The 56,658-nt window shown below is 73.0% G+C and carries 51 protein-coding genes and 1 pseudogene (2 of these 52 cut by a window edge); 33 read left to right on the top strand and 19 right to left on the bottom strand.

Annotated elements, in window-relative coordinates; genetic code table 11:
* The 6 genes from ACFWWU_RS06605 to ACFWWU_RS06580 all read left to right on the top strand — a co-directional run.
* Positions 1–953, top strand: the 3' portion of a protein-coding gene (locus ACFWWU_RS06605; protein WP_384139868.1) for a flotillin family protein. Its footprint begins 487 nt before the window's first position; the window shows 953 of its 1,440 coding nt (coding positions 488–1,440); its start codon lies off the left edge, out of view; its stop codon occupies positions 951–953.
* A gap of 53 nt (positions 954–1,006) precedes the next feature.
* Entirely contained in the window at positions 1,007–1,300 is a 294-nt protein-coding gene (locus tag ACFWWU_RS06600; protein WP_384139865.1) for a hypothetical protein, read from the top strand.
* Between the two features lie 176 nt (positions 1,301–1,476).
* Positions 1,477–2,892: a PLP-dependent aminotransferase family protein gene (locus ACFWWU_RS06595; protein WP_384140631.1), complete on the top strand. Its 1,416-nt coding sequence runs from the start codon at positions 1,477–1,479 to the stop codon at positions 2,890–2,892.
* Between the two features lie 97 nt (positions 2,893–2,989).
* Positions 2,990–4,564 (top strand): alkaline phosphatase D family protein, encoded by a 1,575-nt coding sequence (locus ACFWWU_RS06590; RefSeq protein ID WP_384139862.1) that lies wholly within the window; start codon positions 2,990–2,992, stop codon positions 4,562–4,564.
* A 9-nt stretch (positions 4,565–4,573) separates the two neighbouring features.
* Positions 4,574–6,091: a recombinase family protein gene (locus tag ACFWWU_RS06585; RefSeq protein ID WP_384139859.1), complete on the top strand. Its 1,518-nt coding sequence runs from the start codon at positions 4,574–4,576 to the stop codon at positions 6,089–6,091.
* Between the two features lie 751 nt (positions 6,092–6,842).
* Positions 6,843–7,727: a hypothetical protein gene (locus tag ACFWWU_RS06580; RefSeq protein ID WP_384139856.1), complete on the top strand. Its 885-nt coding sequence runs from the start codon at positions 6,843–6,845 to the stop codon at positions 7,725–7,727.
* Positions 7,728–9,070: 1,343 nt separating this feature from the next.
* Here ACFWWU_RS06580 and ACFWWU_RS06575 read toward each other — a convergent pair.
* Entirely contained in the window at positions 9,071–10,177 is a 1,107-nt protein-coding gene (locus ACFWWU_RS06575) for a helix-turn-helix domain-containing protein (protein WP_384139854.1), read from the bottom strand.
* 150 nt (positions 10,178–10,327) lie between these two features.
* On the opposite strand from ACFWWU_RS06575, the gene ACFWWU_RS06570 reads away from it, so the two are divergent.
* The 3 genes from ACFWWU_RS06570 (at position 10,328) to ACFWWU_RS06560 (ending at position 12,267) form a co-directional block, all read left to right on the top strand.
* Entirely contained in the window at positions 10,328–10,711 is a 384-nt protein-coding gene (locus tag ACFWWU_RS06570) for a hypothetical protein (RefSeq protein ID WP_384139851.1), read from the top strand.
* Between the two features lie 213 nt (positions 10,712–10,924).
* Positions 10,925–11,089: a hypothetical protein gene (locus tag ACFWWU_RS06565; RefSeq protein ID WP_384139848.1), complete on the top strand. Its 165-nt coding sequence runs from the start codon at positions 10,925–10,927 to the stop codon at positions 11,087–11,089.
* Positions 11,086–12,267, top strand: coding sequence for a methyltransferase domain-containing protein (locus tag ACFWWU_RS06560; protein WP_384139845.1), 1,182 nt, complete (start codon positions 11,086–11,088; stop codon positions 12,265–12,267). Before ACFWWU_RS06565 ends, ACFWWU_RS06560 begins: the two co-directional genes overlap by 4 nt.
* 60 nt (positions 12,268–12,327) lie before the next feature.
* Here ACFWWU_RS06560 and ACFWWU_RS06555 read toward each other — a convergent pair whose 3' ends face one another.
* The 4 genes and pseudogenes from ACFWWU_RS06555 to ACFWWU_RS06540 form a co-directional block, all read right to left on the bottom strand.
* Positions 12,328–12,777, bottom strand: coding sequence for a sigma-70 family RNA polymerase sigma factor (locus ACFWWU_RS06555; RefSeq protein WP_384139842.1), 450 nt, complete (start codon positions 12,775–12,777; stop codon positions 12,328–12,330).
* Complete coding sequence (locus ACFWWU_RS06550) at positions 12,774–13,568, bottom strand: hypothetical protein (RefSeq protein WP_384139839.1); 795 nt, start codon at positions 13,566–13,568, stop codon at positions 12,774–12,776. The genes ACFWWU_RS06555 and ACFWWU_RS06550 overlap by 4 nt, the downstream gene beginning before the upstream one ends.
* Positions 13,569–13,614: 46 nt before the next feature.
* Complete coding sequence (locus ACFWWU_RS06545; RefSeq protein ID WP_384140687.1) at positions 13,615–14,109, bottom strand: hypothetical protein; 495 nt, start codon at positions 14,107–14,109, stop codon at positions 13,615–13,617.
* 225 nt (positions 14,110–14,334) lie between these two features.
* A pseudogene (locus ACFWWU_RS06540) lies at positions 14,335–14,544 on the bottom strand (hypothetical protein); the annotation flags it as partial.
* A gap of 219 nt (positions 14,545–14,763) precedes the next feature.
* Here ACFWWU_RS06540 and ACFWWU_RS06535 point away from each other — a divergent pair.
* The 3 genes from ACFWWU_RS06535 (at position 14,764) to ACFWWU_RS06525 (ending at position 20,664) form a co-directional block, all read left to right on the top strand.
* Positions 14,764–16,260, top strand: coding sequence for an SWIM zinc finger family protein (locus ACFWWU_RS06535; protein WP_384139836.1), 1,497 nt, complete (start codon positions 14,764–14,766; stop codon positions 16,258–16,260).
* 65 nt (positions 16,261–16,325) lie between these two features.
* Positions 16,326–18,989, top strand: coding sequence for a DUF6493 family protein (locus ACFWWU_RS06530; protein ID WP_384139833.1), 2,664 nt, complete (start codon positions 16,326–16,328; stop codon positions 18,987–18,989).
* A 193-nt stretch (positions 18,990–19,182) separates the two neighbouring features.
* Entirely contained in the window at positions 19,183–20,664 is a 1,482-nt protein-coding gene (locus tag ACFWWU_RS06525) for a GNAT family N-acetyltransferase (protein ID WP_384139830.1), read from the top strand.
* Here the strand turns inward: ACFWWU_RS06525 and ACFWWU_RS06520 are convergent.
* Positions 20,573–21,802: a trans-sulfuration enzyme family protein gene (locus tag ACFWWU_RS06520; RefSeq protein WP_384139827.1), complete on the bottom strand. Its 1,230-nt coding sequence runs from the start codon at positions 21,800–21,802 to the stop codon at positions 20,573–20,575. The genes ACFWWU_RS06525 and ACFWWU_RS06520 overlap by 92 nt on opposite strands.
* Before the next feature lie 59 nt (positions 21,803–21,861).
* Between ACFWWU_RS06520 and ACFWWU_RS06515 the strand changes: the two genes are divergently transcribed.
* From ACFWWU_RS06515 to ACFWWU_RS06505, 3 genes are all read left to right on the top strand, one after another.
* Complete coding sequence (locus tag ACFWWU_RS06515; protein WP_189513211.1) at positions 21,862–22,359, top strand: Lrp/AsnC family transcriptional regulator; 498 nt, start codon at positions 21,862–21,864, stop codon at positions 22,357–22,359.
* 49 nt (positions 22,360–22,408) lie between these two features.
* A complete protein-coding gene (locus tag ACFWWU_RS06510) occupies positions 22,409–24,112 on the top strand; it encodes a DUF885 domain-containing protein (RefSeq protein WP_384139824.1) in 1,704 nt (567 codons plus the stop codon).
* Between the two features lie 92 nt (positions 24,113–24,204).
* Positions 24,205–24,654: an Lrp/AsnC family transcriptional regulator gene (locus ACFWWU_RS06505; protein ID WP_384139820.1), complete on the top strand. Its 450-nt coding sequence runs from the start codon at positions 24,205–24,207 to the stop codon at positions 24,652–24,654.
* On the opposite strand, the gene ACFWWU_RS06500 is transcribed toward ACFWWU_RS06505, so the two are convergent.
* The 4 genes from ACFWWU_RS06500 to ACFWWU_RS06485 form a co-directional block, all read right to left on the bottom strand.
* Positions 24,644–27,727, bottom strand: coding sequence for an AAA family ATPase (locus tag ACFWWU_RS06500; protein ID WP_384139818.1), 3,084 nt, complete (start codon positions 27,725–27,727; stop codon positions 24,644–24,646). The two genes, ACFWWU_RS06505 and ACFWWU_RS06500, sit on opposite strands and share 11 nt — an antisense overlap.
* Positions 27,724–28,893 carry an exonuclease SbcCD subunit D gene (locus ACFWWU_RS06495; protein ID WP_384139815.1) on the bottom strand — a complete coding sequence of 390 codons (1,170 nt, stop codon included), beginning with the start codon at positions 28,891–28,893 and terminating at the stop codon, positions 27,724–27,726. The genes ACFWWU_RS06500 and ACFWWU_RS06495 overlap by 4 nt, the downstream gene beginning before the upstream one ends.
* A gap of 137 nt (positions 28,894–29,030) precedes the next feature.
* Positions 29,031–29,657 (bottom strand): YigZ family protein, encoded by a 627-nt coding sequence (locus ACFWWU_RS06490; RefSeq protein WP_384139812.1) that lies wholly within the window; start codon positions 29,655–29,657, stop codon positions 29,031–29,033.
* Positions 29,658–29,666: 9 nt separating this feature from the next.
* Positions 29,667–31,265 carry a PucR family transcriptional regulator gene (locus ACFWWU_RS06485; RefSeq protein WP_384139809.1) on the bottom strand — a complete coding sequence of 533 codons (1,599 nt, stop codon included), beginning with the start codon at positions 31,263–31,265 and terminating at the stop codon, positions 29,667–29,669.
* A gap of 187 nt (positions 31,266–31,452) precedes the next feature.
* Between ACFWWU_RS06485 and ACFWWU_RS06480 the strand changes: the two genes are divergently transcribed.
* From ACFWWU_RS06480 to ACFWWU_RS06470, 3 genes are all read left to right on the top strand, one after another.
* Positions 31,453–33,036 (top strand): long-chain fatty acid--CoA ligase, encoded by a 1,584-nt coding sequence (locus ACFWWU_RS06480; protein WP_384139806.1) that lies wholly within the window; start codon positions 31,453–31,455, stop codon positions 33,034–33,036.
* A 4-nt stretch (positions 33,037–33,040) separates the two neighbouring features.
* Positions 33,041–34,606, top strand: coding sequence for a carboxylesterase/lipase family protein (locus ACFWWU_RS06475; RefSeq protein WP_384139803.1), 1,566 nt, complete (start codon positions 33,041–33,043; stop codon positions 34,604–34,606).
* Positions 34,607–34,685: 79 nt separating this feature from the next.
* Positions 34,686–35,150 carry a CoA-binding protein gene (locus tag ACFWWU_RS06470; RefSeq protein WP_384139800.1) on the top strand — a complete coding sequence of 155 codons (465 nt, stop codon included), beginning with the start codon at positions 34,686–34,688 and terminating at the stop codon, positions 35,148–35,150.
* A gap of 25 nt (positions 35,151–35,175) precedes the next feature.
* On the opposite strand, the gene ACFWWU_RS06465 is transcribed toward ACFWWU_RS06470, so the two are convergent.
* Together ACFWWU_RS06465 and ACFWWU_RS06460 are read right to left on the bottom strand one after the other, a co-directional pair.
* The gene (locus ACFWWU_RS06465) at positions 35,176–35,742 is read right to left on the bottom strand and encodes a YbaK/EbsC family protein (protein WP_384139797.1); all 567 of its coding nucleotides are present in this window, start codon (positions 35,740–35,742) and stop codon (positions 35,176–35,178) included.
* Between the two features lie 43 nt (positions 35,743–35,785).
* The gene (locus ACFWWU_RS06460) at positions 35,786–36,358 is read right to left on the bottom strand and encodes a helix-turn-helix domain-containing protein (RefSeq protein ID WP_384139794.1); all 573 of its coding nucleotides are present in this window, start codon (positions 36,356–36,358) and stop codon (positions 35,786–35,788) included.
* A 111-nt stretch (positions 36,359–36,469) separates the two neighbouring features.
* On the opposite strand from ACFWWU_RS06460, the gene ACFWWU_RS06455 reads away from it, so the two are divergent.
* Positions 36,470–37,333 carry an EamA family transporter gene (locus ACFWWU_RS06455; RefSeq protein ID WP_384139791.1) on the top strand — a complete coding sequence of 288 codons (864 nt, stop codon included), beginning with the start codon at positions 36,470–36,472 and terminating at the stop codon, positions 37,331–37,333.
* Between the two features lie 17 nt (positions 37,334–37,350).
* On the opposite strand, the gene ACFWWU_RS06450 is transcribed toward ACFWWU_RS06455, so the two are convergent.
* Positions 37,351–38,151: an acyltransferase gene (locus ACFWWU_RS06450; protein ID WP_384139788.1), complete on the bottom strand. Its 801-nt coding sequence runs from the start codon at positions 38,149–38,151 to the stop codon at positions 37,351–37,353.
* Between the two features lie 133 nt (positions 38,152–38,284).
* On the opposite strand from ACFWWU_RS06450, the gene ACFWWU_RS06445 reads away from it, so the two are divergent.
* Positions 38,285–38,812, top strand: coding sequence for a gamma carbonic anhydrase family protein (locus tag ACFWWU_RS06445; protein WP_384139785.1), 528 nt, complete (start codon positions 38,285–38,287; stop codon positions 38,810–38,812).
* Positions 38,813–38,908: 96 nt separating this feature from the next.
* On the opposite strand, the gene ACFWWU_RS06440 is transcribed toward ACFWWU_RS06445, so the two are convergent.
* Positions 38,909–39,562, bottom strand: coding sequence for a DedA family protein (locus ACFWWU_RS06440; protein ID WP_384139783.1), 654 nt, complete (start codon positions 39,560–39,562; stop codon positions 38,909–38,911).
* Positions 39,563–39,627: 65 nt separating this feature from the next.
* Positions 39,628–42,189 (bottom strand): beta-glucosidase, encoded by a 2,562-nt coding sequence (locus tag ACFWWU_RS06435; protein WP_384139780.1) that lies wholly within the window; start codon positions 42,187–42,189, stop codon positions 39,628–39,630.
* Between the two features lie 242 nt (positions 42,190–42,431).
* Between ACFWWU_RS06435 and ACFWWU_RS06430 the strand changes: the two genes are divergently transcribed.
* Positions 42,432–43,496 (top strand): restriction endonuclease, encoded by a 1,065-nt coding sequence (locus ACFWWU_RS06430; protein ID WP_384139777.1) that lies wholly within the window; start codon positions 42,432–42,434, stop codon positions 43,494–43,496.
* Between the two features lie 72 nt (positions 43,497–43,568).
* Here ACFWWU_RS06430 and ACFWWU_RS06425 read toward each other — a convergent pair whose 3' ends face one another.
* Positions 43,569–44,015 (bottom strand): DUF4442 domain-containing protein, encoded by a 447-nt coding sequence (locus ACFWWU_RS06425; protein ID WP_384140628.1) that lies wholly within the window; start codon positions 44,013–44,015, stop codon positions 43,569–43,571.
* Positions 44,016–44,112: 97 nt separating this feature from the next.
* Here ACFWWU_RS06425 and ACFWWU_RS06420 point away from each other — a divergent pair, with 97 nt between their 5' ends.
* Positions 44,113–45,267: a hypothetical protein gene (locus ACFWWU_RS06420; protein ID WP_384139774.1), complete on the top strand. Its 1,155-nt coding sequence runs from the start codon at positions 44,113–44,115 to the stop codon at positions 45,265–45,267.
* Positions 45,268–45,331: 64 nt separating this feature from the next.
* A complete protein-coding gene (locus ACFWWU_RS06415; RefSeq protein ID WP_384139771.1) occupies positions 45,332–46,735 on the top strand; it encodes an MFS transporter in 1,404 nt (467 codons plus the stop codon).
* Here ACFWWU_RS06415 and ACFWWU_RS06410 read toward each other — a convergent pair.
* Together ACFWWU_RS06410 and ACFWWU_RS06405 are read right to left on the bottom strand one after the other, a co-directional pair.
* A complete protein-coding gene (locus ACFWWU_RS06410; protein WP_384139768.1) occupies positions 46,697–47,542 on the bottom strand; it encodes a spermidine synthase in 846 nt (281 codons plus the stop codon). The two genes, ACFWWU_RS06415 and ACFWWU_RS06410, sit on opposite strands and share 39 nt — an antisense overlap.
* 64 nt (positions 47,543–47,606) lie before the next feature.
* Positions 47,607–48,305 carry a DNA alkylation repair protein gene (locus ACFWWU_RS06405; protein ID WP_384139766.1) on the bottom strand — a complete coding sequence of 233 codons (699 nt, stop codon included), beginning with the start codon at positions 48,303–48,305 and terminating at the stop codon, positions 47,607–47,609.
* Positions 48,306–48,422: 117 nt separating this feature from the next.
* Between ACFWWU_RS06405 and ACFWWU_RS06400 the strand changes: the two genes are divergently transcribed.
* From ACFWWU_RS06400 to ACFWWU_RS06365, 8 genes are all read left to right on the top strand, one after another.
* Positions 48,423–49,193: a TVP38/TMEM64 family protein gene (locus tag ACFWWU_RS06400; RefSeq protein WP_384139763.1), complete on the top strand. Its 771-nt coding sequence runs from the start codon at positions 48,423–48,425 to the stop codon at positions 49,191–49,193.
* A 334-nt stretch (positions 49,194–49,527) separates the two neighbouring features.
* On the top strand, positions 49,528–50,400 hold the full coding sequence (locus ACFWWU_RS06395) for an undecaprenyl-diphosphate phosphatase (protein WP_384139761.1): 873 nt from the start codon (positions 49,528–49,530) through the stop codon (positions 50,398–50,400).
* Between the two features lie 323 nt (positions 50,401–50,723).
* Positions 50,724–51,134, top strand: coding sequence for a VOC family protein (locus tag ACFWWU_RS06390; RefSeq protein ID WP_384139758.1), 411 nt, complete (start codon positions 50,724–50,726; stop codon positions 51,132–51,134).
* A 296-nt stretch (positions 51,135–51,430) separates the two neighbouring features.
* Positions 51,431–51,952, top strand: a complete 522-nt coding sequence (locus ACFWWU_RS06385) for a helix-turn-helix transcriptional regulator (protein ID WP_384139755.1) — start codon at positions 51,431–51,433, stop codon at positions 51,950–51,952.
* Between the two features lie 5 nt (positions 51,953–51,957).
* A complete protein-coding gene (locus tag ACFWWU_RS06380; RefSeq protein ID WP_384139752.1) occupies positions 51,958–52,617 on the top strand; it encodes a glyoxalase in 660 nt (219 codons plus the stop codon).
* 139 nt (positions 52,618–52,756) lie between these two features.
* Positions 52,757–53,089: a DUF1905 domain-containing protein gene (locus ACFWWU_RS06375; protein WP_384139749.1), complete on the top strand. Its 333-nt coding sequence runs from the start codon at positions 52,757–52,759 to the stop codon at positions 53,087–53,089.
* A 16-nt stretch (positions 53,090–53,105) separates the two neighbouring features.
* A complete protein-coding gene (locus ACFWWU_RS06370; RefSeq protein WP_384140625.1) occupies positions 53,106–53,186 on the top strand; it encodes a YdeI/OmpD-associated family protein in 81 nt (26 codons plus the stop codon).
* 82 nt (positions 53,187–53,268) lie between these two features.
* On the top strand, positions 53,269–53,697 hold the full coding sequence (locus ACFWWU_RS06365) for a DoxX family protein (RefSeq protein WP_384139746.1): 429 nt from the start codon (positions 53,269–53,271) through the stop codon (positions 53,695–53,697).
* Positions 53,698–53,898: 201 nt separating this feature from the next.
* Here the strand turns inward: ACFWWU_RS06365 and ACFWWU_RS06360 are convergent, their stop codons facing one another.
* Positions 53,899–54,492 carry a flavin reductase family protein gene (locus tag ACFWWU_RS06360; protein WP_384139743.1) on the bottom strand — a complete coding sequence of 198 codons (594 nt, stop codon included), beginning with the start codon at positions 54,490–54,492 and terminating at the stop codon, positions 53,899–53,901.
* Between the two features lie 81 nt (positions 54,493–54,573).
* Between ACFWWU_RS06360 and ACFWWU_RS06355 the strand changes: the two genes are divergently transcribed.
* Together ACFWWU_RS06355 and lnt are read left to right on the top strand one after the other, a co-directional pair.
* Positions 54,574–55,017: a nuclear transport factor 2 family protein gene (locus tag ACFWWU_RS06355; protein ID WP_384139740.1), complete on the top strand. Its 444-nt coding sequence runs from the start codon at positions 54,574–54,576 to the stop codon at positions 55,015–55,017.
* 51 nt (positions 55,018–55,068) lie between these two features.
* On the top strand, positions 55,069–56,658 hold the 5' portion of the coding sequence (gene lnt, locus ACFWWU_RS06350) for an apolipoprotein N-acyltransferase (RefSeq protein WP_384139738.1). The gene runs 144 nt beyond the window's last position; the window shows 1,590 of its 1,734 coding nt (coding positions 1–1,590); its start codon is at positions 55,069–55,071; the stop codon falls past the right edge of the window.

The raw sequence follows: 56,658 nt of genomic DNA, 5'->3' as shown, positions 1-56,658 counted from the left end.
CCTTCGCCGGGCAGGTCGCCGAGGAGGCGGAGGCCAGCCTGTCCGGGCAGGGCCTGGTCCTCGACGCCTTCCAGATCCAGGACATCACCACCGAGGGCTCGTACCTCGAAGACCTCGGCCGCCCCGAGGCCGCCCGTGCCAAGCAGGAGGCGGACATCGCCGAGGCCGTCGCCCGCCGCGCCGCCGAACAGGCCCGGCTCAAGGCGGAGGAGGAGATCGCGATCGCGCAGCGGACCCTCTACCTGAAGCAGGCCGAGATCAAGGCCCAGACCGACGAGGCCGCGGCCCAGGCCAACGCGGCCGGCCCGCTCGCCGACGCCGCCCGCCAGCAGGACATCCTGGCCGAGCAGGAGAAGGTCGCCGCACGCCAGGCCGCGCTCACCGACCGCCAACTCGACACCCAGGTCCGCAAGCCCGCCGACGCCGCCCGCTACCAGGCCGAGCAGGAGGCCGAGGCGCGCCGTATCGCCCTGGTCAAGCAGGCCGAGGCCGACGCGCAGCGCTCCCGCCTCACCGGTGAGGGCGAGAAGGCCCACCGCGCGGCCCTCGCCGACGCCGTACGCATCGAGGGCGAGGCGGAGGCCGCGGCCATCGCCGCCAAGGGCGCCGCCGAGGCCGAGGCGATGGAGAAGAAGGCCGACGCCTTCGCCCGGTACGGAGACGCCGCCGTCCTCCAGATGTTCGTCGAGGCCCTGCCGCAGGTCGTCGCCAAGGCGTCCGAGCCGCTCTCGGCCGTCGACAAGCTGACCGTCATCTCCACTGACGGGGCGAGCCAGTTGACCCGTACGGTCACCGACAACGTGGCCCAGGGCATGGAGCTCCTCTCCTCCACCACGGGAGTCGACCTCGCCCAGCTCCTCCAGGGCCTCACCCAGCGGAAGCCCGTACCGACGCAGACCGTACCGGTGCCGGCCGTGCCGTCCGACGACGGATCGATCGAGATCACCGGCTAGGGCCTGTCCGCCGGACAGGCCCTAGGGGGCGTCTTGTCCGCGGCCCTCGGCAGGTGGCGGAGGGAGAGGACGCCGAGTGCGGCATGGAGGACGGCCGCGACGAGAGCGGCGGTGTGCAGGCCGGTGACGAAGGCCGACTTCGCGTCCTCGGTCACGGCGGGTACGAGGCCGGGGATCCGGAGTGTCTCGTCGAGGGTGCCGGCGACATCGGGTCCCTGGAGCCGGAAGACGAGGGCGGCCAGCGAGCCGAGCAGCGCGATGCCGAGGGCGTTGCCGAGCTCGTTGCCGGCGACACCAACTCGGCCGACGCACTGCGACTGTTGGCCGGACAGGTCGACGGCCGGTAGGCGCCTGGCCCCTCGGCGGGGCGCCGCGTCCCGGGCACGGCATACTCGTCGGGAACGGACCCCAGGGACAGGATCGTGAGGCGGACGTGTCATCGCCCCGGACGAGTCGAACGCGTGGCGATCACGGCATCGCGACGGACGGGAGTCCATCGCATGTACGTCCGCCCGGGCGTCCCATCGAGGCGGGCCCGGCCGCGCAGCCGGCCTGGGAGTTGCTCCTCCCCGCGGCCGGCGCCCCGGCCCGGCGGCGGGGGCGGTCCTTGCAGGAGGCGCTGCGGGCCGCGGTGCGTTCGGGGCGGCTGACGCCGGGGACCCGGCTGCCGTCGAGCCGGGAGCTCGCGGCCGACCTCGGCGTCTCGCGGGGCCTGGTCACCGAGGCGTACGAACAGCTCACCGCCGAGGGGTATCTGCGCAGCGACCGGGGCGCGGGGACCTGGGTGGGCGGTGCGGCGCGCTCGGCGGTGCGCGGGGCCCTCGATCCGGCGCCCGGGGCGTCGGGGATCCAGGTGGACTTCCATCCCGGCACCCCTGACCTGTCGCTGTTCCCGAGGGCCGCGTGGGCGGCGGCCCAGCGGTCCGTCATGGCGCGGCTGCCGCACCCGGCGCTCGGCTACCCGGATCCGCGCGGACTGCCCGAGCTGCGCGAGGCGCTGGCGGGGATGCTGGCGCGGCGGCGGGGGGTGGTGGCCGATCCGGAGCGCCTCGTGGTCTGTTCGGGCGTGGCGCAGGCGTCGACGCTGATGGGCTTCGTGCTGCGGGCGCGGGGGCTGGACACGGTCGGCATCGAGGATCCGGGCAGTCCGGAGCACGGGCGACTGTTCGCCTCGACCGGGATGGACACGGTGTGGCTGCCGCTGGACGAGGAGGGGCTGCGGCCCGGGCCGCTGGCCGATTCCGGGGTGCGCGCGGTGGTCGTGACGCCCTCGCACCAGTTCCCGTCCGGGATCAGCTGGTCGGCGGAGCGGCGCGCCGCCCTCCTCGACTGGGCGCGGGCGGTGGACGGGTACGTCCTGGAGGACGACTACGACGGCGACTTCCGGTACGACCGGGCGCCGGTCGGCGCGCTCCAGGGACTCGACCCGGAGCGCGTCGCCTACGCGGGCACGGTCAGCAAGTCGCTGGCGCCCGGGCTGCGGCTGGGCTGGATGCTCGTCCCGGGGGCGCTGCTCGGCGAGGTCGTCGAGCGCAAGCGGACGATGGACCTCGGCAATCCCGTACTCGATCAGGCGGTGCTCGCGGAGTTCGTGACGCGCGGCGGGTACGACCGGCAGCTGCGGCGGTGTCAGCGCGCCTACCGGGAGCGGCGGGACGCCCTGCTCGCCGCGCTCGACGAGCATCTGCCCGGCACCCGGGTGAGCGGGATCGCGGCCGGTCTGCACGTCATCGCGCGCGTGCCGGGGCGCTTCGGGCCTCCTGCGCGGTTCCTGGCGCGGGCGGCGGAGGCGGGGGTGGCCCTGCGGCCACTGGAGGAGTACGGCACGGCGCGGCCCGCCGACGGGGACGTACGGCTGGTGATCGGGTACGCGCATCTGTCGCCGTCCGTCATCGCAAGGGGCGTCCGGCTGGTGGCCGAGGCCGTGGGCCGGAAGTGATCTGTTCACGCGGGGTTGGTGTGGGCGCCGCTCCCGGCCGTTAGGCAGGGGGCGGCGGCGCGACTCCCGTGCCCGGACACGCCTCTGGAGGTCTTCGATGTCCCACTCCGTGCCCGATTCCCCTCTCTCCCCCGCGCGGCGCGGTCTGCTGCGCGGGTCGCTGGCCGCCTCGGCGGCGCTCGCGCTCGGCGGCACCGGACTCGCGGCCCCGGCGTTCGCGCTCTCGGGGCGGCCGCGGGCCGCGTGGGGTGTGCAGACGGGCGACGTCACGGCTTCCTCCGGCCTGGTGTGGGTGCGGTCGGACCGGCCCGCGCGCATGCTCGTCGAGACCTCGGCGAGCGAGTCGTTCCGGCGGGTGCGCCGGCACCGCGGGCCGCTGGTCGGCGCGGGCACGGACTTCACCGGCACGACCGCGCTGCGCGGGCTGCCGGCCGGTGAGCAGATCCACTACCGGGTGACGCTGGCGGACCCGGACGATCCGCGCCGGACGGGCGAGCCGGTCGTCGGCACCTTCCGCACCGCCCCGGAGCGGCGCCGTGACGGCGTCCGCTTCCTGTGGTCGGGGGACATCGCGGGCCAGGGCTGGGGCATCAATCCGGACATCGGGGGCTTCCGCGCCTATGAGGAGATGCGCCGCCTCGACCCGGACTTCTTCCTGTGCAGCGGCGACTCGATCTACGCCGACGGGGTCGTCCAGCCGAGCGTGACGCTGCCGGACGGGCGGATCTGGCGGAACGTCACGACGCCGGAGAAGTCGAAGGTCGCGGAGACGCTCGACGAGTACCGGGGCAACTTCCGCTACAACCTGCTCGACCACAACGTCCGGGCGTTCAACGCGCAGGTGCCGTCGGTGGTGCAGTGGGACGACCACGAGGTGCGCAACAACTGGTACCCGGGGCAGATCCTGGACGACGCGCGCTACACGGAGAAGGACGTCGACGTCCTCGCCGCCCGTGCCCTGCGCGCCTTCGGCGAGTACACGCCGGTGTCCACCCTCCACGGGCGCGGGAGTGAGGGTCGGATGCACCGCGTGGTGCGGTACGGGCCGCTGCTCGACGTGTTCGTGCTCGACATGCGGTCGTACCGGAACGCCAACTCCCCCGGCCGGCAGGCCGACGACACGACCGGCATCCTGGGCGCGGAGCAGCTGGCCTGGCTGAAGCGGGAGCTGGCGGCGTCCACGGCGGTGTGGAAGGTGCTCGCCGCGGACATGCCGCTGGGTCTGGTCGTGCCGGACGGGTCCGCGAACTTCGAGGCGATCGCGCAGGGCGACCCGGGCGCGCCGCTGGGCCGCGAGCTCCAGATCGCGGAGCTGCTGCGGTTCGTGAAGCACCGCCGGATCACCGGCACGGTGTGGCTGACGGCGGACGTGCACTACACGTCGGCGCAGCACTACGCGCCGGAGCGGGCGGCCTTCCAGGACTTCGCGCCCTTCTGGGAGTTCGTGTCCGGTCCGCTGGCGGCGGGCGGCTTCCCGGCGAACGCGCTGGACGCGACCTTCGGTCCCGAGCGCGTGTTCGTCCGGGCGCCGGAGCGGGCGAACCTGTCGCCGATGGAGAGCCCGCAGTACTTCGGCGAGGTCGACATCGACGGCCACAGCGGCGAGCTGACGGTACGGCTCCGGGCCGAGGGCGGCTCGGTGCTGTTCAGCAAGACACTCGAAGCACAGTAGCATGGCGAGATGATCGAGCGACCCTATGACGGGTGTGGACGTTGTCTAGTCGGCGTGCGACGCCTGAGCCGGAAGAGTGACGCCAGCTCATCTCCGGAGCGCCAGCGCGCCAACATCCTGACGGCCACCGAAGCCGTTGGCGGCCACATCATCGACTGGGCAGACGACTGGGAAATATCAGGAGCAACCGACCCGCTCACCCGCCCCGCATTCGGCCCATGGCTGCGCAATGAGCGGGGCCCCTATGACGGGATCGTGGGGGCCGCCGTAGACCGGATCGGCCGCAACGTCCGGGACGTCCTGAACACGGCTTACGCCATCCATGAGCGGGGCCAGTTGCTGGTCACGTACGGGCACGACGGCCCGTGGGACCTGGACGACCCCGTAGACGAGTCTCGCCTCACCATGGAGGCGTTCGGCTCGCAGATGGAACTCCGGGCAATCCAGCGTCGGAACCGGGACGCCACGGTCAAGATGCGGGCCGCCGGGCGACCGAAGGGCAAGCCGGCGTATGGGTTCCAGTTCGTACGGGATATACCGACGGGCCCCGTGTCCCATGTCGTACAGCATGAACACGCCGCCGGCATTCTCCGCACTGTCGCGGAACGCATCCTGGCGGACCAGACCGGGGAGGTCACCCCACATACGGAGGCAACCCGGTTGACCCGGCTAGGAGAGCTGTCACCGAGTGACCACCTCCGGGCCCTCTACGGCAAGCCGTCACAGGGCACGGCATGGAACGGCCCCGCCCTCCGCCGGATGCTGCTCTCAGAGGCGGCCATGGGCTACCTCATGCATGGTGGGCGCCCAGTTGTCGGCGCGGACGGAAAGCCGGTACGGCTTGCTCCTGGTCTCTGGGATCACGCCACACACGACGCATTGAAGACCAAGCTGGCGCGGGGGCCACGTAAGACGGAGCCAGCACCGTCGGGGGAACATCTGCTCTCCGGCCGGGCGGTCTGCGGAGTCTGTGGGCACCGCCTATATGCCACCTGGCCCAGCAAGGGACAGGGTGCGTCCTGGACATGCACGTCCCGGCGGCGGGGTCTGACCGAGTGCAAACCCTCCCCCACTGTCCGCATGGAGGTCCTGGACGCTGAAGTGGAGACGTGGTTCCTGAGTGAGGTCGGACCCCTCCAGATCATGCACAAGATCTATGACCCCGGCTCCGGCCAGCCTGCCCGCATCCAGGAGCTGGAGGCGGCCCGGGAACGGCTCCGCCAGGACCGCCAGGCGGGCCTCTATGACGCCCCCGATGATGCGGATTGGTTCCGGGCACAGTACGCCGCTATGGGCCGGGAAATCGCCGCCCTGTCGGCCGAAAAAGTCCGGGAGCCGGGGATGCGGTCAGTGCCGACGGGACGGACCGTGTGGGACGACTGGCACGCCGCGAAGGACGACCCGGCCGCACGGCGGGAACTGCTGGCCTCCTTCGGCGTCACCGTGCGGGTGAGGCTGGCGTCGGCGGCACAGAGATTCGTCATCGACGCCGAGTTCGACGGGGCACCGGTGGACGACTGGGACTGACCGTTTTTCGCCACCGTGTGGCGGACGCCACACAGGAGAGGGTCGGCCCCGCCAAGGGTCCGGCCCTCTTTTCGCGTTCTGTGACTGTCACGGGACCCGCGAGTGACGGACCCAGGTGTCAGGGGGCAAGAAAAGTGCCCTACGCCTGTTCTTCTCTATAAGCGTTCATAGAAAAGAAGGGTCCCAGGGCACTTTTCTTGCCCCCTGCCTGGGAGAGCCCAACCCCTGGTGGAGGACAGCCCCGACAAGGTGTCACGGTCACCAGTGAATGCAATAGACGGACCACAGTCCGTCCCACGCGTTTGACCTTCGTTCGCGGGTGACGCCTCCCTGACTCTGCGGTCCGGGTGAGTGCGCCCCACCACGGGGCCTTTTGCTTGGTGCACCGCGCTCCGGTCGGCCTCTCCCCGTCCCGGCGTCCAAGCCACGGCGGTGCATCAATACACGCGGACGGCCGTGGTGCCGCCCGTACTCCCAACGGGTCGCCAGCTCCACGGGAGGGTCCCGGCCGGGCGCTTTTTGGCGTTCGGCCGGGCCTACTGGCGATCGCATGTGCACCCGGCACGGTGCTTTTCAAAGGACGACAGACTTCCGGCGGTGGTCCGGGTGCCATTGGCGAACCAACCACCAAGACAGGGCCCGTCCGGCCCGTTGCTCCCAGGGGTGCCGCCCTGGTTGAGCGACGGAGCCGGGCGGGCCTTTTGGCGTTTTCGGCGGCCCGGCCGGCGGACTTGAATCGGGAGTAAGAGACATGAACACCACCCCATGGCATGACGGCCGGGACGAACTGGACGCCCAGGCGTCCAGGCTGCGCGACCGGCTGAACGGCAACCGACGGAACGTGGGACACCTGCCAGAGCATCCGGAGCGGGTGCATGACGCGTGGGCCAAGTTCCTGGAAGCCAGCGATACGGCGACGGACTCCCTGGACGCGTGGAACCGGATCGGGGCGGAGGCCCAGCAGGCTGAGCGGAGCCGTGTGGCCGAACATCGCGCCCACCTCCGTGGCGACGGCCCCAAGCCCAAGCCGTACAAGCCGCAGGACGCGGCGGCACGACGTGCGGATGAACTCCTCCGGTGTTCAGCCCTAGTCGACTTGGCCCAAGAGGCTATGGGCACATACTCCCGGCTCCTGGAGGACCACACGGTCATGGAAGAGACGCGGGCCGCCCTTATCGCCAAGTTCGACGGTCTCCAGGCCCAAGCCCGGGACGCCGTGGCATCGGCGGAGGCCGCGTTCATGGACTGGGTGACCACCAGTGACCACCTGGGTCAGATCACTGCGGCCCTGGGGCTGGGAGGCGGACCTAAGGGTGCCGCACCCAGAATCGACAATGAGCGGTCACGCTGGTTCTCGGAGGCCCAGGACGCATGGCCGGTCTTGAACAGGCTCCTGGGAACGAACGACCCGGTGGCGTCGGGCCGGTGGGCCGCCATGGCCGTGGAGGAGCTGACGGCCAACCCGCCCGTATGGCAGCGGGAGCGCCTGGCCCGCAACCACCCGGGGAGCCAGGACCGCCAAGACCTCCGGCGCATCGAACTCAGGGAACGCGCGGCGGGCCGCCTGGTGTCCGCCCTGGAGGTCCCGGCCGACATGACGGCTGCGGAGGCCAGGGACCTCCTTCCCGGGGCCTGAGAGCCCACCTGAGGGCCTGGCGACAGTGCCGGGCCCCCTGGCCGTGACCAACCACATGGCTGAGAGGTGGCCCCCACACCGGCTCGCCGATGAGGTGGCAAGTTGACCCCGACGGTGGGCTTGAGCCTGGCCGCACGTGGACGACAGACGCGCGGTACTGGGCGGACCACTTGGAGAACCCATTCCGTGCGAAGGTCGCTTCAGACCTGGTCACCAACCACCGTTGACGAGCCGTATGAAGGCTCTACAGGCGTCAGTTCGACCTTCTCCACAGGGCTCCCTGACCGGCCCTGCCCAAGGCTGATGGGCTTTTGGGGGCCCACCCTGTGGGCACCACTACCCCCCGGTCACAACCTCATAGATCTGGTCCGCCAGGTCCACAAGGTTCTTGGCGGCCTGAGGCGCCGGCGATGGGTTCCGAAGCATTCCAGTACTGGGATCCCGGGCCGGGTAATCACTGCGGAGGCATTCCGACGCCGCATTGAGACAAGCGAAATACAGCTCCCGCAAATCGGGGGTGTCCTTCACCGATTCCCACTTCGACATGGTGACCTCCTGAATCTGCGGTACTCACAGCCAGTGTCTCCGCACCCCGCTGGGGTCGCATGTTGTCCTGTCTCCGAAGAGATGTAGCCATGGCCTGGCATAGCAGTGACCGGCGGGCCCGGCTCCCCTCGAACTGGCGGAGCCTGCGGGCCAAGGTCCTGAAGCGGGACGGCTACCTGTGTGTGGCGATCCTGCGGGACACGGGGGCCCGGTGTACGGCCTGGGCCACGGACGTGGACCACATCGTCCCGAACGACGACCACGACCTGACCAACCTTCAGTCTCTGTGCACGTGGCACCACGCACGCAAGTCCAGTGCGGAGGGGGCGGCGGCCCGGGGGCCCAGGGTCTCCAGGCGACGGCCAACGGCTCCGCATCCTGGAGAGCTGGCATAACGCTGGGTGAGCGCTCCGCGGCTGTCCTGTGCGTCCCTTGTGTCCGTTTGGGCCTGGGGTGTACCCCCTTCCGGAGCGGCTGGGACATCGAAACGTGATAGCGGCTCAGTCTCTGTACGGGTTCCAAGGTCCACCAGGCCCATGCGTGATGACTCCGCGTGTCCGGTGACCTGGTGAAACACCCTGCCGGGCCACCTGGCGGAGAGCCACCTAACGGCCCTTTGGGCCCTCCATCCATCGACACGCCCAGGGGGTGACCAGTCATGCCCGGACCCGTGCCCAAGCGGTCCGACCAGCGCCGGAGGCCACTTGGTGGGAGCCAGCCTTGGGACCGCGAGTAGCGCACAGATCAGGGCCCCGCCGGAGAGATCCAGCGGGGCCCTTTCGTGCGTCCGCAAGAGGTCAGGCGGACTCAATCTCGTTCATCAGAAGCCGGAGCGTCAGGGAGTGCTTTTCGGGGGGAAGCGCGTCCATCGCTGCGTGGGCGTAGGCCGCGCCCCCAGCCCGGTCACCGGAGCGAGCAAGCATCAGACCCCGGTGCATCTCCAGGTGCGTGGCGAACCGGGGAAGCGTATCCGGGAGTTCCCGACGGGCGGCCTCTTGGGCCTCCACGGCGGTGGTCTCGTCTCCCAGGCGGGCGGCAAGCAGAGACATGAACACGTTCATGCGCCACCACGGAACGGCATAGTCGGAGGTTTGTTCATGTGACCCGGCTGCGTCGAACACCCGCCGGCCCCGCTCCATCAGGTGGCGCGCGGTGTCATGGTCACCCCGCAGAGCTGCCGCGTGGGCCTTACCCATGACCGCGTTCAAGAGCCCCAGGGATGGCTTCTGGCTGATGGCCATGGCCTGATCAGCAAAGAGGTCAGCCACTCCCAGGGAGGCACCCTCATACCCCAGCGCGATGGCGGCCCGGCCCCGTACCCAGACCCGGGTCTGGTCGTCGCCGGACTGGTCGGCCGCCTGGGCAGCCATGCGGTACCAGTTGACCGCGCGGGTGCCGTCCGAACCGGGGAACGTCTTGGCGTACAGAGTCATAAGGCGGGCGGCGACCGACCATAGACGTGGCTCATCTAGTTGCTGCTGGACCGCGACCAGCTCCCCGGACACCCGCCGCTGGATATCGGCGGCACCCAGACTCATGTACTCCGTGCCGTAGGTCGCTAGCTTTCCCTCCCAGGCATCCGTGGTCGGACCACCCTGGAGTCTGGCGGCGAACCCGACGGTCAGTAGGTCGGAGGCCACCAGCGGCGCTATGGCCGTGGCGGCTGCATCTGACAGAAACGTACGGCGCTTCACTTCGCTCTCAAGAACCGCTAGGGGCACGTCCAGGACGGCCGACAGACACCGAAGGTAGAACTTGCCTGGCGCTACCTTGGAACGCTCCCAGCGGCTGACGTACTCCCGATTGAGGTTCGTCCCGAAGGCATCGTTGATTTCGTCCGCTAAGCGTCCCTGAGACCATCCTCGCGCTTCACGCAGGTCTCTAATCAATGCCCCGATGGTCATGAGTCCATCTTGCCCCTAGGGATGCCCCTCCGGAGGGCAAGAACGCCTGAACGAAAGTCACTTGCCCCTAGGGATGCCACTACGCAGCGCGTGACGACACCAGGACGATCGGTCACGACGGATGGCGACGGAGGGACAGGTGAAGCGGCCGTGACTAGCACTCTGACGTTCAAGGTGGGCGACATCGTTCGGGACTCGATGCGTCACCGGACGGGCAAGGTCTGGAGGGTGTCGGCCAACCTCGTGGAGCTTCAGGACCTGGCCGGTTACACCTGGCAGGCACTGGCCCACCGATGTGACTTGGTCGCGGACGCCCCGCCCCCGCAACCCCAGTTCCCGCCCAACACCATCCCCGTCCCGGCCACCCCTCTGGACGTGAAGGTGGGGGACTGGGTGCGCATGCACGACGGTCGGAACTACCAGGTTCGGGACATGCGCGCCCACGGGGCCGGCGGGCGGGTCCTGCACCTGGAGGGGTGGCCCCAGCCGTGGGTCATGCCGACCGGCTCCAGACAGGTCTACCGGCCCAGGTGACTCCCACCAAGGCCGTTACGTTCCTGATCGCCGTGGCGGTCGGGGCGATGTTCGCGGCGCTGTACTTGCGCGCCAACCCCTGATCTCCACCCCTGGACGGGCGGCAACCGCCCTACGTCACAACCCGCCCGGGGGTGGCTCCAAACCCCCGCCCGAGACCACTCCATGGGCTCCCGGGCGGGTAATGCACCGTCGACCACTGAGGAGACCGTGATGAACGCACGTACCGCACGCAAGACCCAGCCCACTCCCACGCCCATGCCGTGGGTGGTCCAAGGCGGGGAGGACGACTCCAGCTCCGGCAACAAGCACGGGGGCGGAGGGTCGGAGGGTCAGGACTCCGGCCACTCCGACACCAAGGGAAGCGGCAACAAGTGACGGAGCACGACGTGAGGGCGGCTGGTCCCGAAGGGCTGGCCGCCCGGCTCCTGGAGGACGGGAGCCTGACGTCCGACTGGCTCCCCGCCTACAAGGCGGTCCCACGGGAGCTGTTCGTCCCCGAGCTGATCTGGCCCGGCCAGGCGAAGGGGACCGGCCAGGAGGACGCCGTGGACCTCCGGACCCACCCGGTGGCATGGCGCCAGGCGGTCTACTCGGACGTGTCCCTCACGACCCAATGGGACGACGGCGAGCACACCGGCACGGGCAAGGGCGGTACGCCCACGTGCTCCAACTCCCAGCCCTCCATGGTGTTCTCCATGCTGGCAGCCCTGGACGTGGAGCCGGACTCCCGCGTCCTGGAGGTGGGCACCGGGACCGGATGGAACGCGGCCCTCCTGTCCGAACGCGTGGGACAGGACAACGTCGTCACGGTGGAGCTGGACGAACAGAACGCGGCAGAGGCCCGCACACGGCTGGGAGCGGCGGGGTACACGCCGTTGGCCGTCGTGGGCGACGGAGCCCAGGGCTGGGAGGCGTCCGCCCCGTACGACCGTGTCCTGATCACGGCGTCCGTCCGGGAGATCCCCCGCGCGATCATCCACCAGACACGGCCCGGCGGGATCATCGTTGCCCCCTACGCCACGGAGTACGGCGGGGAGGGCGTGGTCCGGCTCACAGTCCAAGAGGACGGAACGGCGTCCGGCCCGTTCGTCGGGTCCTCCGCGTTCATGCGGCTGCGCCAGCAACGGGCCAACCGGGTGCACGTGCGGGAATACCTGGGCGGAAAGCCTTGGCCGGCGGACGGGACTAAGTCGTCCACCGTCCTGTCCCCGGAGACTGTCGGGGACTGGCTCCCCATGTTCGCGATCGGCCTCCAGACCCTGGGCGTGTTCCCGTGGGCGGAGGAGTACGACGACGGGTCGTACACGCTGTGGCTCCGGGACACGGCGGTGACCTCCTGGGCCAGTGTCGACTACGTCCCGGGGGCGGACCGGTTCGAGGTGTACCAGTCCGGCCCGCGTCCACTGTGGTGGGAGGTGGAGGCCGCGTACGACTGGTGGACGCACCGCGACCGCCCCGGGTTCGAGCGGTTCGGCCTGACCGTGGATGCCCAGAACGGGGCCCACACTCCCTGGCTCGATTCGCCCGACCATCGTGTGCCCCTGGTGGGGTGACCGCCCATGACCGGCCCCGGTCGTCCGCTTCCCCCGTGGCGGATGGCCGGGGCCTCTGCCTTACGCCACGTCTCCCAGGGCCTCCGCCGGTTGCAGTGCGAGGCGGACCGCGTGGGCGGTGGCTGGGGACATGCGGTGGCCGGGGCCGGGCAGCACTGTGGCCAGGTATTCAGCGGCTTCAACGTCGCCACCCACCTTGCCCAGGCAGGCCCTGAACGTGGCGACGGCGTGGGGTGGAACGTGCACGGCCACGGGCATGGCTGCGTAGTCCGCGACGGCCCGCACAATTCGAAGATAGGCGTAGGTGGAGAACTTCGCGCCGCCCTCCGGCTTGTACCGCTTCAGGGCCTCCAGGGCGGCCACCCGGCCCTCCTGGGCCAGGTCCTCCACGTCCAAGCCGGGCCGCCACCGGCGTTGGGCCGACCGGCGGACGATGCCCTCCACAGAGTCCAGGACCGCTAGAACGGCCGTCTCGTCGCCGTTCTGTGCGGCACGTATGGCAGCACTCATGCGGCAACTGCCAGGGCGGCCAGGTCCCGGCGGGCCGTCCTGGGGGCCACGCCCACCAGGGCGGCGTACGTCGTTCCGTTGACCGGCTGGCCGTCCGCCTTCAGCTTGGCCACGGCCTCCCGGATGTCCTCCAGGGAACGGCCACCTTTGGCCGGGGCCTTGGCCGGGGCCGGGGCCTCCGGCTCCAGCTCCTCCAGGGGGAGGGTGTCCGGCTCACCGACCCCACCCGCGACCAACTCCAGCTTGGCCGGCGGACGTTCGGCGGACTCCAGCTCCTGGTCCTCCTGGCCGTCGGACATGGAATCCGTGGTGACCTCCAGCTCCTCCACGGCGCCCTCCGGGGCGGCCAGACCCACGGCCGCCTTGACCACGTCCACGGCCTGGGCCCTGGCCTCCGGAGTGGCACGGGTGACCATGTGCATCACGTGGGCCACGACGACCGGCGGAACGGCCGACACGGCCCCGACCAGCGCCATGGAGGACCCCAGGTACCCGGCCGCAATCCAGTGCGCGGTGACCTGGGCGGAGAGCGCCAGGGCCAGGGCTCCAGCGGCCCCCAGGATGGCCGTCCCGCGCCCCTTGACCCCCTTGGGCGCAGCGTCCACGAACAGGGTCGCAACGGCCGCGTAGACGGACAGACACACGGGCATAAGCCACGCCACCCACGGGGACCATCCGGCGAGGGTGGCCAGGGAGTATTCCCCGGGGGCGGACATGACCAGGGCGGCTCCCAGGACTGTGAAGGCGGCGGGGCGGGCGTACCAGGGCAGGGGCTGAGCAACGGCAGACACAGGGATCTCCTGGAGCGTCGTGCGGGAGGGGAAGCGGAGGGGGCCGTCAGGCGGCGGAGCGGCGGGCACGCAGTGCGGCGCGGATGTCATCGGCCACGCGGGTCACGGCAGGGTCCGGCGTACGGTCGGTCATCAGCTCCCGAACGGCTGGGGCGGGCACGACACCAGCGCAGACACCGCAGATGCCGGAGTCCTGACCGGCGGGGAGCACGCGACCGCATCCGTCGGAGCACTCGGCGTACTGGGCCCAGGCACGGCGTGGGGCGGGGAGCTTCCGCGTCAGGCGGTCGGCCACCAGCTTGGCGGGGGCGTAGACCTTGGCCGGGAGGCCCTGGACCACGGCGTCCGTGATCTCCGTGACGGAGGCCCCGTTCTGAAGCCACTGGGCGGCCAGGGGGACCAGGGCCTGGGCCTGGCGCTGGGAGAGCCGGAGGCGGGCGTCCACGGCCTCCAGGCGGGCCAGGATGCGAGCGGCCTCCGTGCCGTGGTTCTGGTCTGCCTTGTTGCTGCCCTCCCGCGCGGGAGCGTCCGGGATCTGCACCGGATCGACGGAGGGAAGGGAGGGATTTTTCCCAAGGTCCTTAGAGACAGAGTCCTTTACTCCCGTAGGGAGCGCTCCCGTCTCACCAGTGACCGGGGTGCCGGTTCCTGGCATGGCGGGAAGCGGGGAAACCTCAGACTGGGGCGTGTCGTACACGGCCGTCTCAGTCCAGACCCGGCCCGTCTCAGGGTCCCGGATGGTGTGGCGGACGTAGTACCCGGCATCCACCAGTTCGTCCAGGGCCTTGGCGACACCCCGGCGACCCACGCCCGGGTTTCGGTCGGCCAACGTCTTCACGTCTTCCTTGGCCCCGTCTGGGAGCGACAGGAGGTGAGCGAGGATGCCGCGCGCCGTAAAGGACAGCTTGCGATTGCGGGCGACGGAGTTGGGGATGACAGTGAAGTCCCGGGCATGCCGGGTACGATGAACGCGCACTGGGAGTGTCAGCTCCTGGTGTCGGACCCCGGGACGTTGACGCGTCGCCGGGGTCACTCATGTGGACTGTTAATCGCGTGTCTAGGTGTTCAGCAAGGTGCTGCGGCCGGGGCTCGTCGGACAGTAAGTCCTGGTCGGGGACGGTATGGAGAGCGGCGGTGGGAGCGGTTCGGAGACGGGCCCGGGTGATTGTCAGTGGGGGGCCCTACCGTTTTCTCCATGACGCGATCCGTACATGCGCTCGCCTACGCACGTCCTTCCGCGCTGGAGTCCACGGGCTCCGGCCGGCTGCTCGGCCTGGAGACGGCGGGGGGTCTCACGCCCCGGGGTGCCGAGGCCCATCCCCGTTTCTTCTCCGGCTTCCTGGCCGCTCCGCAGGTCGCCGCCCGCGGTCTGCTCGCGGTCGCCGACGTGGCGGCGGCCCGCTACCACCAGCGGATACGGCCGGGTTCGCTGGACCCGGTGGTGACGGGGAACGGGGACCGGCTGCGGTTCGAGTCCTTCTCCGGCTGCGGCGGGGTGTACGCGCGCCTGGACGTGCTCGACGAGGGGCTCGGAGGCGCGGAGACGGGCCACGGCACCACCAATGTGGACGTCAACAACCCGCTGCGCGAGGCACTGTCACGGATGACCGGGGACGATCCGCTGCATCTGCGGGTCGGCCCCGAGGAGATGGCGGTGACCACCCTCGCGGGGGCGGTCGTGGAGAAGAAGGTCCCGCTGCCGGACCGGTGGTTGCGGGGGTTCGCCGAGGCGCAGGTCGCGTCGGTCCGGTTCGACCTGCGGGCCGAGCTCTCCGGGGCGGAGGCCGTCCGGTTCCTGCGGTCCCTGCCGCGCGGGCAGGCCCGGGGGCGCGGCCCGCTGTGGGTCGTCCCGGCCGGCCGGACGCTGCGTCCCACGACACGGCCGGGTCCGGGTGCGGTGTGCCTGCCGGGCCCCGACCGGCTGGTCGCCCTGGAGCGGGTGCTGCGGCACGCGACGGGGCTGCGGGCGTACGGGCCGGTGCCGGACGGCGCGGCCACGGCGAGCGCCTGGGAGGTGACCCTGCCGGGCATGCGGCTCACGCTGACGCTGTCGCCCGACCCGGCGCGGGGCTTCTCCGGCGAGGGCGGGGTCCTGGAGGCGCTGGCGACGGAGGACGCCGCGCAGGACGCGGAGTTGGTCGCCGTGCTGCTGGCCTGGGAACCGCGGATCGACCTGGCGGACCTCGCGGCGCAGGCCGGGCTCACGGTCGACCGGGTGCGCGCGGCGCTGACCCGGCTGGGCACGGCGGGCCGGGTCGGGTACGACGTGGCGGAGGCGACCTACTTCCACCGGGAGCTGCCGTACGACGCGGACCGCGCGGAGCGGCACAATCCGCGGCTTGTGAGCGCGCGCCGGCTGGTCGCGGAGGGCGCGGTGGAGCTCGAAGGGGAACTGGCGACGGTGGCCTCGGGCGAACGGCGCTACCGGGTCCGGGAGTCGGGCGGTTCCCTGAACTGTACGTGCCGGTGGTGGGCGGACCACCAAGGGCGGCGGGGTCCGTGCAAGCACGCGCTCGCGGTGCGGATGGCCCGGCGGGGCGCGTCGGCCGCCGAGCCGGGGGCGGGGGCGGAGCCGCAGGCGGTGCCGGGGGCGGTGCCGGGGGCGGTGCCGGGGGCGGTGCCGGGGGCAGTGGCGGGGGCGGAGTCGGGTGGGGTGCCGGGGGCAGTGGCGGGGGCGGAGGTAGTGCGGTGACGGGGCGCGAGTCGGAGGAGCGGAAGATGGGGGCGGACGCGGTGACGCGAGGGACGGAGAAGGCTGTGGGGACGACGAAGGCCGAGGGGGACGGGCAGTCCGTGGGGGTCGAGAAGCTGGTCGAGGCGGTGCGCGGCGGTCGCGCCGACGAGGTGCCCTCCCTGCTGGAGGGGCTGGGGGCGGCGGACCGCGGCACGGTCCTCGCGGAGCTGAAGTCGCTGCGCACCGAGGTGCGCGGCTGGGAGGCGAAGCGCCCACGCGAGGCGGCCGACGTCCGGCGCGCGCTCTACGTCGCGGGGGCCGGCTGTCACCCGGGGGCGTCGGCGGCGGCGACCTGGCTCGGCGGCCGTGATCTGGCGCCGTGGCGCTCGGAGGGCAGTGGCCTGGTCCTCCAGGCGGTCGCCGGCCGGTCTCCGGAGTGGCTGGCCGACGTGGCGGGCCGGCTCGCCGCGCGGCCGGCCGTGGCGGAGCACAGCTACGAGCTGATCCGCGGCCTTGTGGAGCGGTCCGGCTGCGCGGTGCCGACGACCGACGGCTACGTCCTGGGCTGGGCCTGGCAGTTCCGCGCCGGCAGCCGCTGGCGGCGGTCGTTCGACGGCCCCGAGCTCCTGGAGCGGCTGCGGGCGGATGCGCAGACGCCGGTCCTGGTACTCCACGCCCTCTCGATGGCGGAGAGCCCGGACGAGTTGACCTGGACGGTCACCGAGGCTCCCCACGCGCACTGGCCCACGGCGGTCGCGGCGCTCGTCGGGGAGGGCGTGCTCGACCGGACCGAGGTCCTGGACGCCGCCCTGTCCCGGCTGTTGCGAGGCGGCCGTCCGCGCGACCTGCGGTTCCCCATGGAGGTGCTGCGGCTGGTCGGGCCGACGGCGGCTGAGTTCCGGGAGCGGGTCCCCGACCTGGTCGGGATGACGGCGGACACCCCGTCGCCGATCGCGGGGTACGCGCAGGAGGTACTGGCCGGGCTGGCGGCGGACGGGGGGCTGCCGACCGCCGCACTGGCCGAGATGACGAGTGCGGTGCTCTTCCGCACCGAGAAGAAGCTGGTGCGGGCCCAGTTGACGCTGGTCGGCAAGGTGCTGGCGCGGGAGCCCGGCGCGGCGGCCGAGCTGCTGCCCGCGGTCGCGGAGGTCTTCGGGAACGAGGACACCGACCTCCAGGGGCGCGCGCTGAAGCTGGTGGGCCGTCACCTGTCCGTCGTGGACGACTCCGTACGGCTGGAGCTGGCCGGTCAGGCCGGGCTGCTGAGCCCGGCGCACCGGCAGGCCGCCGTGGAGCTGTTCGGGGAGTCCCTGGAGGGCGAGAGCGGGGTTCCGTACGAGGAGATCCTGCCGCCCGTGCCGGAGCCCCAGCCGGTCGGGCCCCCGGCGGCGACGGTCGAGGAGCTGGTGGAGGACATGCTGACGCAGGGGGTCTCCGACGACCCGGTGCGGTTCGAGCGGGCCCTCGACGGACTGGTACGGCACGCGCACCGGGACCGGGAGGCGCTGACGCGGGCGGTGCGGGAGGCGTTCACCACCAAGAGCTGGCAGGAGCCGCACCACTTCTCGCACGACTTCCGTCCGCTCCACGCGGTGCTCGCGGGGTTGCTCGGGCTCCTTGAGCCGTCGTGGATCGAGGACCGGCGGGTGCGGGCACCCGAGACCACGGCCTGCTTCCACGAGGCTCTGACGGGGATCCGGGACGCGAGGCTGTGGGAGGCCTCCGCTCTGATCGGCACGGACGCGCTGCCCTTCCTGCTCGCCTCGCCGACCGTGAGCACCGGCGGTGTCGATCCTCTGGTGCTCGTCGAGCGACTGCGCGCCTACCGGGACGCGGGCGTCGAGCCCGCCCCCGCCGATCTGGCCCAGGCCCTGCTGCGGGTCCTGCGGACCGGCCCCGATGCCGGGAGGGCGGAGGTGGAGGCGTCGTCCCTCGGCACCGTGGCCGGGCAGCGGCTCGCCGCATGGCTGCGGGCGGACGAGCCGCTGGCGGCGACCGTACGGTTCCTCGCGCGGGAGGAGGACCGGTCCCTGGAGACGTGGTCCGTCTTCCAGCGGGTGGTGGTCGAACTCGCCGACCGGGCCGTGGTGCGGGAGGAGTTCCCGCCCGCCTTCCGGTGGTTGGGCGGCACGCTGGAGACGGCGCCCCGCCGGTGCTACCACTGGGTCTCCGGCGGGGAGCACTGGGCCCCGGTCCTGCCGGCCGACCGCGAGGTGCTCGCGGCCTGCTTCGTACCGTCGCTCGCACGCGGCAGCGCCGGCTCGCGGGAGACGACCGAACCGCTGACCGGGCTGGCCGAGGCGGAGGGCCGGGTGGGCCGGGCCGTCGCCGTCGCCCTCGCGCTCGCACTGGGCGCCGGGGACGCCGACGACCGGCTGCGGGCCGTGGACGCGCTGCTCGTGCTCGCGTCCCGGGGCGACCTGGACGGCCGGCAGGTCGGCGAGGAGCTGGCGTGGCTGGTCACCGAGGGTTCGGTCAAGCCGAACCGGCTGGCGGACGCGGCCCGGACGGCGGCGGTCACGGGGGCGTACGGGACGGTCTGGGCGGTGCTCGGGGCGGCGCTCCCGGAGCTGCTGGGCGCCGGGAAGCCGGTGCGCGGACTCGGCGAGGTGCTCGCGGTGGCGGCCGACTGCGTGGAGCGGTGCGGGGCGCGGGGTGAGCTTCCCGGGCTGGACGGCGTCGCTTCGGGCAAGGGCTCCTCGCAACTGGTCGTCCAGGCGAAGCGGCTGCGCGACGCACTCGGCTAGGAGGCCGATCAAGGCTGCGGTCAGGGGGCCGATCGAGGTGCCAGTCAAGCGACCGGTCAAGGCGCCGGTCAGGGGGCCGATCAGGCTGTGACCCAAACGGTCCGAATCGACCTCTAAGGCACCAGATCGGCGCTTAACCCGTCAGTCACAGAACGTTCGTGATCACGCAACACCGCTGGGTCACAGTGAAGCCATGACCGATGTGACGTCTTCGAAGAGCACCCGCCGCCCGCACCACTGGCGGCACGACCTGATCGAGCTCGCCGCCCTGTTCACCGCCGTGGTGGTGGCCGACACGATCGCCAAGACCATCGCCAAGGGGCCCGACGGCCACTACCTCCTGGTGTTCTCGGCGATCGCGCTGGCCGCCACCGCCGCCTTCCACACCTGGTGGGCGCGGCGGCACAGTCACAGCCATGCGCCGCCCGCCGGTGATACCGGCGGGCCGGCCGCCCGCACCGCTGCCGCCCCCCGCACCGCCGCGGCGGCGACGACGACGACCGACCAGGCCGACAACCCGAGCGGCCAGGAGGCATCCGCGTCCCGGCCGGCCGCCGAGACCGTGCTCTGGCGCATGCGGACCACCGTCGAGGACACCCCGGGCAGCCTCGCCGCCCTGTGCACGGTCCTCGCCCGGCTGGGCGTGGACATCCTCACCCTCCAGACCCACCCGCTCGCCCGGGGCACGGTCGACGAGTTCCTGCTGCGCGCCCCCGCCGACCTCTCCGCCCACGCCCTCGCCCGCGAGACCGCGGCGGCCGGCGGCCGCGACACCTGGACCGAGCGGGCCGACGCCCACGACCTGGTCGACACGCCCACACGGGTCCTCGGCCTGGCCACCCGTACGGCGCTCGACGCCGCCGAACTGCCGCTCGCGCTGCGCCAGCTCCTCGGCCGCTGCACGCTCCACTCCGTACCCGCGCGCTCCCTCACCGGCCGTCCCATCGGCGAACAGGCCCCGGTCGAAGGGGTCCTGGAGGAGACCGTGATGCGGCTGCGCGACCCGCACGGCGGCACGCTCATCGTCGAGCGGCCCTATCTGCCCTTCACCCCGACCGAGTTCGCCCGCGCCCGCGCGCTCGTCGAGCTCGACGCCCGGCTCGGCCCGCGCCTCCCGCGCAGCCAGGACGTGCTGACCCTGCCGGAGGGGAACGAGATCACCGTCCGCCGCGCGGACCAGCGCGACCTGCGCGCCGCGCGGGCGATGCACGACCGCTGCTCGGCCCGCACCCTCGGCCTGCGCTACCACGGCCCGGTCGGCGACGCCGACCGCTATCTCGACCATCTGCTCAGCCCCCGCTTCGGGCGCACGCTCGCCGTGCAGACGACCTCCGGCCGGCTCGTCGCCCTCGGCCACCTCCTGTGGGACGGCGACGAGACCGAAGTCGCCCTGATGGTCGAGGACGACTGGCAGCGGCGCGGCATCGGCTCCGAGCTCCTCGGCCGGCTGGTGGCGATGGCCGAGGAGGCCGGCTGCGAGAGCGTGTACGCCGTGACCCAGGCGTCCAACACCGGGATGGTGGCCGCCATGCGGGCGCTGCAGCTCCCCCTCGACTACCAGATCGAGGAGGGCACCCTCGTCATCACCGCCCGACTGGCCACGGCACCGCGCCGGAGCCCTCGCTCCCCGTCGCAGTCGCTGCCTCACGAGGAGGTCCGGCGGGCGGAGCGCTGAGTGCCTGCGTCAGGTCCCGCCACAGGTCCTCGACGTCCTCCAGGCCGACCGACATGCGCAGCAGCCGGTCGCTGACGCCCGCCGAGCGCCGGTCTCCCTCGGCCACGATCCGGTGGCTGATGGAGGCCGGGTGCTGGATGAGCGTGTCGACGCTGCCGAGGCTGACCGCCGGGGTGATCAGCCGGACTCCGGCGATCACGTCGTGCGGGTCCCCGTAGACCTCGAAGGCGATCATCGCGCCGCCGATCCGCGGATAGTGGACGCGGGCGATCCGGGGGTCGGTGGCCAGCCGCCGGACGAGCTCCGCCGCCGAGGAGGACGCCGCCCTCACCCGTACCGGGAGGGTGGAGAGGCCCCGCAGCAGCAGATAGCCGGCGAGCGGGTGGAGCACTCCGCCGGTGGCGAAGCGGACCTGGCGGAGGGTACGGGCGAACCCCTCGTCGCAGGCGACGATCCCGCCCATGACGTCGCCGTGCCCGCCCAGGTACTTGGTCGCGCTGTGCAGCACGATCCGCGCGCCCTGCTCGACGGGGCGCTGGAGGACCGGCGTGGCGAAGGTGTTGTCGACCAGGAGCGGCACGGAGCCGCAGGAGTGGGCGATGGCGCGGATGTCGGCCTCGGCGAGGGTCGGGTTCGCCGGGGACTCGACCATGACGAGACCCGTGTCGGGGCGGATCGCGTCGGCGATGCCCGCCGGGTCGGTCCAGGTCACCTCGGTGCCGAGGAGCCCGGCGTCCAGGAGGTGATCGCTGCATCCGTACAGCGGACGGACCGCGACGACATGACGCAGCCCCTGGCTCGCCCGGGCGAGGAGCACGGCGGTGAAGGCCGCCATGCCGCTGGCGAAGGCCACCGCGGACTCGGTGCCCTCCAGGCGGGCGAGGGCATCCTCGAAACGGGCCACGGTGGGGTTGTCGAGCCGGGCGTAGACGGGCGGACCGTCGAGCCGGGCACCCGTGGTGGCGAACTCGTCGATGCGGGCGGCCTCGGCCCGGGCGTCGTACGAGGGGTAGGTGGTCGACAGGTCGAGCGGCGGGGCGTGCACTCCGAGCGTGGCGAGGTCCTCGCGGCCGGCGTGCACGGCTTCGGTGGCGAGCGCCCTCGGGGTGGCCGAGGGGTCGCGGTCCATGGCGTCCATGGCGGCACTGTGAACGTATACCGGAAGGTAGCGGGAACGTGCCGTGCTACGTTCGACCGATGGCCGAATCTGTCGTACTGGACGCGGTCGATCTGCACATTCTTCGCCTCCTGCAGAACGACGCCCGGACCACCTATCGTGAACTCGCCGCCGAGGTCGGCGTGGCACCCTCGACCTGCCTGGACCGAGTGGCCCGCCTACGCCGCACGGGCGTGATCCTCGGTCACCAGCTACGACTGGATCCGGCCAAACTCGGCCGTGGGCTGGAAGCCCTTCTCCTCGTGCAGGTCCGGCCCCACCGGCGGGAACTGATCGGTCCGTTCGTCGACCGGATCCGGGCCCTTCCCGAGTCCCGGGCGCTCTTCCATCTGACGGGCCCCGACGACTACCTGGTCCACGTGGCCGTGGCGGACCCCGCCGACCTGCAACGACTCGTGCTCGACGAGTTCACCTCACGCCGCGAGGTGGCCCGGGTCGAGACCCGGCTGATCTTCCAGCAGTGGGAGTGCGGCCCGCTTCTGCCGCCCTCCGCGGGCCCTTCCTTGTCGGCCGACTGAGATCGAGCGAGGGTGACGAGGGCCTGCGCGAGAGGCCAGGATGGCCCCCATGCCAGAGACTTCCAGCAGCCCGCTGCCCCGCCAGGTCGCCGACGCCCACGTCGACGCACTCATCGCCCTCGACCCGATCACCGGTACGTACCTGGGAGTCAAGGAGAGCGCCGGTCGTCTGCCCGACTTCTCGCCCGCCGGGCAGAAGTCCGTGGCCGACCTCGCCCGGCGCACGCTCGCCGCCCTCGACGCGGCGGAGCGCGTCGCCGGCGCCGAGAGCGAAGCGGAGCAGCGGTGCGCCCGGCTCCTGCGGGAACGTCTCATGGCCGAACTCGCCGTGTACGAGGCCGACGAGGGCCTCTGCACGGTCAGCAACATGCGGTCGCCCGCCCACAGCGTGCGGATCGTCTTCACGATGATGCCGACGGAGACCGCGGAGGACTGGACGGCGGTCGCCACCCGGCTGCGGGCCGTCCCCGCCGCGCTGGAGGGCTACCGCTCCGCGCTCGCGCTCGGCCTGGAGCGCAAGCTCTTCGCCGGGCCGCGCCCCACGGCCACCTTCGTCGGCCAGCTCACCGAGTGGGCGGGCGGGGAGAGCGGCGGGCGGGGCTGGTTCGAGGAGTTCGCCGCGGTCCGTCCCGACGCGCTGCCCGAGGAGCTGCGGACCGAGCTCGCGGTGGCGTCCCGGGGCGCGACCGAGGCGGTGGCGGCGCTGCGGGACTGGATGCGGGACGTGTACGCCCCGACCGTCGCGGACGCGCCGAACACCGTGGGCCGTGAGCGCTACCAGCGCTGGACCCGGTACTTCAACGGCACCGATCTGGACCTCGACCAGGCGTACGCGTACGGCTGGGCCGAGTACCACCGGCTGCTCGACGAGATGCGGAGCGAGGCCGAGCGGATCCTGCCCGGCGCGGGCCCCTGGGAGGCCCTCGCCCACCTCGACGTGCACGGCACGCACGTCGAGGGCGTGGAGGAGGTACGGGTCTGGCTCCAGGGGCTGATGGACGAGGCCATCGAGGCGCTCGACGGCACCCACTTCGAACTCGCCGACCGCGTACGGCGGGTGGAGTCCCGGATCGCCCCGCCCGGCGGCGCCGCCGCGCCGTACTACACCGGACCGTCCGAGGACTTCTCCCGCCCGGGCCGCACCTGGCTGCCGGTGGACGGCACGACCCGCTTCCCCGTCTACGACATGGTGTCGACCTGGTACCACGAGGGCGTGCCGGGCCATCACCTCCAGATCGCGCAGTGGGTGCACGTCGCCGACCGGCTCTCCCGCTACCAGGCGACCATCGGCAAGGTGAGCGCCAACATGGAGGGCTGGGCGCTGTACGCGGAGCGGCTGATGGACGAGCTCGGCTTCCTGCCCGACGCGGAGCGGCGCCTCGGCTACCTCGACGGCCAGATGATGCGCGCGTGCCGGGTGATCGTGGACATCGGCATGCACCTGGGCCTGGAGATCCCGGCGGACTCGCCGTTCCGGCCGGGCGAGCGGTGGACCCCGGAGCTCGCGCAGGAGTTCTTCCAACTGCACAGCAGCCGTCCGCCGGCCTTCGTGGAGAGCGAGATGACCCGCTACCTCTCGATGCCCGGCCAGGCGATCGGCTACAAACTGGGCGAGCGTGCCTGGCTTCTCGGGCGGGCCAACGCGCGGGCCGCGCACGGCGAGGCGTTCGACGCGAAGGCCTGGCACATGGCGGCGCTCTCGCAGGGCCCGCTGGGCCTCGACGACCTGGTCGACGAGCTGTCGCGGCTCTGAGACGCTGGATCAGGCGTCACGCCCGTACCACCGCGTGAGAATCCCCGGCCGTTCGGTTGATCAGCCGGGGATTCCCCTGCTATCTCTGCCGTATGACCACCGACTACGCTCCGGACGCCACCGACTGGCGCATTCTCGAAGCACTCCAGTCCGAGGGCCGGGCCAGCTTCGCCGAACTGGCCCGCGCCGTGTCGATGTCGCCGTCCGCGGTGACCGAGCGGGTGCGGCGTCTGGAGGAGGCCGGGGTGATCGCCGGGTACACGGCGATCGTCGACCAGGACCGGCTCGGTCTGCCCGTCCTCGCCTTCGTACGGCTGCGCTACCCGCACGGCAACTACAAGCCGTTCCACGACCTCCTCGCCACCACGCCGGAGGTCCTGGAGGCCCACCACGTGACGGGTGACGACTGCTTCGTCCTCAAGGTCGCCGCCCGTTCCATGAAGCACCTGGAGGAGATCTCCGGGAAGATCGCCACGCTCGGCTCGGTGACGACGAGCGTCGTCTACTCCTCGCCGCTGCCCCGGCGCTCCATCAGCCGCTGAGCGCGTCCCCGCCGGTGCGCAGCCGCACCGCCGAGCCGTGCCGGGCCTTGACGACCTCCAGTTGGGCCGGGATGCGGCGGCGCAGGTCGCCGACATGGCTGACGATGCCGACGCTGCGGTCGCGCTCGCGCAGCGAGTCGAGGACGTCGAGGACCTCGTCGAGCGTCTGCTCGTCGAGGCTGCCGAAACCCTCGTCGATGAAGAGGGTGTCGAGCCGGACGCCGCCCGCCTCGTCCGTGACGACGTCGGCGAGGCCGAGGGCGAGGGCGAGGGAGGCGAAGAAGGTCTCGCCGCCGGAGAGCGTGGCGGTGTCGCGCTCGTTGCCCGTCCAGGCGTCGACCACGTGCAGCCCGAGTCCGGCCCGCTTGCCGCCGGAGCGCGCGTCGGAGTGGACGAGGGTGTAGCGGCCGGAGGACATGCGCTGGAGGCGGGCGGTCGCGGCGGCGGCGACCTGTTCGAGACGGGCGGCCAGGACGTACGACTCCAGGCGCATGCGGCGCTCGTTCTCCGCGGACGTGCCGGCGGTGAGGGCGGCGAGCCGGGCCACCCGGTCGTACTCCTCTCGGAGCGGCCCGAGCCGGCGGACCTCGGTGCCGGCCTGCCGGGAGAGGCCGGTGAGGCCGGTCGCCCGCTCGCGGGCCGCCGCCAGGTCGGACGCGGACTGCCGGAGCGTGCGTTCGGCCGCCGCGTGGGCGGCCCCGGCGGCCGCCGGATCGGCGGGCGGGAGGGCGGCGGCAGCGGCGGCACCGGGTTCGGCGAGCCGGTCCGCGACGGCGGCCGCCTCGGCCTGCCAGGCGTCCACGCGCTGCTGGAGGCCGCGGCGTTCGGCCTCGCCGACGAGGGCGTCGCGGGCCTCGGCCGGGGTGGCGAAGCCCGCGCGGTAGGCGGCGTCGGCGAGCCGGTCGTCGGCTTCCTTGAGGCGCTGCGCCGCCAGTTCGGCGGAGCGTACGGTCGCGGCGGCCTCGACCAGGACGGTGATCTGCCGCTCCAGGCGCGTGGCGTGCTCGGCCACGCTGCCGTACGCGCCGCGTCCGCGCGCGAGTTCCTCGTCGAGCGTGGCCCGCTCCCCTTCCAGCGCCTCGCGGCGCGAGGTGCGCGCGGCGACCCGCCGCTCGGCCTCCCGCTGCGCGGAGACCCGCTTCTCGTACTCCCGCTCGGCCCGCGCGAGCGCCTCCCGGGCGCCGTGCGTCTGCCCGGCGAGCGCGTGCGCCGCTCCGTGCAGGCGCGTCAACTCCTCGACCTCCCGGGCGAGTTCGTCGACCGTCGGGTCCGCGGCGGTCACGCCGGTCACCGCCGTCGTGGCCGTCGTGGCCGACGTACCGGAGTCGTCCGCCGCCGGGAGGACCTCCGCGCGGGCCGCGGACCAGGCCTCCCGGGTGACGGCCAGCTCGCGTTCGACGGCGGTACGGGCCTCGTCGGCGCGGGTGTAGGCCGCGTAGGCGGCGTCCTCCGTGGCGCGGTCGACGTGGCCGGCGGTGGTGCGGGCCGGCGCCGGGTGGGCCGTGGAGCCGCAGACCTGGCAGGCGTCCCCGTCGGTGAGGGTGGCGGCGAGTTCGGCGGCGATGCCCCGCAGCCGACGGGACTTGACGTCGAGCCAGGTCTCGTGCGCGGTGTTCCGGTGCTCGCGGGCATCCGTGAGCCGCGCCTCGGCGGCCGCGGTGTCCCGCGCCAGGGCGTCGCGGCGGCGGGCCGCGGCGAGGCGCCGGCGGGCGGGCTCCAAACGCCCGGCGAGGTGCTCGGCGCGGGCGGCGGCGTCCGTGGCGGCCTCGACGCGCTCGGCGAGGGCGGCCCTGCGGGGTTCCCAGTCGGCGAGCCAGCCGGCCGCGTCCTGGAGCGCGTCCTCGTCGGCCCGGGCCTCGCGTGCCAGGGCGGCGCGCTCCTCGGCGAGCGCGGCGGCGCGACGCTCGGCGCGGCGGGCCGCGTCGAGTCCGCCGAGCTCTCCGCGCAGCCGGTGTTCGAGGGCGGAGAGGTGCTCGGCCCCCTCGTCGGCGAGGTCGGGGGGCAGGAGGGCGCGGGAGCGTACGCGGGCCTCGTGCGCGGTGGCGTGCTCGCGCTCGGCGTCCTTGCGCAGTCCGAGCGCGGGAGCGACGCGCTCGGCCTTGAGGGAGCGGTCGAGGGCGGCCTGGTGGCGGTCGCGCTCGGGGGCGCGGGCGGTGAGCTGCTCGCGGCGCCGCAGCGCCTCGGCGTGCCGGGCCTGACGGTCGGCGAGCTCCTTCTCGGCGTCGAGTGCCTCGCGGGCGGTGGCCTGTCCGTGTTCGGCGGCGGCGAACCGTACGCCGGCGATGTCGAGGGCCTCTCGGGCCTCGGTGCGGGCGACGGCGGCCCAGGTCAGGACGGCCTCGGCGAGGCCGGGGTCGCCGGGACGCCCCTCGACGGGACTGCGGGCGGCGTCCAGGCCGCCGGCGGCCTGCGTCATGCGGTGGGCGAGGGTGAGGAGCCGCTCGTCCCCGTCCCGTACCTGCTGCTCGGCGGCACGCCGGAGGTCGGCGAGGCGCTCCTCGACGGCGGCGAAGCGGCGGGTGTCGAAGAGGCGGCCGAGGAGCTTGCCCCGGGCCTCGGCGTCGGCGCGCAGGAACTTCGCGAAGTCGCCCTGCGGGAGGAGGACGACCTGGCAGAACTGCTCACGGCTCATGCCGACGAGCTGGGTGATCTCCTCGCCGATCTCCTGGTGGGAGCGGCTGAGCCCGGCCCACTCGCCGGTGGCGGGGTCGTACTGACGGAGCCAGGTCTGGGCCTTCTCGGTGGTGAAGCCGCCGCCGCGCTTCTTGGGCCGCTGCTGGGCGGGGCGGCGGGTGATCTCCAGGCGCCGCTCCCCCACGGTCAGTTCGAGGAGGACCTCGGTGTACGTGCCGACGGCGGCGTGGTCGCTGCGCAGGGAGGCGCCGGGGCTCTGGCGGACGCCGGGCACGCTGCCGTACAGGGCGAAGCAGACGGCGTCGAGGACGGAGGTCTTCCCCGCGCCGGTCGGGCCGTGGAGGAGGAAGAGGCCGGCGGAGGAGAGGGTGTCGAAGTCGACCGTCTGCGTGGTACCGAACGGCCCGAACGCGGTGATCTCCAGGCGGTGCAGCCTCACCGGCCCACCTCGCGCTCGGCCGTGTCGACCCGTACGTCGTCGAAGGCGCCGTACAGCACCGTCCGCTCCGGGCCGTCGAGCCCGGCGCCGCCGCGTACGTGGGCCACGAAGTCCTCCGCGATCTGCTGGTCGCTGCGGTCCCGGAGCCGCTGGGCGTAGGAGGCGTCGGGGCCGCCCTCGGCGCGCTCCGGGTCGAAGACGAGGTTCAGGGTGTGCGGGAAGCGCTCGACGAGCCGTGCCATGGGATCGGCGGGGCGTACGGGGTCGGTGAGGGTGGCCTCGACCCAGGACTGCTCGTGGGGCGCGAGCGCGGGATCGTCGAGGAGGTCGTCGAGCCGTCCCCGGATCCGGGCGAGGGGGCGCGGGACGGGGCAGTCGACGCGCTCGGCGGCGAGGACGGCACCGCCCGCGCCCAGGTCGACGAGCCACATCGTCTTGCGGTGGTCGGCCTCGGAGAAGGAGTACGCGAGCGGGGAGCCGGAGTAGCGCACCCGCGGGGTGAGGGTCTGGCTGCCGTGGAGGTGGCCGAGGGCGACGTAGTCGACGCCGTCGAAGACGCCGGCGGGGACGGCGGCGACGCCGCCGACGGTGATGTCCCGCTCGCTGTCGCTGGCGGCGCCGCCCGCCACGAAGGCATGGGCGAGGACGACGGAGCGGGTGCCGGCGGGGCGGCCCGCGAGGTCGGCGCGGACCCGGTCCATGGCGGCGGCGAGGACGGCCTCGTGCCCGCCCTTCGGGGCGCCGAGCTGTTCGCGCACGAGGGCCGGTTCGAGGTACGGCAGGCCGTAGAGGGCGACGTCGCCGTGGGCGTCGGTGAGGACGACGGGGGTTCCGATGCCGGCCGGGTCGGTACGGAGGTGGATGCCCGCCCGCTCGATCAGCCCCGCGCCGACGCCGAGGCGGCGGGCCGAGTCGTGGTTGCCGGAGATCATGACGGTCGGCACGCCGGCCTCGGCGAGGCGGTGGAGGGCCGTGTCGAAGAGCTCGACGGCGGGCAGCGGCGGCACGGCCCGGTCGTAGACGTCACCGGATACGAGGACGGCGTCGACCCCGTGCGCGTGGACGGTCGCCACGAGGTGGTCGAGGAACGCGGCCTGGGCTTCGAGGAGCCCGACGCGGTGGAAGGACCGGCCGAGGTGCCAGTCCGAGGTGTGCAGGAGCCTCACGATGCCGTCCCACCCCGCATGTGTCCCGCTCCTCGCCGCCCGTTCCCGTCATGTGCGCCCACCACGCTATCCCGGCCGGAGGTGTGGGTGGGCCCGTACGGGATTCCGGCCGCGAGCGCCGGCGGTCGCGGCCCCGCTCAGGCGTCCCCGTACGCCTCTCCGCCGAGTGCGAGCAGCGCCGTGCCCGCCGTGGTGTCGGCGAGCCAGGCCCGGAAGGCGGGGACGTCGGCGTCCGGGAGACCGATCTCGATCGTGACGGCCTCCGCGTACCGCACGTCCCGGACGGCGCGGCCGGTGGCCCGCAGGTCGTTCTCCAGCTTCCCGGCCCGCTGGTGGTCGACGGTGACGGTGGCGAGCCGGAAGCGCTGCCGGGTCACCGTGCCGAGTTCGTCGAGCGCCTCGCCGACCACCCCGCCGTACGCGCGGATGAGCCCGCCCGCGCCGAGTTTCACGCCGCCGTAGTAGCGGGTGACGACGGCGGCGACGTAACGCATCTCACGGCGCAGGAGCATCTGGAGCATCGGGACGCCCGCCGTGCCGCCGGGCTCGCCGTCGTCGCTCGCCTTCTGCACGGACGCGTCGGCGCCCAGGACGTACGCGAAGCAGTTGTGCGAGGCGCTGGGGTGCTCCTTGCGGATGCGCGCGACGAAGTCCTGCGCCTCTCCCTCGTCGGCGACGGGGGCGAGCGCGCAGAGGAAGCGCGAGCGGTTGATCTCGGTCTCGTGCACACCCTCGCGGGCGAGGGTGCGGTACTGCTCCTGCATCCCGCCAGCCTACGTTCCGTCCGCCTCGTACTCCCCGGCGGCCGGTTCGGGGGCGTCCGCCAGGCCCGCGTAGGGCAGCGCGCGCAGCGCGAGGGCCCAGCCGAGGCGGGCCTCGCCGGACTCGCTGGAGCGACCGGTGAGCTCGGCGATGCGGCCGATGCGGTTGAGGACGGTGTTGCGGTGGCAGTAGAGCAGTTCGGCGGCCCGGGCGGCCGAACAGCCGTGGTCCAGCCAGACCCGGAGGGTGGTCAGGAGCGCGGCCCGCTCGCCGCCGGTGGCGAGGACGGGCCCGAGGTGGACGGTGACGATCCGCTCGGAGATGTCGGCGCGCCCGCTGAGGAGCACCTGCGCGAGCCTGTCGTCGAAGGCGGCGACCTCCCCGCTGCCCGCCGGGAGGGTACGGAGGGTCTGCTCGGCGAGTCGGAGGGCGCGGCCCGCGTGGGAGAGCCGCTCGAACTCCGGGGAGATCCCGGCGGTCGCGCCGGTCAGCTCCCGCAGGACGTCCAGGAGGGCCCGCGCCGCCGGGTCGGCGGAGCCCCGGGGGCCGGCGACCGGCCTGCCGGGCGGCGTGTCGCGGCGCGGCAGCCGGACGATCCCGGCGTACCGGCCGGAGCGGGGCCGCCAGAACGACCACATCCCCTGTGCCTCCAGGACGGGCGCGAGGTGCGGCGGGGCGGCCGGGTCCTGGGCGGCGACCACGACGACGTACCGGTCGCACGCGGGGATGCCGAGCGCGGCGGCCGCGGCCGAGGCGACGGCGGGATCGTCGGCGCGGCCGTCGAGCAGCGCCTCGAAGAGGGCGACGCGCCGGGTGTCCTGGCGGCTCTGGAGCTCCAGTTGGGCGAGCCGGTACTCGTCGGCCATCGCGACGGAGTAGCGGTCGATCGTCTCCCAGACGCCGCCCGCCATGTCGAGCTCGACGTCCCGGCTGTCGGCCTCCCGGCCGGCCCGGTTCCTGAGGTGCTCGGCCATGACCTGCCAGAGGACCCGGCCGCCGCGCCGGTACGCCTGGAGGACGGTGTCGAGGGGGACGCCCTGCTCGGCGCGGCGGCGACCGGTCTGGCGGGCCGCCCGCTCGAAGTCGCCGCCGGTCGGGGCGAGGCCGCCGAAGTCCTCCAGGGCGCGCAGGAGGTTGTCGCGGCAGATCTCCCAGAGGTCGTCACGGGTGACGGGGGCGTCGGAGGCGTACGTACCGGAGTGGGCACGGATGTCGTCGACGGCCCGGTCGGTGAGCCGGTCCACGTCGGCGAGCATCGTCGTGGAGAGGGCGCGCCGGAGCGCCCCGGACCCGGCGTCGGACCCCAGGGGCGTATGGGCTCCGCCGGAGCGCGCGGAACCGGCGCGCGAGGCGCCGGGCCGGACGGGGGCGGGGGCGGGCCGGACGGGGACGGGCCGGACGGGGGCGGGCCGGGCGACGGCGGGGCGGACGGGGGCGCCGGCGGCGGGTCGGGGCTCGCCGGGGCGTGGGGCCTCGGCAGAGTCGTGACAGTCCGGGTCGAGGGCCTCCGGGCGCGGGTCCGGGCGCCGGTCCGGGCGGAGGGCGTCCGCGCGCGCGGCCGTCGCGCGGGGTTCGCCGCCGGGGCGGGGGGCGGCCGGGCTGTGCGTCATGGCTCGCACCGTAGCCCCGGGATTTGGCGAATGCCACGGGTCGCGCACGGCAGTGGTGCCGGTGCCCACCTCGGTACGGCACATGGTGGGCACCTGCACATGGCATCCGGGCGGTGCGGCGGCGGATTCTGTGCCGTGTCAGCCGATCGTCGACAGCGCTGTTAACCCGGCGTCTCTGGAGCCCTTCATGTCACTGAGCGTCGCCGGTGTCCTCGGCGAGTCCGCCCGCCACTTCCCCGACCGGATCGCGGTCGTCGAGGGCGCGGCCCGGCTCACCTACAGCGAGCTGTGGACGGAGTCGCTGCGCTGCGCCGCCGGGCTGCGGGAGGCGGGCCTGAAGCCGGGCGACCGGCTGGCCGTGCTGCTGCCGAACACGACCGAGTTCCTGCGCGTGTACTACGGCGCGCTCGCGGCCGGCGTGACCGTCGTGCCGGTGCACGCGCTGCTCGTCGCCGACGAGGTGCGGTACGTCCTGGAGCACAGCGGCGCGGTGGGCGTCGTGAGCGGCGGGCCGCTGTGGGCGGTGGCCGACGAGGCCGCGCGGGCGGCCGGAGTGCGCGCGTTCCAGGGTGCGCCCTCGGCGGCCGAGCCGCTGGAGGCGAGCGAGCCGGCCGATCCCGGGGACGTCGCCGTGATCCTCTACACGAGCGGGACGACGGGCCGCCCCAAGGGAGCGCTGCTGACGCACCTCAACATCGTCATGAACGCCTCGGTGGCCGCGCAGGACCTCCTCGGGCTCGGCGAGGGCGAGGTGGTCCTCGGCTGTCTGCCGCTCTTCCACAGCTACGGCCAGACCTGCGCGATGAACGGGACGCTGCGCGGGGGCGCGACGCTCGTGCTCATGCCCCGGTTCAGCGGCCCGGCGGCCCTGGAGGTGCTCGCCGACGAGGGCGTGACGGTCTTCATGGGGGTGCCGACGATGTACCACGCGCTCGTGGAGGCCGCCGCCGTCTCCGACCGGCGTCCGTCGGCCCTGCGCGCCGCCGTCTCGGGCGGTGCCGCCCTCCCGGTCGCCGTCCTGGAGCGCTTCGAGGAGACCTTCCGTACGCAGGTCCTGGAGGGGTACGGCCTGACGGAGACCTCGCCGATCGCCACCTTCAACCAGCCCCACCTCGGCCGCAGGCCGGGGACGGTCGGACACCCGGTGTGGGGCGTGGAGGTCGGGATCGCGGACGCGGCCGTGGAGGGGGAGATCCTGCTGCTCCCGGACGGCGACGTCGGCGAGGTCGTGGTACGCGGGCACAACATCTTCGCGGGCTACCTCGACGACGCGGAGGCGACGGCGGCGGCGATCGTGGACGGCTGGTTCCGCACGGGAGACCTGGGCGTCCTGGACGAGGACCGCTTCCTGCGGATCGTGGACCGGAAGAAGGACCTGGTCATCCGGGGCGGCTTCAACATCTACCCGCGCGAGGTCGAGGAGGTGCTCGTCCGTCACCCCTCGATCTCGGAGGTCGCGGTGATCGGCGTCCCCGACGACGCGAAGGGGGAGGAGGTATGCGCGGTGGTGGTACGCCGGGACGGCGCCGCCCCGCTCTCCGAGGAGGAGCTCGTGGAGTGGTCGCGGGAGCGCCTCGGCCGCCACAAGTACCCCCGGATCGTGCGTTTCGTGGAGGCGCTGCCGCTCGGCCCGACCGGGAAGGTGCTCAAGCGCGCGCTGGTGGTGCAGCCTGGGCCGGACTACCCCGTCCCGGTCGGCCTCGCGCGTCCGGACGGCACGCTGACCCATCATCCGGACGGTGTGATCACCGTCGACCCGAGGAGGGGCTGAATCGATGGCGGAGAACGCTTCGGACGTTTCGGAGCGGGTTCAGGGTGGTCCTGATGCCCGTACGCGGGGCGGGGCGCTGCGCGGCACCCTGAAGGACGGCGTGGCCGCCTTCCTCGGCGTCCCCTACGCGCAGGCTCCCGTCGGGGCGCTGCGCTTCCGCGCGCCGGAACCGGCCGCGCCCTGGGAGGGGGTCCGGGAGGCGACGGCCTTCGGGCCGACGGCGCCGAAGCGCCCGTACTCCCCGCCGCTCGACGCGCTGCTCCCCGACCCCGACGTGGCGGGCGACGACTGCCTCAACCTCAACGTGTGGGCGCCGTGGGACTCTTCGGGACCGGCCGCGCCGGTCGACGCGGAGGCACCCGGGACGGGGCGACCGGCGGACCGCACGCCCCGGGCCGGGCGGCGGCCGGTCATGGTCTGGATCCACGGCGGGTCGCTGATCCACGGCTCCTCGGCGGTCCCCGTCTACGACGGCACCGCCTTCGCCCGGGACGGCGTGGTCCTCGTCTCGGTCAACTACCGGCTCGGCGTCGAAGGGTTCGGGGTCTTCCCCGACGCGCCCGCCAATCTCGGGCTGCGCGACCAGATCGCCGCGCTGACCTGGGTACGGGAGAACATCGCGGCCTTCGGCGGGGACCCGGAGCGGGTCACCGTGTTCGGCGAGTCGGCCGGCGCGATCTCGATCGCCGCGCTGCTGGCCTCGCCGCTCGCGAAGGGCCTGTTCCGGCGGGCCGTGGTGCAGAGCGGCGCGCCGATCGCCCAGCCGCTCGCCACCGCGCGCCGGACCACGGAGGCGGTGGCCGCGCGGCTCAAGGTGCCGGCGACGGCGGAGGCGTTCGCGCGCGTGGACCCGGAGCTGCTGCTCGCGGCGCAGACCGAGGTGACGGGCAAGGGCTCGCCGCTCACCGGCGGGCACTCCTTCCAGATCGCCGTGGACGGCGAGGTCCTGACGCGCGATCCGGCGGAGGCGCTCGCGGAGGGCGCGTCGGCGGAGGTGGACCTGCTCATGGGCACGACCACCGAGGAGTACCGGCTCTGGTTCGTGCCGAGCGGAGTCACCGACCGGGTGGGGCCCTGGGTGCAGCGGCTCCTGCTCCGGAAGGCGAAGGTGCCCGCCCGTACGGCGAAGGTGTACCGAGCGGGCCGGCCGCGGGAGAAGCCGGGCGAGGTCCTGGGCGCGCTCGCCACGGACAAGCTGCTGCGGATCCCGCTGAACACGCTCGCGGACGCCCGGCTGCGCTCCGGGGCGCCCGCCGGAACGTATCTGTACGAGTTCGGCTGGCGCTCTCCCGTCCTGGACCTCGGGGCCTGCCACGCGCTCGAACTCGGCTTCGTCTTCGACACGCTCGACCTGCCGGAGACCCGCGCGCTGACCGGGCCGGAGGCTCCGCAGGAGCTGGCGACGGCGATGCACGCCGCCTGGGTGGCCTTCGCCGCGACGGGCGAGCCGGGCTGGCGTCCGTGGGACCCGGCGCGTCCGGTGATGACCTTCGGTCCGGGCCTTCCGTCCCTGGTCGAGGCGCCGCGCGAGGCCGAACGGCGCGCCTGGGGGTCCGTGGACACGCGCTGAGGCACCGGCCGGGAATCAGGGCACGGCGCCGCTCGTTGACCTCGGAGACGGGCCGCACCGACGAGAGGCAGCAGCAGCGATGAGCGTCGACTCCACGACCACCGAGCCGACCGACGAGCCGACCGGGGAGCCGGCCGCGTACTCCGCGTCGGAGACGGTGCGGCGGATCCTGACGGCCACGGGCGACACCTGGGCGGTGGTGGGGCTCTCCGGTAACCAGGCGCGGGCCGCGTACGGCGTGGCGGGCGTGCTCCAGCGCTTCGGCAAGCGGATCGTCCCGGTCCACCCGAAGGCCGAGACGGTCCACGGCGAGAAGGGCTACGCCTCCCTCGACGCCATCCCGTTCCCGGTCGACGTCGTGGACGTGTTCGTGAACAGCGAGCTGGCGGGCGCGGTCGCCGACGAGGCGGTCGCGATCGGCGCCAAGGCGGTCTGGTTCCAGCTGGACGTGATCGACGAGGCCGCCTTCGCCCGCACCCGTGAGGCGGGTCTGGACATGGTCATGGACCGCTGCCCCGCCATCGAGATCCCCCGCCTCGGCTGACGAGGGCGGGTCCATGGGACCCGTCTCAGGCGACGACCGGGACGCCGAGGCCCTCCAGGACGACCGCGCCGGGGAGTTGGGCGAAGGCCTTCCCCGGCACGATGAGCTTTCCGCGCCTGCGGCCGCTGCCGACGAGGACCCACTCGGTGTCCACGACGGCGGCGTCGACGAGGAGGGCCCAGTCGGCCGGGAGGCCGATCGGGGTGATGCCGCCGTACTCCATGCCGGTCTCGCCGGTCGCGGTGTCCATCGGCGCGAACGAGGCCTTGCGGGCGCCGAGGTGCTTGCGTACGGCGCCGTTGACGTCGACCCGGGTCGCGGACTTCACCACGCAGGCGGCCAGGGTCGTCGTCTCGCCCCGCTTGCCCGCGACCACCACACAGTTGGCGGATTCGTCGAGCAGAGCGGGCCCGTAGTGCTCCAGGAAGACGGCGGTGTCGGCGACGGCCGGATCGGTGTCCACGTACACGAGGCGGTCGGCCGGTACGGGGCCGTGCCAGGCGCGGAGGGCGGCGGCGACGGGCCCGGTCAGCTCGTCGAGGCAGTCGGGGGCGGGACGGGCGTCGTCGAAGTCTCCGATGGGTGCGCGCATGCCGTCACGCTAACCATCGGAGCCCGGATCGTGGATGCCCGTCTCAGCGTGCGGGCGGGATGGAGACGGCCATCGTCATCTCGACCGGCTCGTCGCCGTCGTTGCGGTAGGTGTGCGACACGTTGGCCTCGAAGACCGCGGACGTACCGGCCGGCAGCGGGTGCTCCCCCTCGTCGACGACGAGGGTGAGGACTCCGGCGGTGACGTGCAGGAGCTCGGTGGTGCCGTCCGGGTGCGGGTCGGAGGCGCTTTCCTCGCCCGGCATGAGGGTCCAGGCCCAGAGTTCCAGCGGTCCGCGTGCCTCGGTGCCCACCAGGAGGGTGTTGTGGCTGCCCGCGGCGGTGGACCACATCCGGACGGCCTGGCCGGGCGGGACCAGTCGGACCTGGGCGCCCTGCTCGTAGTCGAGGAGGGTCGTGATGGAGACGCCGAGGGCGTCCGCCAGCTTCACGGTGGTGCCGACGCTGGGGTTCGTCCTCGCCTGTTCGATCTGGATGATCATGCCCCGGCTGACCCCGGCCCGGGCGGCGAGCGCGTCCAGGGTGAAACCCCGCTCCTTGCGCCAGCGCTTCAGGTTCCGGGCGAGCGACTGCGTGAGCTGATCGAGGTCCGACACATTCCGTCCAATATTTTGGATGACAGAGTTCACTGCACTGAACTACGGTGAGCTGTACCCGACTGTTCACTGCACTGTACTGCGTGCCGCCGCGCGCGACTGCGAGGATCGATGACCGCCCTGTTCGCCCTGGCCACCGCCCTGCTGTGGGGCCTCGCAGACTTCGGCGGCGGACTGCTCACCCGCCGGATACCCGCCCTCACGGTCGTCGTGGTCTCCCAGACCCTCGCGGTCCTCGTCCTCGGCGCCCTCGTCCTCGCGACCGGAGCGTGGACCGAGGCGGGCCCCCAGCTCTGGTACGCGGTCGGGGCCGGCGTCGTCGGCCCGGCGGCCATGCTCGCCTTCTACAAGGCGCTCGCCCTCGGCCCCATGGGCGTGGTCTCGCCGCTCGGTTCGCTCGGCGTCGTCGTCCCCGTCTCGGTCGGTCTGTTCCTCGGCGACCGGCCGGGACTCGTCCAGCTCGCCGGCGTCGTCGTGGCGATCGCCGGCGTGATGCTCGCGGGCGGTCCCGAGCTGCGCGGCGCCCCGGTGCAACGCCAGGCGGTCCTGCTCACCCTGTTCGCGGCCTTCGGCTTCGGCTCGGTGATGGCCCTCATCGCGGAGTCCTCCACCACCGTCACCGGCCTGTTCCTCGCTCTCCTCGTCCAGCGCGTCACCAACGTCCTGGTGGGCGGCGGCGCCCTGTACGTCTCCGTGCGCCGGGGCGGCCGAGCCCTCCCCGAGGGCGGCCCCGCCGTCATCCGCGCGGCCCTCCCGGCCCTGGCCTTCGTCGGCCTCGCCGACGTCGCGGCCAACGGGACGTACGCGATCGCCGCCCAGCAGGGGCCGGTCGTGGTCGCCGCGGTCCTCGCCAGCCTCTACCCGGTCGTCACGGCCCTGGCGGCGTTCGCGTTCCTCAAGGAACGCCTCCGCCCGGTCCAGGCGGCCGGTGCGGCCCTCGCCCTCGGCGGCACGGTCCTCCTGGCCGCGGCCTGACCGACCGCGAGGAAGCTCTAGGAGGACGTGCCCGCCTGTTCGACCGTCCTCTGTTCGACCTCGGCCTGTTCGAGCTCGGCCTGTTCGACCTCCCAGGCCGCGAGCGCGGCGAGCTGTTCCGGCGTCACGTCGCTTGGGATCGGCTTGGGGGCCGGGGTGCGCAGCGGGGGCTGCCAGCCGTGCTCCGGGTCCCAGCTGCGGACGACCCTGGCCGGGGCGCCGGCCACGACCGAGTGGTCCGGCACCTCGCCGCGGACGACCGCGCCGGCGGCGACGACCACGTTCCGGCCGATGCGCGCGCCGGGCAGGATCACCGCGCCGGTGCCGAGCCAGCAGCCGGGGCCGATGGAGACGGGCTCCGAGCGGGGCCACTGGCGACCGATGGGCTCGTCCGGGTCGTCGTAGCTGTGGTTGGTCGAGGTGATGTAGACGTACGGGCCGCAGTAGGTGTCCGAGCCGATGGTCACCGTCGTGTCCGCGATGACGTGGCTGCCACGGCCGAGGACCACGCCGTCCCCGAGGGTCAGGACCGTCTCCGCGCCGAGGTCGAGACCCGGCAGCATCCCCGCCGTCAGCGTGACCTGTTCGGCGATGATGCAGCACTCGCCGATCTCGATCCACCGCTCGCCGAAGACCGTGCCCTGCGGGAAGGCGAGGCGGGTCCCCGCGCCGAGGCGGCGGAAGCGCAGCTTTCCCGGGTGTTCGGCGGTGACGGAGCCGGCTTGCTGCGCCCAGCGCCAGGCGCCCTGTACGGCGCCGGCGACGGCCCTGCGCCGCCAGGCTGCGAGGGAGGAGAACGTGTTTCTGTTCCTGGGCACCCGGCCACGGTAGTCGGCGCCGTCGTACCTGATCAGTGCGGTGCGCTGTGATGTCCGTCATGGGCACGGCATAGGGTGCGGCCGGGGGCCACCCCCGGGCGTGACACGAGCGGCTGACGATCAGGAGCGAACCATGGCAGAGGCGTTGATCAAGGGTGTGGGCGGTAAGGAGCCGCAGATCGACCCGACCGCGTTCACGGCCCCGACGTCCGTGGTGCTGGGCGAGGTGACCCTCGGTGCCCGCGCCAGCGTCTGGTACCACACCGTGCTGCGGGCGGACGGCGGTCCCATCGCGATCGGCGAGGACTCCAACATCCAGGACAACGCCACGGTCCACGTCGACCCCGGCTTCCCCGTCGCGATCGGCGCCCGGGTGACCGTCGGCCACAACGCGGTCCTGCACGGCTGTGTGATCGAGGACGACGTGCTCGTCGGCATGGGCGCGACGGTCCTCAACGGGGCGCGGATCGGCGCGGGGTCGCTGGTCGCCGCCCAGGCGCTCGTCCCGCAGGGCATGGAGATCCCGCCGGGTTCGCTGGTCGCGGGCGTCCCGGCGAGGGTCCGCCGCCCGCTCACGGAGGAGGAGAAGGCGGGCATCAAGCTGAACGCCGAGGTGTACCTGCTGCTCGCCAAGGGCCACGCGGAGGCCTTCGAGGACTGAGCCGGATCACGAAGACCGGGCCACGAAGAAGGGCGGCCCCCTTCGCGGGTGCCGCCCTTTCGCGTCTGTCTCAGTCCCCGGCTTTCGCGTCCGTCGTCAGTCCCCGACGGCGACCGGCTCGGGCTCCACGACGTCCTGCCGCTCCGCCGCCGCCTTCTTGGCGCGGTTCTTGATGATCAGCATCGAGGCGACGCCGATCAGCACGGCGAGGACGAGGCCCAGCCAGGAGAAGCGCTTGAGCCAGGCCTCGGCGACGATGCCGACCGAGTAGATGACGGCCGTGGTGCCGCCGGCCCACAGGATGCCGCCGAAGACGTTGGCGATGAGGAACTTCCAGTACGGCATGTGCAGGACGCCCGCGAGGGGTCCGGCGAAGATGCGCAGCAGGGCGATGAAGCGGCCGAAGAAGACCGCCCACATGCCCCACTTCTGGAAGGAGCGCTCGGCGAGCGCGACGTTGGCCTCGCTGAAGTGTTTCGGGAACTTGTTCCCCAGCCAGGCGAGCAGGGGCCTGCCGCCCCTGCGGCCGATGGCGTAACCGATCGAGTCGCCGATGATCGCGCCGGCGATGGCGCAGCCGCCGAGCACCCACGGGTTGATGTCGCCGTGCTGCGAGGCGAGCAGCGCCGAGCTCACGAGAACGATCTCGCCGGGCAGCGGGATGCCCAGGCTCTCAAGACCGATCACCACGCCCACCAGCGCGTAGATCGCGACCGCCGGGATCGTCTCCAACCATTCCTGCACGTGCAACGCGGTTCCTCCCGTATCGGCCGCCGGCGTGCACCGCGTCGGGCACGCCGGGGCAGCCTACCCGGTCAGGAGGGGCGGACCTCGACGCCGAGGGTGAGGCCGGGGTCGGCCGAGGAGGCACCGACGCGGACGGTCCGGCGGCCCGTGCCGAGCAGCCAGTCGTGCCGTGCGGTGTCCCAGGAGGACAGGGTGCGGGCCGTGACGTGGACGGTCACCCGCCGCCGTTCGCCGGCCGTGAGTTCCAGGCGGCGGTAGCCGGCGAGGACGGAGTGCGGCTGGTCGACGCCGAGGGCGGTGAGGTCCGGGGAGGGGCCGACGTAGACCTGGGCGACCTCGACACCGTCCCGCCTGCCGGTGTTGCGGACGGTGAAGGTGACGTCGAGCCCTCCCGCACCGGCCTCCGCACCGGGGCCGACGGTCAGGTCCTCGTACCGGAAGGTCGTGTACGAGAGCCCGTGCCCGAAGGGGAAGAGCGGGGTGACGCCCTGCGCCTCGTACCAGCGGTGGCCGACGTGGACCCCCTCGCCGTACTCCTCCACCCCGTCCACGCCCGGGTAGCGGCGCGGGTTCCCGGCGGTGGGGTGACGGTCCTCGGCGGCCGGGAAGGTCTGGGTGAGGCGCCCGCCGGGGTCGGCGTCGCCGAAGAGGACGGCCGTGGTGGCGGCAGCGCCCTCCTGCCCGGGGTAGTACATCTGGAGGACGGCGGCGGTCCGTTCCAGCCACGGCATGGTGACGGCCGACGAGGTGTTGAGGACGACGGTGGTGCGGGCGTTGGCCGCCGTCACCGCCTCGATGAGGGCCTCCTGGTGGCCGGGGAGGGCGAGGCTGACGCGGTCCTGGCCCTCGGTGGCGTCCTCGTAGGCGAAGAGCACGACGCTGTGCGCGGCGCGCGCGACCCGTACGGCCTCGGCCAGGTCGGCGGCCCGGGTCGCCCCGGTCACCGCGCGGAGCCGGAAGAGCTGCCCGGCGGGTCCGCCGCGGGCGGTGACGGTCAGCTCGTGCGGTCCCGCGGCGAGCCGCAGGGTGGTGCGCCGGACGTGGAGCCCGTCGGGCGCCCGGCCGAGGAGGCCGCCGGCGAAGTACTCGGCGACGCCCTGCTTGACGGGGAAGAGCGCGGTGCCGTCGAGGGTGACGGTGGGCCTGGGGCCGCTGTAGTGGACGAGGAAGGTCCACTCGTCGGGGTCGGTGGCGGTGAGCGTGACCGTACGGGTCCAGGTGGCGCCGGCGGCGACGTTGACGCCTTCCAGGTCGACGGCGGGTGACAGCGGCGGCAGTGGCCGTCCGAAGAGGTCCTCGCCGAGGGCGTACGCGACGGAACCGTCCTCCCCTGCCCTGGCGTGGATCGTGTCCAGGGGTTTCGCCGCGGCGTCGGGCACGACGTGGGCGCTGCCGCCGCCGCTGACGAACGGCACGGTGGCCGTGGGGCCGATGACGGCGAGGGAGCGGGCGGCCGGGGCGGTGAGCGGCAGGGCTCCGCGCTCGTTGCGCAGGAGGGTCGCGCCCGCGGTGGCGACCCGCAGGGCGAGCCGGGCCCCGGAGGCGGCGTCCCTGGCCGGGCGCGACGGCGTGTCGTCGAGGAGCCCGAAGCGCTCCCGTACGGAGAGGACGCGGCGTACGGAGCGGTCGACCGCGGCCTCTTCGATCCGGCCCGCGCGGACGGCGTCCCGGAGCGCGGCGCCGTAGCGGGAGCCGCCGGGCATCTCCATGTCGAGTCCGGCGGCGAGCGCGGGGCCGGTCGTGTGGACGGCGTTCCAGTCGCTCATGACCCAGCCGTCGAAGCCCCAGCGGTCCCGCAGGACGGCGGTGAGCAGGGTCGCGTTCTCGGCGGCGTGGACGCCGTCGACCTTGTTGTACGCGGCCATCACGGCACCGGCCCCGGCGGCCACGGCGGCCTCGAAGGCGCGCAGCTCGGTCTCGTGCTGCGTCTGTTCGTCGGCGCGGACGTCGACGGTGGTGCGGTCGCGTTCCTGGTTGTTGAGGGCGAAGTGCTTGACGGTGGCGACGAGGCCCTCGGCCTGGATCCCGCGGATCTCCTCGGCGACGAGGTCGGCGGTGAGGAGCGGGTCCTCGGAGAAGGTCTCGAAGTTCCGTCCCGCGTACGGGGTGCGGATCAGGTTGGCCATGGGAGAGAGCAGCACGTCCTGGCCGAGGGCGCGGCCCTCGCGGCCGATGACCCGGCCGTAGGCGCGGGCGAGGCCGGGGTCGAAGGCGGCGGCGAGCATGACGGGCGCGGGCAGCGCGGTCGCGGTGCGCCGGACGCGGATCCCGGCGGGCCCGTCGGCGAGCCGGAGGGGCGGGATGCCGAGCCGGGGCACGCCGGGGACATGGCCGGCCTGGCCGAGGCTTTCGGGGTCGGTGGCGCCGTGGAGGAGGGAGACCTTCTCGTCGAGGGTGAGCCGGGCGAGGAGTTCGTCGACCCGGCCGGCGGCGGGGGCACGGGGGGTCGTCCGCCGGGGCCGCGTACCGGCCGCCGCGGGCGAGGCGGCGACCGCGAGGGCGGCGCCGCCGGTGAGCGCGAGCAGCAGCGCCCGCCGGGACGGCCGCGGACCGCGCCGCCGGGACGCGGTGGGGGCGGCGGGCGCTGGTTCCGCCGGGGCGGCGAGGTCGGGTGACGGTTCGTCGGACACGCGGCGGCTCCTCGGCACGGGGTGCGGGCCCGGCCCGGATGCGTCCGTGCCCTGACCGCACTATGCGTGACGGAACACCCGTTTCCGGGGCGGCGGCCCGGAACACGACCGCCCCGCACCCGAAGGGGGGTGCGGGCGAACCTGTTGCGCCCGGCGAGCCGACGCGGGTTCGGCCTGATCCTCCATCACTTCCTGTCGGCGCCGCCGTCTACGATCCTGGTCGGCGCGACACGATCACGGGGATGGGGACCTTCTTGAGCACCGATTCGACAGCGGCGCGACCGACGCGGGCCTTCGGCCACCGCCTCGTACCGCAGGACGTCTTCCCGGGCATGGAGAGCGGCGAGGAGGGCATCCGCGCGCGGCTGACGGACCTGCGGGAGCAGTTGACGCGAGTGGCCGGGCGGTTGAGCGGACACAGCGGCACCGTGGCCCTGACGCACCGCGAGGACGCCCTCGATCTGGACGGAGTGGGGCGCGAGCTCGCCCTCCTGGCGGACGCGCGGTCGCTCGACAAGCACCTCTCCCGCGTGCACGCGGATCTACGGGACGGCCTGGGCGACCTTCTCCGGCTCGACCTCGCGTCGGCACGTCAGCACGACGCGGCCGCCGACCTGCGCCGGCGGGTGCTGGGATTCGCCTTCGAACGATCGCTGCACTGGGTCCTGGTCGACGACTACCAGGAGACGCTCGACTACGCCTCCTCGCCTCTGCTGCGCGTGGCGGGCGGGCGTTTCTTCCAGGCCACGAGGGAGTTCGTCTCGCTCTACCTCGCACACACGACCGCCGTCCGGTCTCTCCACCGCGAGCTCCAGGACCGCTGCGAGGCCTTGCAGGCGTTCACGCACGAGGCCCTGGAGGGGCATGCCCTGAAGCCGCCCGCGGGGATGGATCTCGACGAGGTCGACACCCTGCACCACACGGAGTTCGAGCAGCTCGTCGCCGCGCTCCTGGACCGCGACGGCTACCGGATCGTGCGTTCGGGCGGCGGCGCCGGGGACATGGGCGCCGACGTCCTGGCGAAGGACGAGTTCGACCGGTACATCATGGTGCAGTGCAAGCACTTCCGGGACGGCAACGGCTCGGTGGGGCAGCCGGTCGCGCAGCACCTCTACGGCGGGGCCGTGGCGGTGCACCCCTCGACGCTGGCGGTCGTCGTCACGAACGGCCGGATCACGGGAGGGGCGAAGGTGTGGGCCAAGGAGGCGGAGCGGGTACGGCTCGTCGACCGCGACGGCCTGCGTCTGTGGGCCGAGGACGGCGTACCGCTGACCGAGGTGATCGCGCCGGACGGGGCACGTTCCTGACCCGACCGGTGCGCCGTCGGCCCCCACCGCCCGGGAGAACGGCGGGTGCAAGACCCGCACCCGCCGTTCCGCTCACTTCGCCGGGTTGTTGGGGCGCAGCGTCCACAGGACGGTCATCTCGCCGGTCACGGCGCCGTCCTCACGGGTGATGTCGATCCGTACCGGGAACTCCGGCCGCTGTCCGGCGTCGAGTTCGGCGACGACCTCCGCCGCGGGGCGGCCCAGGGTCGCGGTGGCCGTGACGACGCCCATGGCCAGCTTCTTGTAGCCGATCTCGGCGCTGACGGCGAGCGGGACGGCGCGGTTCAGCTGGTCGCCGAAGGCGGCGAGCACGATCGCGCCGCTGGCGGACTCGGCCAGGGTGAACATCGCTCCGGCGTGCGGGCCGCCGACGTGGTTGTGGTAGGCGGGCTGGTCCGGCAGGCGCACGACGGCGCGCTCGGCGGTGGTCTCCAGGAACTCCAGGTTGAGGGTTCCGGCCATGGGGACCGTGGCGGCGAGCATCTCGCCGACGGTCATCTGGTCTGCGCTCATGGCCGTGATGTTACCCACCGGTAGCAGCCTTGGCCATCCCTCTCGTGGCCCTGCCGCCGCCACACCTCTATCGTTACTGGCCATGTGGCCAGGACAGCAGCCGCCCGGGGGCGAGCAGAACCCGCAGGACCAGAGTCAGAACCCCTACCAGCAGTCGGGGTACCAGCAGCCGAACCCGTACCAGCAGCAGCCGGCCCAGCCCGGTTATCCGCAGCAGCCGGCGCAGCCCGGTTATCCCCAACAGCCCGCGCAGCCGGGCTATCCGCAGCAGGAGTACGGGCAGCAGGGGCAGCAGGGCTACCCCCAGCAGCCCGGATACGGGCAGCCGAACCCGTACCAGCAGCCGACCGTTCCGCAGTACGCGGTACCGGGACAGGGTCCGGGGCAGCCCGGGATGCCCGGCGGCCCCGGCGGCGGCAAGAAGAAGACGACCCTCGTGGCGATCGTCGCCGCGACCGCCGTCGTCGTCGCGGCCGGCGTCACCGGATTCCTGGTGCTCGGCAAGGACGACGACACGAAGCCGACCACCGACGGCAAGAAGCCGTCCGTGGCGGCGCCGACGCCGCCGTCCGGCACGCCGTCCGAGGCCGCCGAGCCCTCCTCGCCGCCGATCGACAACCCTCGTGACGGCGCCGCCCAGCAGCCGACGATCCCCGGCTGGAAGGTCGTCCACAACCCCAAGTACGGCACCCTGTTCGACGTACCGCCCGAGTGGCAGGTGCTGAAGCCGGGGATGATCACGTACTTCGACGACGAGAAGAAGAACGACGGCACTCCGCTCGTCACGATGTCCAGCCCCGCCCGTTTCAAGGGCAACTGGTGCGCCTACGACACCGACAAGAACGGCACCCAGGAGACCTGGGGCCTGAGCACGGCGGGCACCAAGGGCGGCCAGGGCGCCAAGAACACGGCGGACGCCGCGCGCGGCGAGGCCGGCACCTGGGTGTGGGGCGGCTACGCGCAGCACATGGACAAGAAGACGATCAAGATCACCAAGGCCGTGCCGTACACGACGGCGTCCGGGCTCACCGGCAGCATGGCCACGGCCACGGCGCCGGGCGTCAAGAAGCGCAACAAGTGCGAGTCGGACGGCAAGTCGATCGCCTTCACCTTCAAGAACGCCAAGGGCGACTTCTCGACCTGGGTGCTCTACGGGGCCGACGGCGTCAAGGACGAGCTGCCGGACGCCACCATCAAGAAGATCCTCTCCACGGTCAGGCTCACCACCCCGTCCTGACGACGCCGTTCGCCGTCCGGATATCGGTTTGGCAGGAGGGGGAGGCGACAGGGATAGTCCCGGAGTGACGAATCCCGCCGCCTCCCCCGGCCGTACTCCCTTGGCGTCCCGCCGCCCCGAGTGGGCGGGCCGCAACTACGTCCTGCTCACCGCCGCCACCGTCGTGACCAACCTCGGCGCGCACGGCGCGCTGATCGCCACCACGTGGGCGGTCTTCGAGAGCGGGGGCAGCGCGGGCGACGTGGGACTCGTCGCGATGGCACGTTTCCTGCCGCTCGTCCTCTTCCTGCTCATCGGCGGCGCGGTGGCCGACCGCATACCCCGCCACCGTGTGATGGTCGCGGCCAACGCCCTCAACTGCGTCTCGCAGGCCGTCTTCGCCGTCCTCGTGCTCTCGGGCGGGGCGCAGATCTGGCAGATGATGCTGCTCACCGCGCTCTGCGGCACCGGGCAGGCCTTCTTCAACCCGGCGGCCGAGGGCATGCTGCTGACCAGCGTCACCGGGGAGCAGGCCGGCAAGGCGTTCGCCGTCTACCGGATGGCCATGCACGGCGCCGGAATCGGCGGCGCCGCCCTGGGCGGCGCGCTCGTCGCCTTCGTCGGGCCCGGCTGGGTCCTCGCGATCGACGCGCTCGCCTTCGCCGTGGCGGGCGGGCTGCGCGCCTTCCTCGACCTGAGCGACACCCCCGAGCGGGCGCCGAGCGGCGGGCTCTTCGCCGATCTGCGCGAGGGCTGGCAGGAGTTCGTCGGCCGGCCGTGGCTGTGGTCGATCGTCGCCCAGTTCTCGGTGGTCGTGGGCCTGATCGGCGCGGTCGAGGCGGTGTTCGGACCGCTCGTCGCCCGGGACGAGCTGGGCGGCGCCCGTCCATGGGGCATCGCGCTCGCCGCGTACGGGGTGGGGACCCTCGCGGGCGCCGTCCTGATGACCCGGTGGAAGCCGCGCAGGCTGCTGTTCGTCGGCACGCTCTGCGTCTTCCCGATCGCACTGCCCTCGGCGGCGCTCGCCGTCCCGCTGGACGCGGTGGGGCTCACTCTCGCCATGTTCGTCAGCGGCGCGGCGATCGAGGTCTTCGGCGTCTCGTGGATGACCGCCCTGCACCAGGAGATCCCGGAGGAGAAGCTCTCCCGGGTATCCGCCTACGACTGGTTCGGCTCCACGGCCCTCCTGCCGCTCTCCACGGCGCTGGCGGGCCCGGCCGAGAGCGCGTTCGGCCGGAGCGAGGCCCTGTGGGGCGCGGCGGCGCTGATGGTGCTCGTCACGGCACTGGTCCTGCTGGTGCCGGACGTACGGAACCTGACCCGGCGTCCGTACGCGAAGGAGGTCGCGGGTACGAGCCCGGAGACCGCGACGGCGGCGGAGACCGCAATGGCGGCGGAGACAGCGGCGGCGGAGACCGCGGCGGCCACGAAGACAGCGGCGGCCGTCGTCTCAGCCGATGCCGAAGGCGCCCTCCGGCGGAACGGGTGACGGTACGGCACCGGAGTCCAGGACCGGCTCCGCGTTCCCGGTGAACCGGTCGAGCGTCGCCCCGTGCTCCACGCGCGCGGGGAAGGCGTCCGCGGCGGCCCGCCGGGCGAGGTGGGCGATGTCGATCTCCCGGCCGGAGGCGACCAGGACCGCGTTCCCGAAGCGGCGGCCGCGCAGCACGGCCGGTTCGGCGACCAGGGCCAGTTCGGGGAAGACGGCGGCGAAGGTCGCGAGCTGGGAGCGGAGGAAGGCGAAGGGCGCGCCGTCGGCCAGGTTGGCGGCGTAGAGGCCGCCGGGCCGCAGGACGCGCCGGACCTCCCGGGCGTACTCGACGGAGGTGAGGTGCGCGGGCACCCGCGAGCCGCCGAAGACGTCGCCGACGATCAGATCGGCCGAGTCGTCCGGCGCCGCCTCCAGCCACCGCCGCGCGTCGGCGCCGTGCACGGTGACGCCCGAGCCCTCGGGCAGCGGCAGGTGCTCGGCGACGAGGGCGAGCAGCTCCCGGTCCGCCTCCACGACGTCCTGGCGCGAGCCGGGCCGGGTGACGGTGACGTACCGGGGAAGCGAGAGCGCCCCGCCGCCCAGGTGGAGGACGTCCAGCGGTTCGCCCTCGTCCGCGGCGCCGTCGACGACATGGGCCAGCCGACGCGCGTACTCGAACTCCAGGTACGCCGGATCGTCCAGGTCGACGTACGACTGGGGTGCGCCGTCGACCGTCAGGAGCCACGCCTGCTCCCGGTCCACGTCGGGCATGAGGCGCGCGGTGCCCTGGTCGACCTCGCGGATGACGGGGATGTGCTCGTTCACGCTCTCATTGTGCCGGTGCCGCCGGTGCCGCCGGTGCGGGCCCCTACGGGCTTGTACGGGGCCGTCAGCCGAGGTTCTTGAGGGCCTCGCGGACGGAGAGCGGGGAGAGCAGGGAGCGGTTCCCGGCCACGAAGGCGCGCACCTCGCCAGGAGCGGTCTTGCCGTACTCGCGCAGGCTCCAGCCGATCGCCTTGCGGACGAAGAAGTCGGGGTGGGCCGCACGGCGCAGACAGTAGGCGAAGAGGCGGTCGGCGTCGGTCGCGTCCTTGAAGCGGAGCTGGTGGAGGAGCGCGGTGCGGGCCACCCACAGGTCCTCGTCCTCGATCCACTCGTCCATGCGGGCCGCGAGGGCCGGGTCGGCCGCGACGAGGCCGCCGACGACATGGGCCGCGAGGTGGTCGACGGTGTCCCACCAGGAGACGGTGGTGACGAGCCGGCGGGCGACGGGCAGGAAGCCGGAGGAGCAGCGCTTCACATGGCGGCGGAGGTAGTCGACGGCGAAGTAGTGGTACTCGCGCTCGGGCAGGGCGAAGCAGCGCAGGGCGATCGCGGTGCAGTCGTCCTCCTCGGGGCGCGGGGTGCCGTCGAGGACGGTGCGGGACAGGGCGCGGCGCTCGGGGGTCCGTACGCCGAGGAAGGGGGCGGCGCCCTTCATGTACGCGACCATCTCCTGCGCCCGGAAGGGGTTGCCCGCGGCGGGGTAGACGGTGGTGAGCCGGTCCAGGACGGTGTCGGCGAGGGCGCTGCCGGGGACGTCGGCCATGGAGCCCTCCCTGTCACCTGTCACCTGTCACCTGTCACGGCACGGTCCGGGCTCCGGCCCGGACGGACATGACGCGCGTTACGGCGATCATACGGACCCGTCCGCTACTCTCCCCGAATGCTCGCTCCCGTGCCCCGGCCGCCGGGCTCCCTCGCCGTCCGCTGCTCCCGGGCCCTGCTCTCGCCCCGTTCGCGGCTCTCGGTGCTCGCCCTGCTGCTGCTCTGCGCGGCGGGGCTCGTGCTGCTGTACGAGCCCCAGCGGCTGCTCTCCTCGGGCTGGCCGCGGCAGACGAGCGGCGCGGGCGCGGTCCTGCTCTTCGGCCTCGCGTACGGCGTGTGCACGGCGGCCTTCGTGCCGCGCCCGGTGCTCAACCTGGCGGCGGGGGCGCTGTTCGGCTCCGTGGCCGGTCTGACGGCGGCGGTGGCGGGGACGGTGCTCGGCGCCGGGATCGCCTTCACCCTCGGCCGGGTGCTGGGACAGGACGCGCTGCGGCCGTTCGTACGGGGCCGCTGGCTGATGGCGGCGGACGGGCAGCTGAGCCGGCACGGCTTCCGCTCGATGCTGGCGATCCGGCTCTTCCCGGGCGTCCCGTTCGCGGCGGCCAACTACTGCGCGGCGGTCTCCCGGATGGGGTACGTGCCGTTCCTCCTGGCGACGGCGATCGGCACCGTGCCGAACACGGCGGCGTACGTGATCGCGGGCGCCCAGGCCGGTTCGCCCGGGTCGCCGGCCTTCCTCTTCTCCGCGGGGTTCATCGTCCTGTCGGGTCTCGGCGCGGCAGTGGTGGCCTGGCGCAAGCGCCACGGCCTGCGGGCCCCGGCCACGCCCCTGGACGCGACCACCACGGCTCCCGCCCGGGAGCGAAAGCCGGTCGGTACGGCCCCGTAGCTCGGTGCGGCCCGTAGTTTCGGTGCGGCCGTAGCTCGGTGCGGCCCGTCGTTCGGTGCGCTTCGCGTACCGGGCAGAACGACCGCCCCGTCGTCCTGGAACACGACTGCGGCGAGGTCCTCATCCCCCGGCTCATCTGCGCCCACTGCGGCGACGAGGCCGACCGACGGAGTCCGCGCGCGCACGTCCGGGCGCCGGGATGGACGGCCGCGGGCCCTCGCGAGGCCTGATCACGGGACCATCACGGACCTGATCCCGGGCTCGTCACTTAGGGACGGTACGCTGCGCTCGACCTTCTGACCGCACACGTACATAACGGGACGGCCCTAGCCCCATGAGTTGGTTCGAATCGTTCATCCTCGGACTCGTACAGGGGCTGACGGAGTTCCTTCCCATCTCCTCCAGCGCGCACCTGCGGCTGACCGCGGCCTTCGCCGGCTGGCACGACCCGGGCGCGGCCTTCACCGCGATCACGCAGATCGGCACGGAGACGGCCGTCCTGATCTACTTCCGCAAGGACATCGCGCGGATCGTCTCGGCCTGGTTCCGCTCCCTCACCGACAAGTCGATGCGCTCCGACCACGACGCCCAGATGGGCTGGCTGGTCATCGTCGGCTCGATCCCGATCGGCGTCCTCGGCATCACGCTCAAGGACCAGATCGAGGGCCCCTTCCGTGACCTGCGCCTGATCGCGACCACCCTGATCGTCATGGGCATCGTCCTCGGTGTCGCGGACCGGCTGGCCGCGCGGGACGAGGCGGGCGGCCGCCACCGGGTCGTCCGCGACCGCAAGACGCTCAAGGACCTCGGCGTGAGGGACGGCCTGATCTTCGGCATCTGCCAGGCGATGGCGCTGATCCCGGGCGTCTCCCGCTCGGGCGCGACGATCTCCGGCGGTCTGCTCATGGGCTACACCCGTGAGTCCGCCGCCCGCTACTCCTTCCTCCTCGCGATCCCGGCGGTCCTCGCCTCGGGCGCGTACGAGCTGAAGGACGCGGGCGAGGGGCACGTCTCCTGGGGCCCGACGATCTTCGCCACGATCATCGCGTTCTTCGTCGGTTACGCGGTGATCGCCTGGTTCATGAAGTTCATCACCACCAAGAGCTTCATGCCCTTCGTGATCTACCGCATCCTGCTGGGCATCCTGCTGTTCATCCTGGTCGGCACGGACGTCCTCAGCCCGCACGCGGGCGAGTCCGCGGGCTGACGGGGCCTCCGCACCGAGGCACTATCCAGCGCGTTCCGGCGCTTTCCTGCACGGCTCTCACTTGGGAGACGGGGAGATACGCAGCCGGACGTGCGCACCCGCGAAGTCGGGGGCAGCCAAAGGGCCCGCACAGCATCAGCTGTGCGGGCCCTTCTGCGCGGGCGACCGGGTCCGGGTCAGTCCAGGCCGAGGCGGAGTCACACGATGACGTCGCTCAGCTGAGCCCGCCATCGTTTTCCGACACTCGAACACGACCGGCCCGTGTCCGGATCGATCAGGATTCGAGAAGCGCGGTTCACGGAGCCGCCTCTAGCCTGCTCACCATGGACATCACCATTCACACGACTTCTCTTCCGCACGACGATCCGGACGCGTCGCTCGCCTTCTACCGCGACGTACTCGGCTTCGAGGTCCGCAGCGATGTCGGGCAGGGCAGGATGCGCTGGATCACGGTCGGCCCGGCCGGTCAGCCGGGCACGTCGATCCTTCTGGCACCGCCTGCCGCCGATCCCGGCGTCACCGAGGACGAGCGCCACACCATCACCGAGATGATGGCGAAGGGCACCTACGGCTGGATCCTGCTGGCCACCCCGGACCTCGACGCCACGTTCGAGAAGGTGCAGGCCGGTGACACTGAGGTCGTCCAGGAGCCGACCGAGCACCCGTACGGCGTCCGCGACTGCGCGTTCCGCGACCCCGCGGGCAACCTGGTCCGCATCCAGGAGCTGCGCTGAGCTGTGCGGGTATCGATTCGGCCGTGCGGGCCGACATCGCGACCACCCATAAGGAACGCAGCGGCGCACCGGAGCGGAAGTGCCTGCCGTGCCGGTCGGCCTCCGGGTCCCCGTTGAACCGGACATGAACCCGGGCTCCGTCCCGCTGCTGTCCGGCAGTTGCTCGACCGGCGGCTGGTCGAGTCCGGCGGGCCGGCCCACACCACCGAGCGTCCGGGGTGCCTGCCGAGGCGGGCACCCGGACGCTCGAAGACGTCGATGGAGAGGGAAGATGAAAGACGAAGGGGAGAGTTCTCATGTGTACGCCTGAGTGGCGGCGTGCGCGCGTGCAGGCGCAGCGTCTGGCTGACCTCGCGCGGCTGCGCCGCGTCCGCGACCGGATCGACAGGGAATACGCGCAGCCGCTGAACGTGGAGGCGCTCGCCCATGATGTGAACATGTCCGCCGGGCACCTGAGTCGGCAGTTCCGTGCCGCCTACGGTGAGTCGCCGTACTCGTACCTGATGACGCGTCGCATCGAGCGGGCGACGGCGCTGTTGCGGCGGGGCGACCTCAGCGTCACCGAGGTCTGCTTCGCGGTCGGCTGCGCGTCGCTGGGCACGTTCACCACCCGCTTCACCGAGCTGGTCGGCATGCCGCCCGGGGCCTTCCGGCGCCAGGCGGCGGATGCGGCGGCCGACCATGCCGATGCTGCGGGTACGGCCCACGATGCGGGGTCGGCGATCAAGGTGGAGGGGATGCCGGCGTGCGTGGCGAAGCAGGTCTCCAGACCGGTCAGGAATCGAGAAGCCCCGGCCGCCGCGCAGCCCCTAGCGTGATGGTCATGGCAACCACCGCTTCCACCACAGCCAACACGTCCCTCGCGTCCGTCACCCTTGAGGTGGCCGACCTCGAGGCGGCTCGCCGCTTCTACAGCGCCTTCGGCGTGGACACGTACGTACGCCTGCGGGCGTCCGAGGCGCACTCCACCGGATTCCGCGGCTTCACCCTGGCGCTCACGGTGGCCGGGCCGGCCACCGTCGACAGCTTCGTCGGCTCCGCCGTGGACGCCGGCGCCACGGTGCTGAAGCCCGCCGCGAAGTCGCTGTGGGGCTACGGCGGCGTCGTCCAGGCCCCGGACGGGACGATCTGGAAGGTCGCGACCTCGGCGAGGAAGGACACCGGCCCCGCCACCCGCGAGATCGACGAGGTCGTCCTGCTCATCGGCGTCGAGGACGTGAAGGCCACCAAGCAGTTCTACGTCGGCCGGGGCCTGACCGTGGCCAAGAGCTTCGGTGGCAAGTACGCCGAGTTCGCTCCCGGCCAGTACAGCCCTGTCAAGCTGGCGCTGTACAAGCGCCGTGCCCTGGCCAAGGACCTCGGCGTCCCCGCCGACGGCACCGGCTCGCACCGCATCGTCCTCGGCAGCGCCGCCGACGCCTTCACCGACCCGGACGGATTCGCCTGGGAGGCCGCCGCGTCGCTCACCCCCACGCTGTCCTGACTCCCGCCCCTGTCATGCCGGTTGACCGGCGAACACGCACCGATGTGACAGCCGCGCCCTGGCCCGGGATGTCCGGCACGTCTACCTCCCCAGTGCAACCGGATCCGCAGCGAGTCGGCAGAACAACAGGAGAAAGATCATGAAGTCTTGGGCCCACGTCGAGCCACCCGAACCCATGCGGGGCCTGGAAGTTCCGCCCGAGGTGGTAGCAGCGCTCGGCGGGGGCGCGCGGCCGCCGGTGACGATCACGGTCAACGGGCATTCCTGGAAGAGCCGGGTCGCCATCATGCGAAGCCGCCACCTGCTCGGCCTCAGCAACGCCAACCGCCAGTCCGCGGGTGTCGCGATCGGCGAGGAGGTCGAGGTCGAGCTGGAGCTCGACACCGAGCCGCGCGTCGTCGTCGAGCCTCCGGACTTCGCCCGAGCCCTGGACGACGACCCGGTCGCCCGCGCCGCCTACGACAGGCCCTAGCCGCAAGCACGAGCATGTGCGCGCCATCGAGAGCGCGAAGAGGCCCGAGACGCGCCGACGGCGTATCGAGAAGGCCATCGCCACCCTCCGGGGCTGACTCCAGAAAGCAAAGACTCCGGCGGCGTTGCGAACGCCGTGCGGAGGCCTGCCCCTGCCCGATTCCTCCTGAAGGAACAAGCATGTCGAAGCGACTCATGACCGGCCTGTACTGGTTCCTGGCCTTCGAGTTCGCGCTGGGCGCCGTGACCAAGTACTGGCCAGGCGACACGATATTCAGCGCGGCGTACTCCGCGAAGTTCGTCGATTGGGGATACCCGTCCTGGACGCGCTTCGTGGTCGGTGCCCTGGAAGGTGCAGCCGCCGTCCTGCTGGTGATCCCCGATAGGCGAACACGCTTCCTGGGTGCCACGACGCTGATGTTCGTGCTCACCGGCGCGGTCACCACCCACATCGTCAACCACGACCCGGCGGTGGAGAGCTGGGCCGCGCCGACCCACCTTCTCATCATGGGTGTCCTCGCCCTGGCCAATTGGCCTGCCGGCTGGCGCGACCTCCTGCGGGCTCCTACCGCGCCCACAGCCCGAACACCACGTCCATCCCAGAAATGAATGCGGCGGCGCCCGTCCACGTACGTCGCGCTGCACGGGGCTGTCGCCAGGTGACGGCGAAGCCCGGGCGGCTCTGTGGTTCCCTGCGTGTCGATACAGTCCGGTGGCGACAGGGAATCCCGACCGACTGAATCCGAACATGTGACCGAATTTCTCCCCGGCCTTCCGCGCCTGCGCGTACGGGAGCCCGCGGGCTGACGCTCAGCCCTGGTAAGGCACCCTGGCGATCTCCTTGATGCCGCCCAGCGTGCCCCACTCGTTCTTGCCGAGCCGGGTCAGCGGGCGCATCAGCGCCATCTCGGGATGGCCGTCGACCATGACCGACTCGTCGACCGCGGCGTGCACCACCCGGCCGAAGACGACCGTCGAGTCACCGATCCGCACCGTGCTGTGCAGCTCGCACTCGAGCGCCACCGGTGACTGCGCCACCCGCGGCGGCTTCACACACAGGCTCTGCTCCCGCTCGACGCCGCAGGCGTCGAACTCGCTCACCCCGTGCGGGAAGTCGGTCGCCGTGGCGTTGATCTGCTCGAAGAGCCCTTCGGGGGCGAGGTTGACCACGAACTGCCCCGTCTCCTCCACGTTCCGCAGCGAGTCCTTGCGTCCCACCGACGTGAACTGCACGACCGGCGGCGTGACCGAGGCGATGGTGAAGAAGGAGTGCGGGGCGAGGTTGTCCGTCCCGTCGGCCGAGATCGTGGAGACCCAGGCGATCGGCCGGGGCACGACAGTGGCGGTGAGCAACCGGTAGAAGGTCGTCCGGTCGGTCAGTTCGGGATCCATGTGCACGCGCATGCACGCCAGTATGACGGCGCCCCGGAAGTCGCTGCCCGCACGCCCCTTGGCGCCGGGACCCCGCTGCCCGAGACTGAACCGATGACGCAGCGCGTGGACCTCGCGACCGTGATGGACCGGCTCGCCATCGACGACCTCATCACCGGCTACGCGGCGGCCGTGGACGACGCCGACTGGACCGGCTACCGGGCCCTGTTCACCCGGGACGGCCGGGCCGACTACCGCGGCTCGGGCGGGATCGAGGGCCCGGCGGCCGAGGTCGCCGACTGGCTCGCCGAGACCATGACCCTCTTCCCCGTACGCCAGCACCTCATCGTGAACCGGCGGGTCCTCTTCCGTGAGGCGGGCGGCTACCAGGAGTCCGGGGACGGCGCGGACGTCCGCGCCGACTACGTGAACCCGATGCGCTTCACCACCGGCGAGGACTTCATCTGCGGCGGCCGCTACGCCTTCGCGGCGCTGCGCACCGCCGACGGCTGGCGGATCTCCTCGGTCGTCGTCGACGAACGGTGGCGCCGCCACTGACCCGGCGGTCCGCGCGGGGGGAGACACTGAAGGCGAGGGCGGGAGGCCGCCATGCGCATGCCGTTCGTGAACCGGGAGCGAAACCGCGACGGGGACCGGCACCCGGAGCGAGACCGCGGCCGGGAGCGGGACCGCGGCCGGGAGCGGGACCGCGGCCGGGACCGGCACCCGGAGCGAGACCGCGGCCGGGACCCCGCGCCGGGCCCGGGCCGCGGCCCGGTGCGGCGGCGTGGCCTCGTGCGTTCCCTGCTCGCCGTCGGCTGCGGCGCGCTCCCCGCGCTCGCGTTCCCCGCGCCCGGGCTCTGGTGGGGGGCGTACCTGGCGCTCGTCCCGTGGCTGCTCCTGATCCGTACGGCCCCGGGGGCGCGCCGCGCGGCGCTGGACGGCTGGCTGGGCGGGTCCGGCTTCGTGCTCGCCGTCCATCACTGGCTGCTGCCCAGCCTGCACGTCTTCCTGCTGCCGCTCGCCGCGCTGCTCGGCCTGCTGTGGCTGCCGTGGGGGTGGCTCGTACGCTCCCTGCTCGGCGGGGCGCCGTCACCTCTGCGGGGCGCCGCCGCCCTGCTCGCGGTGCCCTCCGGCTGGCTGCTGATCGAACTGGTCCGCTCCTGGGAGGGCCTCGGCGGGCCCTGGGGGCTGCTCGGCGCGAGCCAGTGGGAGGTTCCGGCGGCGCTGCGGCTCGCCTCGGTCGGCGGGGTGTGGCTGGTGAGCCTGCTCGTGGTGGCGGCGAACACGGCCGTGGCCCTGCTCGTCGCGGTGCCGGGGATGCGTGCCGTCGGGGTCGCGGGGCTCGCCGCCTGCGCGCTGGTGGCGGGCTCGGCGGCCTGGGGCGTCGGGGCGCCGCGCGAGCGCGGGACGGTGCGTGTGGCCGTCGTACAGCCGGGTGTCATCGACGGCGCGGACGGGGCCGAGCGGCGGTTCGCGCGCGCCGAGGAGCTGACCCGCTCGCTCGCGGGGCAGCGTCTCGACCTGGTGGTGTGGGGCGAGAGCGGCGTCGGCGCCGATCCGGCCGGGCGGCCCGATCTCGCGGCCCGGCTCACCGCCCTGGCGCGGGTCGTCGACGCGCCGCTCCTGGTGAACGTGGACGCGCGCGCCGCCGATCGCCCGGGCATCTTCAAAAGCGCCGTCCTGGTGGGTCCGGCGGGGCTCACGGGCGACCGCTACGACAAGATGCGGCTCGTGCCGTTCGGCGAGTACGTCCCGGCGCGCGGCGTCCTGGGGTGGGTGACCTCGATGGGCGAGGCGGCCCAGGAGGACCGGCGGCGGGGCAGCGCACCCGTGGTGATGACGCTGCCCGCCGGCGCGGCGGGCGTGGGGCCGCGGATCGGGCCGCTGATCTGCTTCGAGTCGGCGTTCCCCGACATGAGCCGGCGGCTCGTCAGGGACGGTGCCGGGCTCCTGGTCGTCCAGTCGGCGACCAGCACCTTCCAGGAGAGCTGGGCGCCCGCCCAGCACGCGTCCCTGGCGGCGCTGCGCGCGGCGGAGACGGGCCGGCCCGTCGTACACGCGACGCTCACCGGGGTCAGCGCCGCGTACGGTCCCGACGGCCGCCGGATCGGGCCTGTCCTCGGCACGGACGCGAGCGCCGTCGCCGTGCGCGAGCTGCCGCTCTCGACGGCGACGACGGGCTATGTCCGGTGGGGC

It is taken from the genome of Streptomyces sp. NPDC058650, assembly GCF_042717315.1.
In the GTDB taxonomy this organism is placed as follows: domain Bacteria; phylum Actinomycetota; class Actinomycetes; order Streptomycetales; family Streptomycetaceae; genus Streptomyces.
This window is presented reverse-complemented; position numbering and strand designations above follow the sequence as displayed.

Coding starts and splice junctions, on each gene's coding strand:
- ACFWWU_RS06590 (WP_384139862.1), top strand. CDS start 2,990: ATGTCCCACTCCGTGCCCGATTCCCCTCTCTCCCCCGCGCGGCGCGGT.
- ACFWWU_RS06585 (WP_384139859.1), top strand. CDS start 4,574: ATGATCGAGCGACCCTATGACGGGTGTGGACGTTGTCTAGTCGGCGTG.
- ACFWWU_RS06580 (WP_384139856.1), top strand. CDS start 6,843: ATGAACACCACCCCATGGCATGACGGCCGGGACGAACTGGACGCCCAG.
- ACFWWU_RS06575 (WP_384139854.1), bottom strand. CDS start 10,177: ATGACCATCGGGGCATTGATTAGAGACCTGCGTGAAGCGCGAGGATGG.
- ACFWWU_RS06565 (WP_384139848.1), top strand. CDS start 10,925: ATGAACGCACGTACCGCACGCAAGACCCAGCCCACTCCCACGCCCATG.
- ACFWWU_RS06555 (WP_384139842.1), bottom strand. CDS start 12,777: ATGAGTGCTGCCATACGTGCCGCACAGAACGGCGACGAGACGGCCGTT.
- ACFWWU_RS06535 (WP_384139836.1), top strand. CDS start 14,764: ATGACGCGATCCGTACATGCGCTCGCCTACGCACGTCCTTCCGCGCTG.
- ACFWWU_RS06525 (WP_384139830.1), top strand. CDS start 19,183: ATGACCGATGTGACGTCTTCGAAGAGCACCCGCCGCCCGCACCACTGG.
- ACFWWU_RS06520 (WP_384139827.1), bottom strand. CDS start 21,802: ATGGACGCCATGGACCGCGACCCCTCGGCCACCCCGAGGGCGCTCGCC.
- ACFWWU_RS06515 (WP_189513211.1), top strand. CDS start 21,862: ATGGCCGAATCTGTCGTACTGGACGCGGTCGATCTGCACATTCTTCGC.
- ACFWWU_RS06510 (WP_384139824.1), top strand. CDS start 22,409: ATGCCAGAGACTTCCAGCAGCCCGCTGCCCCGCCAGGTCGCCGACGCC.
- ACFWWU_RS06505 (WP_384139820.1), top strand. CDS start 24,205: ATGACCACCGACTACGCTCCGGACGCCACCGACTGGCGCATTCTCGAA.
- ACFWWU_RS06490 (WP_384139812.1), bottom strand. CDS start 29,657: ATGCAGGAGCAGTACCGCACCCTCGCCCGCGAGGGTGTGCACGAGACC.
- ACFWWU_RS06485 (WP_384139809.1), bottom strand. CDS start 31,265: ATGACGCACAGCCCGGCCGCCCCCCGCCCCGGCGGCGAACCCCGCGCG.
- ACFWWU_RS06480 (WP_384139806.1), top strand. CDS start 31,453: ATGTCACTGAGCGTCGCCGGTGTCCTCGGCGAGTCCGCCCGCCACTTC.
- ACFWWU_RS06475 (WP_384139803.1), top strand. CDS start 33,041: ATGGCGGAGAACGCTTCGGACGTTTCGGAGCGGGTTCAGGGTGGTCCT.
- ACFWWU_RS06470 (WP_384139800.1), top strand. CDS start 34,686: ATGAGCGTCGACTCCACGACCACCGAGCCGACCGACGAGCCGACCGGG.
- ACFWWU_RS06465 (WP_384139797.1), bottom strand. CDS start 35,742: ATGCGCGCACCCATCGGAGACTTCGACGACGCCCGTCCCGCCCCCGAC.
- ACFWWU_RS06455 (WP_384139791.1), top strand. CDS start 36,470: ATGACCGCCCTGTTCGCCCTGGCCACCGCCCTGCTGTGGGGCCTCGCA.
- ACFWWU_RS06445 (WP_384139785.1), top strand. CDS start 38,285: ATGGCAGAGGCGTTGATCAAGGGTGTGGGCGGTAAGGAGCCGCAGATC.
- ACFWWU_RS06430 (WP_384139777.1), top strand. CDS start 42,432: ATGGGGACCTTCTTGAGCACCGATTCGACAGCGGCGCGACCGACGCGG.
- ACFWWU_RS06425 (WP_384140628.1), bottom strand. CDS start 44,015: ATGACCGTCGGCGAGATGCTCGCCGCCACGGTCCCCATGGCCGGAACC.
- ACFWWU_RS06420 (WP_384139774.1), top strand. CDS start 44,113: ATGTGGCCAGGACAGCAGCCGCCCGGGGGCGAGCAGAACCCGCAGGAC.
- ACFWWU_RS06405 (WP_384139766.1), bottom strand. CDS start 48,305: ATGGCCGACGTCCCCGGCAGCGCCCTCGCCGACACCGTCCTGGACCGG.
- ACFWWU_RS06400 (WP_384139763.1), top strand. CDS start 48,423: ATGCTCGCTCCCGTGCCCCGGCCGCCGGGCTCCCTCGCCGTCCGCTGC.
- ACFWWU_RS06395 (WP_384139761.1), top strand. CDS start 49,528: ATGAGTTGGTTCGAATCGTTCATCCTCGGACTCGTACAGGGGCTGACG.
- ACFWWU_RS06390 (WP_384139758.1), top strand. CDS start 50,724: ATGGACATCACCATTCACACGACTTCTCTTCCGCACGACGATCCGGAC.
- ACFWWU_RS06385 (WP_384139755.1), top strand. CDS start 51,431: ATGTGTACGCCTGAGTGGCGGCGTGCGCGCGTGCAGGCGCAGCGTCTG.
- ACFWWU_RS06380 (WP_384139752.1), top strand. CDS start 51,958: ATGGCAACCACCGCTTCCACCACAGCCAACACGTCCCTCGCGTCCGTC.
- ACFWWU_RS06375 (WP_384139749.1), top strand. CDS start 52,757: ATGAAGTCTTGGGCCCACGTCGAGCCACCCGAACCCATGCGGGGCCTG.
- ACFWWU_RS06365 (WP_384139746.1), top strand. CDS start 53,269: ATGTCGAAGCGACTCATGACCGGCCTGTACTGGTTCCTGGCCTTCGAG.
- ACFWWU_RS06360 (WP_384139743.1), bottom strand. CDS start 54,492: ATGCGCGTGCACATGGATCCCGAACTGACCGACCGGACGACCTTCTAC.
- ACFWWU_RS06355 (WP_384139740.1), top strand. CDS start 54,574: ATGACGCAGCGCGTGGACCTCGCGACCGTGATGGACCGGCTCGCCATC.